Raw genomic sequence first — 41,706 nt, 5'->3', positions numbered from 1 at the left:
GTCTCCCTTTCGCTTCAGGGACATGATGTTTCCGTTTCTGTCGTAGGTTAAACTCTCATCGTAGGCATTGGTCGTCAGACCATTTTTCTCGTAAACGGCATTTTTCAGTCGGTTCAGTTTATCATATTGGTAACCATAAGCACGTTCTATATTATCAGAACCGGTTCTCCAGAAAGTCTCGGATATGTTACCGTTAAAAAGTGAAGAAACATTCGGAATACCTGCCTGAACAGTATTGTAATTGATCTTAAAAGCAAACAAATCCAGCGGATCCGTGCTCTGCTGCAGGTTAGCGGTTTTATTGATCTCAGTAAGCCAGCCTCTTATGTTGTAATTAAAATCGATTTTCTGTAAAGGACTCCCTGTACTGTTTCCGACATTTTTACTCATGAGCTGTCCCAGGGCATCGTATTTATTTTCTGCCATCAGCTGGGGTGTACCTGCGCCGATTTTATGGGTATGGGTCAGCAAACGATCCTGAGGCGAGTACGTAAATTTTTCCTCCGTAGCCATTTTGGCACCACCTGCTAAACGCTGATGTTCGGTTTGTATGGTTAACGTTTTTCCTGTAAAATCAATTTCATTATCCGTATGGCTTATGCCTGTTAAGTGGTTTTTTATATAGGTACTTATACCTCTTCCCCTGGTATCATAAAAGGTAGTGGTTGTTTCTCCTGCAAGGGATGAAGGGGTACTTAAAACTCTTGTCCAGGTCCCTGTCGGCAGCCCTTTTACGTTGGTTAAAACTGTCTGGCCTATAATAAGACCAGGAACAGCCTGAGCACCCGGAAAGGTGTAATCATCGTAATAGGTAACCGTCAGGAGTTTAAAACTGGTAGGCGCGATACTGTTATTATAAGCAGTGGCAATACCATCAATAGTTAACGGCAGCTTCTTCTCAAACAAGACCGTAGCCGAATTTTGGGCGTCCTGCAATGTTTTTCTGGCGGCAGACGTGCTGCTGACATTGTTCCAGCCGGTATAGATGGGACGGCCAAAAACATCGTATTTGGTAATGAGCCAGCCTACTGCCGTATCATCCTTAAAAGGCGAATTGGCGGGCCCTGTCGCTACGGGCCTGTCGAGTTTGTCATACACGATAAACTCCCATTGTTTGCCGGGCAGTTTTTTCTCGACCAGTCGGTTGCGGTAATCGTATTTGTACTGATAGCACAAGCCATTTAAAACATCGGCTGAAATCGCTGCGTCTGCTTTGGGCGGGATCACATAGGTCAGGTTGCCGTAAGGGTCGTATACGTAATAGGTATCGTGTTTTAATCCTGCTTCATAGGTTCTTTTTAAAACGACCTGTCCTTCCTTGTTTTTAAATTCTACAACTAAAAACGATAAGAAGTGTGAAGATATATTTTGAAAATGTATTCATGAACTTTATTTATATACGATTCAATTAGTATTTTTTTCTTGAAATTATCATTTTTAATTTGAAGATATTGCGTGACGTAGTAAGTCTCACAAAATAGTATAAGATGCAAAATTTGACGGATCGACAGGCTTAAATAAAAACTGCGAAAACATATACAAACCGTTTTTCCAGACCTTAAAATCATGCACTCCGGGTTCGATATAATAGATGTGCGGAACATCATTTTTATATAAATAATCGTGCGTTCTCTTACTATTTTCGATAAGCCAGTCTTTATCTCCACACGAAATCCAAAGTAATTTTAATTTCTTTTTTGCTATTTCCGGATCAGGAAGTAATTCTTCCGGTATTTTAGTATTTGGAGCCGCTGAGAAAGCACCAACCCAGGCAAATTTATCTAAATTCCCTAATCCGAAATTTAACGATTGCCCGCCTCCCATTGACAATCCGGCGATGGCGCGGTGTTCTCTGTCTTTCAGAACCGGGTATTTTTTTTCGATAAACGGAATCAGGTCGTTTAATAAATCTTTTTCGAAAGCAGCAAAAGCCTGCACTTTATCGGGTGCCATTATGTTGCCGGCTGCACTGTCATCTTTCATTGCCCTTCCGTTTGGCATGACCACAATCATAGGTTCAATTTTTCCTTCTGCGAAAAGATTATCTAATATAACCTGCGGATTTGCTCCGTTTAGCCATTCTTTTTCATCGCCGCCTATTCCGTGCAAAAGATACAATACAGAATATCTTTTCTTTTTAGTGAATCCCGGAGGTGTATAAACCGTTGCTTTTCTTGCAGAACCAACCGTTTTAGATTCATAACTGATCGTTTCTGTTTTTCCTGCCGGAATAGCAACGTTTAGCTGATCAAAACCAAGGGGAGCCTGAACTATAAAAGGCGTTTTTCCGTTAAAGAATTTATATCCCAATAACGAAAGCATTTTATCGGCATAACGGCGTCCTAATTCTCTGTAACCTTCGGCATTAAAATGTAAAAAGTCAGGTTCTGCCGTGCATCCTTTTGATGAAATAACATACGAATTGGGAATCGTTTTTGGTAATGTCGCAATAATTTTATTCATGCTTCCACATTTACCGTTCTGGTCTTCGTTTACGGTTTCCCCCGAAAGCAAAGGCACTTTTTTCGGATCCAGATTTAAATCTTTCATTAAATTATCGTAGACAATTTTGACCTTTTTTGTCCAAAGTGTATCTCCTGTATTCGATTCGCCCTGGTGCAGTAAAATGCCTTTAATGACGCCTTTTTTCTGTGCTATTCTTGCCAGCTCCACCAGTCTTTCATAAGGATTTCCTTCGTATTCCTTAAGAATTCCCTTCATCCAGTCTGGCGCTGTTGCTACATATTCTGCTGTTTTATCTTTGTCAAAAAGTTCAATTTTGCATCCTCCAACGGCTACATTGATAACGCCTACTTTCACATTTTCAGGGAGATTGGACACCAGATTTCTACCAAAATAATCAACCGGTGTTAGTCCCGTATTACAACGACACAATGGCGGTATGGCGGTATACCAATTTCCTTTTTCACGTTTAAGGTCAGGGCAATTGACTGCCTGTAAAATCTGAAAACGATCATCGACGCCCACTTTATCCTGTGTTTCTATTTTGGCATATCCTTCCATATTGGACTGACCAAAACTCAGATAAACATGAAAATCAGGATCTTGAGAATATCCTTTTTGGGCTATTGAAAAAAGAACTACAAATGCGCAAAACCTACTTATTAATTTCATTATTGATCTGTTTTTTTATTATCAAAAAATAATTTAAATCCGGGATTGAAATTGGTAAAGAATTGAAAGAAAAGAAATTATTTAAATAAATCGAGGTTGATTGCCTCTCCCATTTTAACATAACCCGCTTCGTTTGGATGCAAAAAATCGCCGTCATGCAGGCTGGATGAAATCGTTTTGGAACCTTCTTCTGAAACCATTGCTTTATCAAAATCAATTACGGCATCAAAGGCTTTGCTATTTCGAATCCAAGTATTTACAATATCACGAGCTTCTTGTTTGTGTGGAGCATCATAAAATGATTTGGCAAATGGCAAAATGGTACAGCCGTAGACTTTAATTCCTTTTGCATGCGCTTTGTTAATCATTACTTTATACGCTTCAATAAGTTCCTGCGCTTTTATTGGTGCATCTTCGGGATTTTTAATTCCTCCTATATCGTTGATGCCTTCGAGAATGACGAGCCATTTTGTTCCTTTTTGAGATAATACATCTCTGTTAAAACGATTTAAAGCCGTAGGACCTAATCCGCCTTTAACGACACAATTCCCTCCAATACCCAAATTCAAAACACCTTTTTTTTCTGTTTTTTTATTAGCCGATAATCGTGCCGATAAAATATCTGTCCAGCGATTTTGTTTGTTGGTTCCTGAGCCACGGCCGTCTGTAATGGAATTTCCCAAACAAACGATATTCGCAGCATATTTATCCGCCACAACATCCAATCCCATAATAGAATACCAATGATCTGTTTTTATGGCGCCATCAAAAGCTGCATTTTGAATTTGATCCCCTTCAAGAATATAAGAAGTGGTGCGTGAACCGGGATGTCCCGATATTTTTTGGGATGTATTTCCGTAATGAATAGTAATCGCTAAAAGCTGTCCGGATTGTAAGTCAAAATCAAAAGTATCTGAATAAATTTCCTGTTCAGGGCTTATTGTTGTCTCCCGTTTTCCATTAAAACGAAGCTCTTTTTGTGTTTTAAGATCAACAATCGGCGCATTGACAACATTGGCCACGCTAACCGATTTTAAAACCGTTGGCTGATCGCTGAAAATATTAGAAAAACGCAATCTCATACGTTTTCCGCCAATTGAAACCCTGATAATTTGCCGAAGTGTATTTTCTGAAAGTCCCGGAGCGGGCGGCATATTGTTGGGTTCGACCAGCATTTGCGCGCAGGCCCAGGTTCCGACCCAATTCTCCGTTTTTGATTTGTCCTGCGCCATTACCAACGATTGATTGGACTGACAACCCAAAACCAAAAAGAAGAGATGGACAAACAACATCCATTTAAAATGTTCCTTTTTCATATTTTGTTTTTTATTGTGGCTGAGCATCATTTGCAGCCGTTGCATACAATCCAACCAAAGCTCCTGTAAAACCTCCGGCCATGTTTGTTGAAAGAATATCGCCTGAAACACTTTCGCCTAAATTTTTAAAATCAGTGCCGTTTAAAGCATAACTAAATTCGTAATTGTCTCCGTTGGCTTTTACCTGAAGTCGAATGTTTTTTTTGATTTCGATTTTAGCGCTTACAATTATTTTAGATTGTCCTTTTTCTGTTCTTTGTAATAAAATATAAGTGTCTTTTCCTTTTTTTGTGATGCCAAATACATAATTAAAACGCTCGTTTTGCAGACATACAATTCCGGCAAGATCTTTTTCAGATTCTGGCCTGTAATCTATTGTTGTGGCAAAAGAAAACGTGTTGTGCATTTGTCTGTAAAAAAGTGTCGAAGTGGGTTTAACTTCTTTAATATTGACTTCGAAAGGATTAATCTGAAGTCCTTTTTTAGTTACTGAAATAAAATTTTCACGAGGGCCTCTCAATCCGATCCATCGGTAATCTAATTTATCAGAGGTAAAATTTTCGGTAAATGTAAAATTCCCGTTTGGGAAAAATCCGTCTTTGCCTGTTTTGTTTTCGGTAACGCCTTTTGGTATTTTAATTTTTGGTTCTAAAGGCACTAATCCGTTTTCAAAAACGGGAAAAGTTCCTGACCAGTCTACCGGAAGCATAAAAGTTTCACGTCCTGTATTTACTCGGTCTTTATCATTCGGGCGAACGCCTAAAAATACACCATAATATTTATTATCAGGTCCAAGTACTAAATCGGCATGTCCGGCCCAGTCTACTTTATCGGTTCTGTTTTGAGGAAAATATCTTTGGGTAAGAATCGGATTGTTTGATGCCGGTTTAAAAGGCCCTTTCGGACTGTCACTGATAAAAATAACTTCACTATGATTTCCTCCTGTACCGCCTTCGGCACACATTAAATAATAATGACCGTCTTTTTTATACAAATGAGGCGCTTCAATCCAGATTGGTTTTTTCGAAAGATCTACTCCGCCATCTACAATAATTTTATCCGTTCCCGGAATTACCTGATCTTTTTCCAGATCGTATTCCCAAACTTTAATAACACGATGTCCCTGATAGCTTTCTTTTCCTTTATCCGGAGCGTCATTATGAACGATGTATCCTTTTCCGTTATCATCAAAAAAGATACAAGGATCAATTCCGTCAAAACCTAATTTTATCGGACTTCCCCAGCCTTTCATGGGGTCTTTTGTTTTTACTATAATATTGCCCAAACCTCCTGAAAATGCTGTTACAATCATATAGAAAGTATCATTGTGAGGATTATAAGTAATACCAGGAGCATATACACCCTGGCTTATACCGGTATCGTGCGGATTGAATTCTGACACTTTATTTAGTACGCCTCCAAGGTCTGTCCAGTTCACTAAATCTTTAGAATGGAAAATGGGCACGCCCGGAAACATCGCAAATGAGGAACATACCATATAATAATCATCTCCTTTTCTGGTAATGGCCGGATCCGGATAACATCCCTGCAAAACGGGAGAATAAAACTCATCTGGTTTTAATGGATTCTTTTTATAAATGTCATCGTCTCCCTGATAAATAACATTAGAAAAAACAGGCGGCTTTTTGCTTTGTTTTTTTACAAGAGTATCATTTGCACCTATTATTTTGAAAGAGAAAAGAAACAATAATGGTAATAAGAAAAATATTTTTTGCGGCTTCATTTGTAACTGTTCATTAATTATTAAAAGCTCTTAAAAACTAAAATGTAAATTTAAGAGACCTGAATATTGTAACTGAATTCATAATTTAAAAGCCGAGGGAATTCCCCCGGCTTCAAACTAAAGCAAATTTACAAACCAACTTATAAGCTATTCTGTAAAATTAACACCTATAATTACTGTAAAATTTGCTTCTTTCACCAAGATATTAATATCCTGGATTTTGATAAGCAGCCTTCTCTGCTGCTGACATTTCCATACCATCTATCTGACCCTGAGGTATTGGGCGCAAGTAATGATGCGGTTCTATAGTTCTGGTAACAACCTCTGGTGTATGCTGTCCGTAATTTGATCCTCCAATTGAATATTTACCTGCAATTTCATTCCATTTTTGAGTTCTTACTAAATCATACCAACGGTAACCTTCACCATAAAATTCACGCGAACGTTCAGCCAGAATATAATTAATATCAATAATGGCGGGAGTTGAACTTGTTAGTAAAGCGCTATTGTCTGCTGTTTTTGCCACTTTGCCATTATTATCCCAACGCCATTTTCCTGCACGGGCTCTTATTACATTGATAAGAGCTCTGGCACTCATAGTACCAGTTGCTCCTTTTACTGCAGCTTCTGCGGCCACAAAATAGAGTTCTGAAAATTTAGCCACCGGATAAGGTCTTGTGCTTCCTGCATTTGGCTGTCCTAAACCTCCTGCATTATCTGTACGGTATGGTCCTAACTTCCATAAACCAGGGTATACTATTCTGCTTATTCCATTTGGAGAAATTACATAATCTGATCTGCCTGGTAAAACTCCGGCACCCACACCATTATCGCCTGCTCCCGTAGGATATGTAATGGGTGTCGCTGGCTCATCATTAAGAAACGTTACAATGGCATCGCCTGGTTTTACCGACAATCCGTTTGCATTATACAAGGTTGCTACATCTGTTAAACCAGTTCCCTGTAAATTCCAGTTTCCACGATATACGGCTGCAAATGTTCCGTCGTATCTTGAATCGTTTGTTTTATCTGCAAATGTTTTGGTAAAGACTTCGATAGGTGGTACCATTCTCACCCAGGGACGTCCTAAAAACTGATCTGCTGCTCTTTGTACAGTCGAAACTGCAGCTCCCGAAGCATTTTTACTTCTTATCGAAGTGTAATTAAAAGTTCCCATCCAGCCTGCAAAGTTATCAGGCGAACCACCACTTCCGTACGTAAGACTTGCTCCATTGTAATATTCGCTTTCCTCGGTATGGTCTGCGTAAAGCATTACTTCTTTGTTACGATCATTAGATCCCAGGTTTACATCATAATAGTAAGGTAATAATCCATAAGAACCCGGATTATTGATTCCGTCTAAAGCGATGTTGTACGCTTGTTGAAAATACCATTGAGCGTTGTGTCCATCAGGATCTGTTCTTGGTGTATCCGGATAGGTTGGAATATTGTTTGGATTTTCTAACCACCAGGCATATGTTAAATATGCTTTTGATAACATTAAACGAGCCAACGTTTTAGTTGCTGTTCCTGTTAATCTTGAAGCATCTGGCAGTTCGTTTACTGCTGCTACTAAATCTGGAAAAATAGCTTTGGTATAAACCTCAGGTACGGTATTTCGTTTTGAAGATCTCGATGGTCTGCTGTTAAATTTTAACTCGCCCGCTCCTAAATCTAAAGGAACTCCTCCAAAATTTTGTACCAATAAAAAGTAATCAAACGCTCTAAAGAATTTAGATTCTGCAATTAAGTTACTGGCGATACCTACGGCGGCAGCGTTTTCGATAATTCCGCTTGCAGTGTTAATATCGTTATACGAATTATTCCATACCACATCGGCTCTGCTTGAGGTAGCATTTATAACCCCAACTCCGGATAAATCATGATCTTTGAAATTTCCGTCGGCTTGCTGCCCATATGTGTTTTCATCTGTACCGGTTTGAACTGAGTTGTAGTAATAAGCCTGTCCGTAAATCCAGCGTAAATGTGCGTAATGTGACGTTAATCCCTGTAAAACTCCTTGTTCTGTTTTAAAATAACCAGGCTCATAAAAATCATGTGGTTTTTCTTCTAAAATATCAGAGCAGCCCGCAAAGGAGAACAAAGCTACTGATCCTATAATTAATCTTTTAAAAATATATCGTTTCATAGTTCTTTTTGATTAAAATGTAAAATTAAGTCCGAATAAAAAGTTTCTGGTTGAAGGTGTATTGGTTCCAATAACCAAAAACCTGCGTTGGTAAGTACCTGTTACTGCCTGGTTTTCATCTCCAAAAGAATTGGTTTCAGGATCCATCCCTGATTTTCTGTTGTAAGGAGAGAAAAGTACAAACGGATTTTGAGCTGTAAAATAAAGTCTCAGTTTCTGAATCCCTAAATTTCTCATAAATTCCTGATCTAAAGTATATCCAAGCGTTAAGGCTCTAATTTTTACATAAGATGCATCAAAATATCCCATTGTAGAAATGTATTTTGGATTATCACTACTTCTGATACCTCTTGGGTTAGGAAATTCTGCATCTCTGTTATCCGGTGTCCAGTAATCTACATCGACATTACTTCTTCTTCCGTTAAGAAGATTCAGGTAACTGTTCCCTCCGTAAAGTGTACTAATTAAAACACCTCCACTTTTAAAAGCTCCAACAGCAGAAAAATCAAAACCTTTATACGTTAAGTTCGTATTAAAACCTCCCTGAAAATCCGGATCAGTTTCAATGATTTGTCTGTCGGTTGCATTAATAGCACGCGTTGGTGTACCGTCCGGGTTAAAATCTCCTGTATATTTCACTTTGATAGATCCTACTACTGTTCCTTGCTGGTTGATACCAGTTGGTCCAGGTTCTAATGTAGACATGTACGGATCGCCTTCCTGCCAGATTCCTACTTTTTCATAATCGTAAATTGAGTTGATATTATAACCTACAAACCAAGAGTTTGCCTCATCTCTTTGTGCTCCGGAAGCCAGTTTAACTAACTTGTTTTCGTTGGCATAAAAGTTAACTCCAACCGTCCAGCTTAATCCTTTTGGATTATCCAGAATTACTCCGTTTAAAGCAATTTCGTATCCTTTATTTTCAGTTTCACCAACATTACCAACATAACTGCTAACTCCTGATGTTGCCGGAAGATTTACGCGTTGCAGCAAATCTTTTGTATTTGTTTTGTAATATTCGATTGTTCCTGATAAACGATTATTAAGAAATGCGAAATCCAATCCATAATTCCATGTTGTCGAATATTCCCATCCTAAATCCGGATTAGGCAATGTTGTAACATATACACCTGTAGAATTTGTAGTTCCAAAATTATAGGGTCTTGTACTTAAAGCTCCCAAAGTTTGATAAGGATCTACCGCCTGATTGGATGTTTCACCGTATCCTGCACGTAATTTCACTAAATTAACCCATGAAAGTTTTTTCATAAAAGATTCATTTGAGACTGTCCATCCTGCAGAAACCGCCGGATAAGTTACCCATTTATTTCCTTGTGATAATCTTGATGAACCGTCTGAACGAATTGTTCCTGAGATAAAGTATTTATTATCGTAAGAATACATGGCTCTTGCCATATACGAACTTAAACCCCATTGCGTATAATCCTGATCTGCCGGATTTATAACTGCTTCTTCTTCACTCTGCCCTAAGTTATAAAACTGAAAAGCATCAGAAGTGATTCCGTTTCTGGTGATTCTGGAAGTATTTCCCGTAAACTGCTCATTTGAATACAATCCCACAAAATTTACCGTATGTTTTTCGGCAAAAGTTTTATCGTATGAAATCAAATTCTCAATTAACCATTGTGTTGACAATGTATTGGTAATAGACGCATTTGAGATTGTCGTTGGATTTACATCAAAAACACCTTGTCCTTCGTAGTAACCGCCATTCGATAAACGTAAATTTAATCCGGTATTCATTCGGTATTTTAAACCTTCTACCCCCGGTATTTTAACCTCAGCAAAAATATTATTGTAAGAACTAAAAGCTCTGGTTTGATTTACATAAGAATCTCCCAAATTATTGATGGTATTTCTGGCATAAACCCAGTTTTCATCTCCACCCATTCTCACGGTTCTTTTTAAGGATCCGTCCGGATTATAAGGATTTGCCAAAGGAGAAGTTGCTAAGGCTGTACCTGTACCAATGTTATCTCCATTTGTAACGGCGTAGTTACTGTTTGTATTAAATCCCATGCGAAAAGCGCTTCCTAACTGCTGATCTAAACCTGCTCTTAGGCTAAAACGCTCGTATTTTTGACCAGGTAAAACAGATTCTTCTTTATAATATCCTAAACCTGCATTATAAGCTCCGTTCTCACTACCTCCGGAAACACTTACATCATGACTAATCATTTCGCCAGCTCCGTAAAGTGAATCCTGCCAGTCTGTATTGGTGTTTCTCGATTCATCAATACCATCTGTATATAAAGTTGAATAATCACGAAGTGCTGCAAATTTAGCCGCATCCATCATATCGTATTTACCAAAAACCTGCTTAATACCGCTAAATCCGTTGTAATTAAAAGTAGCTTTTTGATTTTTACGTCCTTTATTACTTGTTATCAATATTACCCCGTTGGCTCCACGTGAACCGTAAATAGCCGTTGCAGAAGCATCTTTTAAAACGTCTACCGATTTAATATCTACCGGATTTATATCACCTATTGAACCCGCAAAAGGAACACCATCTAAAACAATTAAAGGATCGTTACTTCCGGTTAAAGATCTTGTACCACGTATACGAATCTGCATTGCTGCTCCCGGTTTTGTAGAAGTTTGTGTTAAGTCGACACCTGCAAGTCTTCCTTGTAAAGCCTGAGTTACGTTTGCAGCCGGAACTTCATTTAATTCCCTTCCTCCAATAGAAGCTACAGATCCTGTTACGGCTTCTTTCCTTTGCGTTCCGTACCCAATAACAACCACTTCTTTTAATTGAGCCGAATCTTCTTCAAGACTTACATTAATTTGGGTTTGTCCATTTACTATTACTTCTTTGTTCCTTAAACCTATAAAGCTAAAAACAAGAACACCGTTAGAAGGTACATTGATAGTATAAGTACCGTCGAAACCGGTGCTTACTCCATTTTTTGTTCCTTTTAAATTTACATTAGCTCCCGGAATTGGGCCATTGGCATCTGATACAGTTCCTGTAACTTTTGTCTGGGCATTTGAATGGAGTGATAACGCAAACATTAAGATCAAAAAACAAAAGCATTTGAGATGCTTTGATTTACTTATAACAAAAGAGTTAGTCATAAAAATTGATTTAGATAGTTAAAATTTAATTTGGTTTAGTTAATAAGTGTATTTAAAACAAATATAAAAAAAAGCAATTAATACACAATCGGTTGTTTGTTATTTTTTTAGATAATCAATAAAAAAAAACAGTTTAAAAAACATTGTAAATAATTATAAGCTTAAAATAATGAAAAATATCTATTATTAGAATTGGTTTTAACCAGAATTTTGATAATATCACCATATTATTTCTATTTAGTTAAAAAAAAGATAAAAGAAAAAAAAGTAAGAAGGTTAACATCAAACATGCAAAAAATGATAGTTTTTAAAGTAAAAATATTATTAAAATAAAAAACAATCGAGGAGTAAACGTGGTATTTGCTTCTGATCACCAAATATTTAGCCACAGAAATCATTAAAAAAGCACTAAAAGCAATCGGTTGTTATAAAAAACAGAAAAACTCCTTTCAAATTTAACTTCAAAAGGAGCTTTAAGATATAATATTTAATAAATCACTAAAATTTAACTTATCAAACTGGTATTAAGAACATTATGATTTTATTTTTTGCATCTTCAATAAATTGATTTAACCCAATATCAGTTACTGTATGTTTTAATAATCCTTTGATAGCAGAAAGAAAGTGGTCCCGTCATAACATCAGAACCTGCTTTTGCACAATTTACAATATGCATCGTATGTCTGATAGAAGCCGACAGAATCTGAGTTTTGTATCTATGATTATCATAATTTCCCGTATGTCTTCAATTAAGTGCCTACCATCTGTTGAGATATCATCGAGCCTTCCTGAAAATGGCGAAACGTAGGTTGCACCTGCTTTTGCGGCTAATACTGCCCGTCCTGCAGAAAATTAAAGCAACATTGGTTTTGATTCCTTTTGATGAAAAATACTTACCTGCTTTTACAAAGCTGTCGTCACTGTGAATAGTTATTGTGTAATCTTTGTCAAAATTTTAAAATTTGACAAAGATTACACACAAAATAGTTATCAAAATCATTATTCAGATTTTAACTTTCTATAACTATCACATCAATTATATATATTGATTAATAATATTCTCAAACAATTCCTGTTTACCGCTTTTTAATGACAATTCACCATTTTGGTTTGCGATATCATACAAATCCTTAAGGTTTAATTTTCCATCTGCAAAATCTTTTCCTTTTCCGGAATCGAACGAACTGTATCTTTCTTTTCTTAATTTTTCATATGGAGAAGAAGTAATAATTTTGTCAGCCGTTAATAATGCTCTTGCAAAAGTATCGGCACCACCAATATGTGCTAAGAAAACATCTTCGAGATCTGTAGAGTTTCTTCTGATTTTTGCATCAAAATTTACTCCACCGCCTTGCAATCCGCCCGCTTTCAAGAAAACCAGCATCGCTTCTGTAGTTTCCTGAATGTTATTTGGGAATTGATCCGTATCCCAACCGTTTTGATAATCACCTCTGTTGGCATCAATACTTCCTAACATCCCTGCTTTTGCAGCCACTTCAAGTTCATGCTGAAAAGTATGCTGCGCCAATGTTGCATGGTTTACTTCAATATTGATTTTAAAATCTTTATCCAGGCCATATTCTTTTAAGAATCCAATGGCTGTTGCCGAATCAAAATCGTATTGGTGTTTTGATGGTTCCATTGGTTTTGGCTCGATAAAGAAAGTTCCTTTAAAACCCTGCGCTCTTGCGTAATCTCTGGACATCGTTAAGAATTGTGCCATATGGTCTAATTCTCTTCCCATGTCGGTATTTAAAAGAGACATATACCCTTCTCTTCCTCCCCAGAATACATAGTTTTCACCGTTTAATGCAATTGTTGCATCCAAAGCTAGTTTTACTTGTCCGCCCGCTCTTGCCACTACATTAAAATCAGGATTTGTAGCGGCTCCGTTCATAAATCTTGGGTTCGAAAAACAGTTTGAAGTCCCCCAAAGTAATTTAATTCCAGATTCTGCTTTTTTCTGTTTTAAATATTCCACAATCGTTGCCAGACGTTTTTCAGATTCTGCGAAAGTTGGTCCTTCAGCGACCAAATCATAATCGTGAAAACAGAAATAATCAAATCCCATTTTACTGATAAATTCAAAAGCAGCATCGGCCTTATCTTTTGCAGCCTGAATTGGATCTGGTGATTGATCCCATGCAAAATTTTGAGTGCCCGGTCCAAATGGGTCACTTCCTTGTCCGCAGAAGGTGTGCCAGTAAGCGATTGCAAACTTAAAATGTTCGCGCATTGTTTTTCCGGCCACAACCTGATCCGGGTTGTAATATTTAAATGCCAGCGGATTATCAGATTCCTTGCCTTCAAATTTTATCTGGCCAATGCCTTTGTAATATTCTTTATTGCCTAAAACTACCATTTCTTTATTTTTTATGTGTTAATATCAATTCTAATTCCTGTTTCCATTTTTGATATGCCTTTGCATAAGGTGCTGCATTTTTTAGTGGTAAAAAGGTCATTACGTGATCGTTGGTCGTAATACTTGAACCAAATTTATTGTAATCTCCATCTTTTAAGCCTACCGCTCTCGCCGCTCCTACGGCTCCTGTTGTATTGTAAATTTCGATTTCGTGACCAATTAAAGTGGCCACCGTATTCGAAAAAATCTCTGAACGAAATAAATTATCATTCCCGGCTCTGATCACATTAATCGTCGCATTATTGTTTTTTAAACATTCCATTCCGTAAACAAAAGAAAAAGCAATTCCTTCAAGAGAAGCCCTAAACAAATGTGCACTGTTGTGAATATTTAAGTTGAGATTCAAAAAATGTGTTCCGATGTTTTTATTATTGAACATACGCTCTGCACCATTGCCAAACGGAATCACGACAACTCCATCAGAACCCACATCAATTTTTGAAGCTTTACGGTTCATCGATTCATAGGTTTCGTCGCCCATATTATTACGCAGCCAGCGATACTGAATTCCGGCACCGTTTATGTTTAAAAGTTTTCCAACTCGTGGTGTTTTTTCTTCGTAATTAACATGAACAAAATTGTTTACCCGTGTACTTTTCCCGGATGACATTTCGCTAACAGCATAAAATACTCCCGAAGTTCCGCCGGTTGCAGCCACTTCTCCCGGATTCAAAACATTTAAAGCCAGTGCATTATTTGGTTGATCTCCGGCTCTGTAAACCACCGGAATACCAACCTGAAGTCCGGATTCTTTAGCACCTTTTTCGCTTAAAACTCCCTGAGTGGTAAAATTCTCAACAATATCTGCCGTTAAGGAGGGATCGATTCCGTAATAATCCAATAACCAGCTCGCTACTTTATTTTCTTTATAATCCCAGAGCATTCCTTCGGATAAACCATTTTTTGTGGTTGTAATTTGTCCTGTCAGTTTAAGCGCAATAAAATCGCCCGGCAACATGTATTTGTAAATCTTATTGTAGATTTCAGGTTCGTTTTCTTTGACCCATTTTAGTTTTGAAGACGTAAAATTTCCCGGTGAATTCAGCAAATGTTCCATGCATTTTTCTTTACCAATTTCAGAGAAAGCCTTGTTCCCAATTTCAACCGCACGGCTGTCGCACCAAATAATCGAGTTTCGCAATGCATTTCCGTCTTTATCCACAATAACCAATCCGTGCATTTGGTATGAAATTCCAACTCCGGTAATTTTTGAAGCCTCGATATTCGCTTCACGAATCGCTCTTTTTGTTGCAATGCAAATGTGTTGCCACCAAATTTCGGGATCCTGTTCCGCCCAATCAGAATGAAGGGCAACAATTTCCATTTCGTTTTGAGGCTCGTTCAAAACAATAATTTTTTTCCCTGTCTCGGCTTCGACTAAAGCTACTTTTACAGACGAACTTCCAATATCATATCCTATATAATACATAACTTATAATGATTCTCTTAAAATTAAATTTTTGAATTCAATTGCTCTCTTTTTAAATCCGCGTTAAAAATTAAAATTGATTTCCCTTTGAGATAAAACTTCGTGCCGCTGCATATTCAGGCTGTAAAATCTTGCGGCTCTGTGCGATACATCTTCTTCTTTTTCATTTGAATCATGTACGATTCCGGTTTGCAAAAGCTTTCTTCTGAAATTTGATTTGTTTATTTCGATTCCAAGGATTTCTTCATACAGGTTTATAACCTGCAACAAGGTGAATTTTTCCGGTAATAAATTAAAACCTACGACGCTTTTGCAAATATTTCGGCGTAATTCTTTTAAACTAAAATCCAGGATTATTTTATGTTTATCGTTTAAACCGGCAATTTCATTAATACCAACCCATTTAACATCAGTATTAAGCATATTATCTTTGCTGTCATCTCTTTTTACTAAAGCATAATAAGCAATCGAAATATCTTCCTGCAACGAAGAAGATGACTGATAACTGAATGCTTTCAGTTGCTCTAAGAAAAATTGATCGTCGCCGATATAATTTTTCAAAATATTATGAGCTGTACTCAATATCGTCTCGCCTTTTTTGATATAATCGCTAGCTAATTTCCAGGATACAATTCCTTCATTGTCTTGCTGTTTCACCAATAAAACCTTTAGAGTGTTGTTTTCAAAATTGAATATTACACAATTAATTTCTATTTTGTTTGTACTATATTGTCTGGCGATTTTTCTACTTTTTTCATCTCCTCTTTTCATAGAAAATAAAATTTAAACCTATTACTGTTCTTCCACTTAATCTTCTGATCTTCTCATGCGTACGGATCTATTGTAATGATTGAACCATCTTCCAGATAATCAATTTTGGTTACTTTCATACTTCGCAAATGCGTTACGCCTTTTGATAAACTCGAATCATGATAAAACAAATACCATTCATCTTCGACTTTACAAACAGAATGGTGCGAGGTCCAGCCTACAACCGGATTTAAAATTCTACCCTGATACGTAAATGGCCCATAAGGATTATCGCCGATTGCGTAACAAATAAAATGCGTGTCACCTGTTGAGTACGAAAAATAATATTTATCATTGTATTTATGTACCCACGAAGCTTCAAAAAAGCGACGATCGTTATCTCCGGCTAATAAAATTTTTCCGTTTTCATCCAGAATTTTAATCTCTTTTGGTTCTTCTGCAAATTCCAGCATATCATCTTTAAGCAATGCTACAATTGGTCCTAAAGCAGATTCATTTGCCAGAGGTTCTTCATGATTTACATCATAATTATTGTTTCTGTATTTTTGAAGCTGGCCGCCCCAAATTCCGCCAAAATAAATATAATGTTTCCCATCTGTATCTTCAAAAACCGCCGGATCAATACTATAACTTCCTTTAATAGCTTCGGGTTCAGGCAAAAACGGTCCAATTGGAGAATCACTTACGGCAACGCCAATCTGGAAAATTCCGTTGGCACGTTTTGCCGGAAAATACAAGTAGAATTTTCCGTTTTTACAGGCTGCATCGGGTGCCCACATTTGTTTTTCGGCCCAGGCCACATCATCGACATGTAAAGCAATTCCGTTATCAACCGTTTCTGCCTTAATATTTTCCATTGAAAATACATGATAATCTTCCATTCCAAAATGGTCGCCATTATCGTTAAACGGAATCCCGGCATCAATATCATGAGACGGATAAATATAAATTTTGCCATTAAAAACATGTGCCGATGGATCTGCGGTGTAAATATGAGAAACCAAAGGCTGAGAGATGGCTTTTTTATTAATTTGCTCGAAATTAATTTGTTCAGTACTATCTTCAGGCATAGTCGTTTTTTTGTTTTATAAAATAATTTAAGTTCTTCTTTCTTTTAAATCTGTTTCGATTTTCACTTCCATATTTTTATCGATTTTATAGAAAAATAATAGCGTAACACCTATCAAAAAGGGTATCGCAGGAAAAACACTTACCAATAATTTGATTCCGTTTATAGCCATATCGGTTTGGCTTAGAGAGTTTGGCACGTAATGAAAATAACCTAAAAATGAAGTGGTTAAAGCGCCGCCAATACTCAATCCTGCTTTTAATCCCACCATCATGGCTGAGAAAATAATGGCAGTTGCACGACGGTTATTCAACCATTCTGAATAATCGGCCACATCTGCAATCATTGCCCACAGAAGTGGAATTGTTATTCCGTAGAAAAACCCATGTAAAATTTGAGAGAAAAACATAAAACTGATTGCCGTTGCCGGAAAGAAATAAAATGCAATAATAAACAAGGTCGAAATGAATAAAAACAATCCGAAAATATTTCGTTTTCCGTATTTATCAGCCAGACTTTTAGACAATGTGATTCCAACAATCATAAAGATAATTCCGCCTGCATTAAACAATCCAAAACCAGCAGAAACAGGATCACTTCCAAAATAATTCAGTTTTAAAGCTGATAGTACCTCTAAAATGGGCTGGATAAAAATTGCAAGTTGGTCTTTGTCTGCATAATTTTCAAAATAATATACATAGGAACCGCCTTTCATTGCCAAAGTAATGAATACTAATGTGGTAAGAATCAGCATAATTACCCAGGGCTTGTTTTTCATTAAATCACTCAAATCTTCTTTAATGCTTGATTTTTGTTCCGGCTTTGGAATAATACGTTCTTTTGTAGTTAAGAATGTGATTAACAGCATGATCGTTCCAATGATTGCTAAAACAGTCATTACTTTTTCGATACCAATGGCTTTGTCACCATTTCCGGCACTTTTAATAATGCCAAGCATAAAAACCTGAACAAAAAACTGCGCAAACATTACGGCCACAAAGCGATAAGATGACATACTGTTTCTTTCGCCCATATCACCTGTTATAACACCGCTTAAAGCAGAATATGGTAAATTATTACTGGCATAAAAAAGCAGCAATAATGTATAAGTGATAACGGCGTAAATTACTTTTCCGTGATAGGAAAAATTTGGTGTTGTAAAAGCCAGTAAAGCAATGACACCAAGTGGAATTGCGGTTATTAAAATCCAAGGCCTGAATTTTCCCCATTTTGTGCGGGTCCTGTCTGCCAAAACACCGATAATTGGATTAAATACAAAAGCAGCAATCAAGCCTACTACCAGCATAATTATAGAAGAATCTGTTGGAGATAATCCGTAGATATCAGTATAAAAATAAGCGAGGTAGGTCATTAATGTCTGAAAAACAAGATTTGCCGCCAAGTCGCCTAAGCTGTATCCGATTTTTTCTTTAATGGATAATTTTTGTGAAATGTAATTCATTATTTAGGTGGTTATTTTGGCTTTAAATTATCTTTCTTTTTCTAATTCCGGATAGTTATGTGATGTTTTAAACCAGTACACGGTAAAACAATCGGTTGTGTAAAATTATATAAAAAAAGAGGATTTGCAAGTCGATTTTTAATTATTTCATTATATAAAACAAAACACACATTCGGTTGTGTACTTCGCAAAAAAAACTTTTTTACGGCACAAATTTTATTGTTTTATTTCTTTTAATTGTATTACACTGTTATATGCTTTTTTGGGTTTTAAGTCTTTATCAAATAACAATGGATAATTTGTTCTTCCTTTTACAGGCCAGTCGTTTAACCACGATTGCCCATCATGAACACCCCAAAATGTTACGCGGCTAATTTTGTCTTTATGTTTTAAAAATAATTTAAAAATAGAAGCATAACGTGCTGCAAGTTTAACCTGTACAGAATCCGGAAGCGTTTTAGGATACGGATTCATTTTAGGATCTCCTTCAAAATTCTGATTTACATCAGCGCCATTTAAATCCTTTGGATTTGGGAGTACAGAAATATCAAGTTCCGTAAAAGCAACTTTAACACCAAGCGCCGAATATTCTAAAATGCTTTTTTCAATTTCTTCTAATGACGGATAAGTCAATTTCCAGTGGGCCTGAATCCCAACACCATCAATCTTACCGCCGGCTGCCTTTATTTTTTTGATCAAATCAACATTTCCAGCTCTTTTGGCCGGTTCTTCATTATTATAATCATTGTAATACAAATCTACTTTTGGATCTGCCGCTGCGGCATATTTAAAAGCATCTGAAAGATATTTTTCGCCAAGTGTATTTAAAAAAATTGATTTTCTTAAAGTTCCGTCTTCGTTTAAAGCTTCATTCACCACATCCCACGAATCTACTTTGCCTTTGTATTTAGAAACAATCGTCGTAATATGATCTTTCATAAAAGCGCGCATTTCTGTGCTGTCTTTAATTTTTTCGATCCATGGTGCAAGCTGACTGTGCCATATTAAAGTATGACCATGAATAAACATCTTGTTTTTTTTACCATACGCCACAAATTTATCTGCAAGAGCAAAATCATATTTGTCTTTTTGCGGATGAATAAACATCGATTTCATGATATTTTCTGCCGTAATCGCATTAAATTCATTCTGGATCAATGAGTCTTCTTTGGCATTTTTTTCTTCAATCTGATCAGCGCTCAGGGCAGTCCCGATATAAAAATCGTTTTTATAGCTGTCTTTTAAAGAAACAGCATTTTTTTCTTTTTCTTTTTTTGCATTACAGCTGCTTAAAATTACAACAGACAAGAGCAGTAAAGAGCGGTTAATTAATCTCATTTTTATTGGTTTAAGGTTAGTAGTAATTATTAATTCCTAAAACAGATAGGCTTATATCAATTCTTTTAGTTTGTAAGCTATACCCGCTTCTAATCCTCTTAATTCGGCAAGACCTTTTAATCTTCCTGTCAAAGAATAACCGGGATAGGTTTCTTTTTCTTTATCCACTTCGTGTAAAAAACCGTGATCAGGACGCATTGGCAAACTTATTTTTCTGGCATTCATTAGCAGTAGAATTTTTTCGACAATCGTTTCCATTTTTGTATCGCCTTTTAAATGTTCTGATTCCCTAAAAATAGTTTCGCTTTCGCGGAAAGTGTTCCGAAGATGCAAAAAGTGAATCCGGTCTCCGCAATCATCAATAATTCTTTCCAGATTATTTTTCGGATTTGCTCCCAAAGAACCTGTACAAAAACACAGTCCATTTGAATTGAATGGAACTGCAAGCAATAGGGTTTTAATATCTTCTTCCGTAGAAACAATTCGGGGCAGACCTAAAACTGAAAACGGCGGATCATCAGGATGTATGGCCAGCTTAGCATCATATGCAGCAGCGACCGGAGCAACTTCTGCTAAAAAGCAGATCAGGTTTTCTCTTAGTTTTTCATTATCAATATTGGCGTAATTATCTAATAAAGAAAGAATTTGTTCTGCTGTAAAGTTGCTTTTACTTCCCGGTAACCCTAATAAAACATTTTTAAATAATAATGCTTTTTCATCTTCTGAAAGTTTATTTCCAAACTGTAATGCATTTTCTTTCTCTTTTGCAGAATAATCATTTTCAGCATTTGGTCTTTTCAACAGGAAAACATCAAAATAAGTAAAAGCATCCTGATTGTATAAAAGTGCCTTACTTCCGTCTTCATTAATAAAATTGTGATCTGTCCGAACCCAGTCTAAAATTGGCATAAAATTATACGTGATGATCTTAATACCGTAATCTGCCAGGTTTCTGATACTTATTTTATAGTTTTCAATGTATTTTAAATAATTTCCGGTGGCGCGTTTGATCTCTTCATGAACCGGCAGACTTTCTACTACTGCCCATTCAAGTCCGGCATTTTTAATAATTTGCTGTCTTTCCTTAATATCTTCAAGTGTCCAGATTTCTCCTACAGCAATCTGATGCAAAGCCGTAACAACTCCAGTTGCTCCGGCTTGTTTTATATCTAATAAACTTACGTTGTCCTGAGGCCCAAACCAACGCATCGTTTGCTGCATTTTTATCATACCATTATTCTTTATTTGTGCTGAATTATTTTAACCACATAGACACATAACTTACTTTGTGATGTGAAAACTTTGACAAAGCTATAATACTCGCCGAGACAATTAGAACCCAATACTATTTCCACCATCAACTGGCAAAACGGTTCCGGTTGTGTATTTTGATTCGCTAAGGGCGAAATAATAAACGGCATCTGCAATGTCTGATGGTTCTCCCAAAAAGCCCATCGGCGTTCTCCCAAGCACTTTATTTTTTCTTTCAGGATCGTTATCAAGTGCCGCAGAAGACATTTTAGTTTTGATAAATCCCGGCGCAATGCAATTGACACGAATACCAAAAGGCGCCAATTCTACGGACATTGCTCTGGTCATCGATTCGATCGCGCCTTTACTGGCCGAGTATGCAATTACTTTTGGAATTCCGTATTGCGATGCCATCGAACTGATATTGACGATACTTCCTCCGTTTTTTTCTTTCATGTTTTTCACAACGGCTTTACTTACAGCAAAAACGCTCAAAAGATTGGTATGAATTACAGATAAAAAATCTTCATCGGTAACATCGGTAAATTCTTTTTTCAGATTGATTCCGGCGTTGTTTACCAAAATATCAATTGGGTTTTCTTTAGTTAACTTTTCAATCATTTCCGGAATTCCGCCCAAATTATTTAGATCATAAATAACCGGAATGGCATTTTCGCCAATTTCTTTGCAAGCCTCTTCTGTTTTTTCTTTTGACCTTCCGATTATATAGGTTTTAATACCGTTATCACATAATTTTTTTGCTGTTGCAAATCCCAAACCCGAATTTCCTCCGGTTACAATTGCTGTTTTTGTACTCATATTTTCTTTAATTTGAATATTAATTTCCTGGTGCAAAAGGAAATTTCAATGATTTAAAATAGTCTAAAGACTGTGTTGCTTTTTCGACCCCTAAAGGTAATTCCCTTTCTGAGTATTGCTGAAAATAGAGCAAACATGCATCCCGCCACCATTTTGCTTCTTTATGCTGAATTTCCAGCAACATCTGAACCTCCGTAAAACGTTCATCATCAACATATTTTTGCGATTTATTCCAGACGTTTTTCATTGCTGCTACCTGATTTACGCCTTCCTGATATTTCAATGCCAAACCATTCCAAAGTGTCTGACCATTTTTTAATTTATAATCCCAGGAAACATGATGAAACCATAACAAATCCTTTTCAGGACAGGTTTCGAGATTATCAAACATTTTTTGAACTTCGGGAGCGTATTGTGCTGTAGCATTGGTTCCGGTTTTGGAGCGGTCGAAACCAATTCCGTTTTTATCGGCTTTGTGATAATAAACGGGATTCCATTCTGGTCTTGACAAATTTGAAACCCACGGCCCGGGACCGTAATGATGTCCCGTATCCATAATGTGATGCAAACCAAGCGGTGTCATATAACTTGCAACGGCTTCCCGTGATTGCATCATCATTTCTTTTACCGGTTTTATAAAATTTACATCGTTAGAAAAAGTGCATCGCAGCCATTCATCAGCAATGGTTTCCGAGTCTAAATACGGATTCCAGGCCAATCTTCCAAAGCCGTACCAATTTGCCTGCGCAAAGGGATGTCCCGTCCAGTTTAAATCATTCCCAATGTTAGAAACTCCGGCAATTCCGGTTAGTTTTGTTTTTGTTAAAGAACCGTCAATAACTTTAGCGACAGTTGTCCCTTTTCCTTTTTGATAGGTATCTGATTCTAAAACTTCGTGAAATAATTTGGGCAGAAAAACCAGATGTGTGCTAAAACCCAAATATTCCTGAGTGATTTGAAATTCCATCATCAAAGGTGTTTTTGGCATCGCGCCAAACATGGGATGAAAAGGTTCACGAGGCTGAAAATCAATTGCTCCGTTTTTTACCTGAACAATTACATTGTCTTTAAATTTTCCATCATAAGGCACAAATTCGGCGTAAGCCTGTTTGGCACGATCGTTTGCATCATGTTCAGAATAGACAAAAGCACGCCACATAATGACACCTCCAAAAGGGGCAACAGCATTGGCCAGCATATTGGCGCCATCTACGTGATCTCTGTTATAATTTTGCGGTCCGGGTTGTCCTTCTGAATTTGCTTTTACCAGAAACCCTCCAAAATCAGGAATTCTTTTATAAATTTCTTTGGCTTTATTTTCCCACCAGGTAATGACTTGCGTATCTTTGGGATCGGCTGTTTTTAAACCTCCAATTTCTATTGGTGCCGAAAATCGTGCGGTTAAATAGACTTTTATTCCGTATGGTCTGAAAACATTAGCCAAAGCTTCAACTTTTTCTAAATATTGAGGCGTCAGGATTAGAGCGTTTGCATTTACATTCGTTAAAACCGTTCCGTTAATCCCGATTGAGGCATTCGCCCTGGCATAATCGATATAGCGCTGATCGATAAAATCAGGCAATTTTTGCCAGTTCCATAACGAAAATCCGGCGTAACCCCGCTCTACAGTTCTGTCTAAATTATCCCAATGATTTAAGATTCTGATGTTTGTTATAGGTGAATCAGTAACGTTTAAATTTTTAATGGATTTGTGGGTTTGAATCAATCTCAGGAAATTGTAAACGCCATATAATACGCCAATATCTTTTTTTCCTGTAATGACAAGTTGTTTTTTGTTTTTTATCGAAATGGATTTAAGGATAAAACCTTCGTCATTTATTTGATCGAAATTCCCGATTTCCTTTTGAATTTCAGGAGTTAGAAATTCTTTTGAACCGATAATAATGTTATGATCTCCCGTAATTACTGAATTATTTTCAAATTTCTTTCCTAACATTTCCTCTAAACCTGATTGCAATTCTGTAAAGACAATTTTTACAGTCCCTGATTTTTCCAGAGAAACAATTTCTTTAATAGCAGCAAGGTATTCTGTTTTTAAATTGGCGTTAGCAACCTTATTGTATTGCAGCCATAATTTATAATCTTTTTGAGCTGATGAAGACCAGCAAACTATAAAAAATAGGGAGATAAATTGGAGAAGTTTATTTTTAAGATGTGCCATTTTGCTTTTCTATCAATTTAATATTAAAGTGCAAATCACAAATTCTATTCAAAATGATTATAATTAGCAAAAAAAGTGCTAAAAAATATAATTTTATAAAAAAATAAGCTAATTGCAATCGGTTGTGCTAAAATACAAAAATATGGGAATAAAAAAATAAAAATTGATTTTTTTAATTCTAATCATCTTATTTATAAATAGAAAATGAAATTCTCAGCAAAAGAATTATAAGAGAATTTGACATAAAAAAACCTGCCAATATTTAAATTAACAGGTTTACAGTATATTTAAAAAGAGAATATTATATTCTCCTGGAGGATTCACGTATAAGAACTTGTGTGTTTAAAAATGTAATTTCTTTAGCATCTTCTTCCTTCACCGATTTTAAATTTTTAATAATAAGTTCTGCTGCCGCTTTCCCCATTTTTTCGGCTGGATGCGTTATAGTAGAGATATTGGGTTCAATAATTTTAGAGATTGGATCGTCGTTAAAACCAATAACAGCAAACTCTTCCGGTATTTTAATTCCTCTTTTTTTAGCTGTCTGTACGGCACTTACAGCCAAAATATCTCCGGGCGCAAAAAGACCATCGGGACGCGTTTTTAAATCAAATAATTGATTACAGGCCTTTACCCCATCTTCATAAGTCATTTCCTTTAGATTTATAATGAGCTTATCGTCGATAGGAAGTTCGTGTTCTAATAAAGCATCGACATATCCCCTTTTTCGCTCATTATAAAGTGTACCAAATTCTGATCCCGCAGTTAAATGTGCAATTCTTTTACAGCCTTGTTCAATAAGATGTTTCGTTGCTTTGTAGCCCGCCAGGTAATTATTTATTACTACACGAAACGTATCATAATCTCTGGGAACTCTGTCTACAAATACAAGGGGAATATTATTATTAGAAAATTGTTTAAAATGAGATGTATCCTTCGTCTCCATGGCAAGAGAGCAGATCACTCCGCTTACTCTGTTACTATATAAAGATTTAGCCAGATTCACTTCCATTTCGTAGGAATCATGCGACTGCATAATAATAACTGAATATTCAGATTTTTGAGCCGTAATTTCGATACCACTGATTAAAGAAGACAAAAAAGGCTGTGTTATGGTTGGAATTAAAATACCAATAGTTTTTGATGTGTTGCCACGCAAACCTGCCGCCAGAGTATTGGGAACAAACCCCATTTCCTTCGCCGTCTGCTTAACTTTTTTAATGGTCTTATCACTAATAGTATGATGATCTTTTAAAGCCCTTGAAATCGTTGATGTCGCAAGATTAAGCTTCTCTGCAATATCATATATCGTTACATGTCTGTGTTCTTCCATCATTATAATACTAAGATCGTAAATGTAATTATTTTAATGATATATTAATACATTCTGTACGGATTTTGCATATTGCAAACCGCTAATTGGTTGCCTGATACAATATCCTTTTTTAAATATTTCACCAAACATAATTTTTTTATTTTAAAAAAAGTTATTTCTTTACACAATCGGTTGTTTTTTTTTACTTAAATTTATAATGCTGCATTTTTAATATTAAAAACTAAAAAGTTTATGAAATCACCAAAATCCAGATACCTTTTATTACTTTTTATCACCTGTTTTTGCTTTGGACAAGAAAAATCAGGAAAATTTTTATTTCAGGATCCTAACCTCTCTTTTGAAGAACGGGTAAATGATCTCGTGGGCCGATTGACACTGGAAGAAAAAGTGTCTCAAATGCTGAACTCAGCTCCTGCAATTCCTCGTTTGGGAATAATTGCCTATGACTGGTGGAATGAAACCTTACATGGTGTAGCCAGAACTCCCTTTAAAACAACAGTTTACCCGCAGGCCATTGCTATGGCGGCAACATTCGATAAAAATGCGCTTTTTAAAATGGCCGATTATTCAGCTTTAGAAGGAAGAGCGATTTATAATAAAGCCTTAGAATTAAACCGAACAAATGAGCGTTATATGGGACTTACCTATTGGACACCGAATATTAATATTTTTCGCGATCCACGCTGGGGACGCGGACAGGAAACCTATGGTGAAGATCCTTATCTAACGAGTATTTTGGGTGATTCATTTGTGAGAGGACTTCAGGGAGACGATCCTAAATATTTAAAAGCAGCGGCATGTGCCAAACATTATGCCGTACACAGCGGTCCGGAATCGTTGCGACATACCTTTGATGTTGACGTAACGCCTTATGAACTTTGGGATACTTATCTTCCTGCTTTTCAAAAATTAATAACAGACTCAAAAGTAGCGGGCGTGATGTGTGCTTACAATGCCTTTAGAACACAGCCGTGCTGCGCCAATGACGTTCTGATGACAGATATTTTACGTAATCAATGGAAATTTGATGGTTACGTAACCTCAGACTGCTGGGCAATTGACGACTTTTTTAAGAACCATAAAACGCACCCTGATGCCGAATCAGCGTCAGCAGATGCTGTTTTTCATGGCACTGATATTGACTGTGGTACAGATGCTTACAAAGCTTTGGTTCAGGCAGTGCAACATGGAAAAATCAGTGAAAAACAAATTGATATTTCTGTTAAAAGGCTCTTTATGATCCGTTTCAGACTCGGAATGTTTGATCCTGTTGCCATGGTTAAATATGCGCAGACACCTGCATCGGTTCTCGAAAGCCCTGAGCATGGTCAGCATGCGTTAAAAATGGCCAGAGAATCAATGGTTTTACTGCGCAATGAAAAAGATATATTGCCGCTGAGCAAAAAATTAAAAAAGATTGTTGTTCTTGGTCCCAATGCAGATAATGTTATTTCAATATTAGGAAATTAAAATGGAACTCCCAGTAAATTGACAACGGTTTTAAATGGCATCAAAGAAAAGCTGGGAAATAATACGGAAGTTGTTTATGAGCAAGCTATTAATTTTACCAATGATACTTTGTTAGTATATCAAAATCTAAAAAATCAATATCATTACGAAGGAAAAGCGGGGTTTAAAGCAGAATATTTTGACAATGTTGATTTGTCCGGAAATCCTGCTGCGGCACGAATTGAACCGGAAATTAATAACTTTTGGCAGGAAGGTGAAGCTGTTCTGAAAAACATTAAGGCCAATCATTTCTCAGCCCGTTATACTACAAATTTTACAGCAGACAATGATGGCTCGATTACATTTGAACTCAGCGCTGACGATGGCTACCGTTTTTTAATTGATGGAAAGGAAGTGATTAACGCATGGAAAAAAACAGATGGGGAGAAAAAACATTTCAATTAACTACCAAAAAAAATACAGTTTATAAGCTAGTTTTAGAATACTGGCAGGGCGAAGGAAAAGCAAACGTAGCCTTACGTACCGGAAATTTTGTAAAAACTGATTTTGCGAAATTAACAGACCGAAACAAAGATGCCGATACTTTTATATTTGTTGGCGGAATATCACCTCAGCTCGAAGGCGAAGAAATGCCGGTTAATTTTCCAGGCTTTTCTGGTGGTGACCGTACCTCTATCCTGCTTCCTGAAGTACAAACTCAATTAATGAAAGCGCTAAAAGTCTCAGGAAAACCAGTCGTTTTTGTAATGATGACAGGAAGTGCCATCGCAATTCCGTGGGAAGCAGAAAACATTCCTGCAGTGCTGAATGCGTGGTACGGAGGTCAGGCAACAGGAACTGCAGTCGCTGATATTCTATTTGGAGATTATAATCCGGCGGGCAGACTACCTGTAACTTTTTACAAAAGCGATTCAGACTTGCCTGCTTTTGTTGATTACAGCATGAACAACAAAACTTATCGCTATTTTAAGGCGAGTCCGCTTTTTGGTTTTGGCTATGGTTTGAGCTATACTTCTTTTAAATATGATCAATTAACTATTCCTTCTAAAATAAAAAAGAATGAAACTGTTCCGGTCTCGGTAAAAATAACCAATACCGGCAAAACAGAAGGCGAAGAAGTGGCCCAATTGTATATCATCAATCAGAATCCGGCTGTAAAAGCATCACTGAAAAGCCTAAAAGGATTTGAACGTTTTAATTTAAAACCAGGCGAAAGCAAGACCGTCACTTTTAATCTTTCTCCCGAAGACCTTTCTTATGTTACTTCCGAAGGAAATTTACAGCAATACGAAGGTAAAGTTAAGCTTGCTATTGGCGGTGCCCAGCCAGATGAAAAAAATCAAATGAAAAGTAACATCCTGTCTCAAATGATTCTGATAGAGAAATAAGCAGGCATAACATCATATTGAAAACTAATTTATAATTTCCAATTGCGTCCGCAATTAAGCTGGACGCAACACAAACTTATATTATCAATTGATAATCAATAAAAAGAGAATTCTATATCGCTTAAAGCATAAAAAACAATTGGACATAACTGCAATTTATACACGTCTCCCGTGAGATTCTTCAATTTTTGACCTTTAATTGGCATACTTTTGTTATTTGAAGATTGTTAATTCATAATTATTATAGCGTGTTAGCACACCGCCATCTACTCTTGTAACTGCTCCGTTGGTTGCTGAGGCTAAATTACTGCAGAGATACACTGCCATGTTAGCGATTTCAGAGGGATTAATAAAACGCTGCAGAAGTGAGGTTGGATTGGTATTTTGTATAATAAGTTCTTTCATTTTGGCCTCTGACAGATGCTGTGCCTTGGCAATCTGCGACACTACCTCCGCAACACCATCGGAATTGGAGTGCATACCGTTTTTGCCACAAAAAGTTAAGGCGGTTTTTAAAGATATTTCACCAATCTAAGTTTTGTGGCAGAATAGTGGCACATGAGTATTTTGAAAACTAGAAATCCAACAAAACCAAAGTCTGGCGAGTTTAGGTTCGAAACTGTATTAAGCTTAGGTTCGAAACTCTATATACGCTGTTTTTATTTTAGCTATTTTATTTTGTTAAAAGGTTCGAGTCCGTTCCCGCTACAAGATAAAAGTAAAAGGCTGAGAAATCTAGATTTCTCAGCCTTTTTTACGATTAGAAAAATCTTGTTTTATTTTTTTTTAATAAAATCAACCTGGTTTTAAAGGAAAGTTGGTTCAGGTACCGTTAAGTTAATCCCAAAACAAGTTAACTTACTAAACTTAAAACCAAAAGTAAATTTTTAAAATAGCAATCAAAACTACCAAACTTTCACTATAACAAATTGTTCGACGGTTTAGTCGTTTAAGATGAGTTCTGAGTGTCAAATTTTTCCTTTCAATATGATTGGTGCCGAAACGTTTTACAGAATATAATTTCTCGTCAATCAAATATCTGCAGTTTTTTAGTCTGTCTGTAAAGATTTTTTTCGCTTCTGATAATTTCAAAGTATCTAAAACACGACTGAGCGTTTTATTGGTTCGTTTTCCAACATTGAAATTTACAATATTTTTAGAATTCTTTTCCAAAGCATAAACCAGCCAGATAAAATTTCGTTAATGTCTTATGTAAGTACACAACTCATCAACTTCATAAGTTTTTCCTTTACTGATAATTGGTTTGGTGACATTTCTGATAATTGACACAATCCTTTTCAATAATGTTGTAGTTGATATTTTTAATATTCTTGCTGTACTTCTTATTCCTAAGCCTTCTTCCGTCAATTGAACGATACTTCCATCTATATGAGGTTTGTAAGCTCGGTAAGCATAATTTTCAACCCTTGTTTTCCTGCAAAACTGACAAATATATCTTTGATTACATGACTTTGTTTTTCCATATTTTATCATGTTTTTTATTTCACCAACACATCTGTAACACTTAGCCCGGTTTAAGTTCATTTTTTTCGATTTAAGACATTATAAAACTAAAAAACAACCCGAAGGTTGTTTAGTTTTTGACTGCGATAATACTATAAATAGTTGGTTTTCTGCGAATCTTAGATGATATAAATTAGTCACCAACACATTTGATACATTACCAAAACTAAGAGGTCGTCTTTTCAGACAACCTCTTAGTTTTTTAATCAACCAATTCAAAAAAGGTCTTTTTATTTTATAATTTTTACAATACCTGATTCTCCGTTGCTGGTTTTTACTTTTACCAATAATACACCATGTTGATTTGATAAATCATCAGAGAACAATGTCACAGTATTATTTGAAACCGTATACATATCTTGCTTTATCAATTTCCCTAATAAATCATAAACCTGAATATTAACCCGAGTTCCGTTTGTATAATCAGGCAGTTCTAATACCACATAATCTTTCATTGGATTAGGATGCGCTTTTACAGAGAATATCTGAGTATCATTCTTAAATTCGTTATCAGAAATCCCAAGATTTGCATCGTTGTCGGTGTAAACAATTCCTCTTCCTACGGTACTCATATAAACCCTGCCAAAAGTATTCATATCACCAATTACAAAATTACCATTTCCTGTTCCGCCAAACTCATAAGCATCATCATTTATACGAAGCCATGTAACACCTTCATCAATAGAACGAAACACACCGGTAACTCCATTTACTGTTCCCCAAATATATATAGAAGGATATGTTTTTCCTGGAGCTGCTTTACCAATACCTATAGCTGACGCAGCTGTTACATTTGCTGAAGGAACAACAAAAGTAAGACCACCATCAATTGAACGTTTTAAACCGCCGCCATTCATTGCAATCCACATGTGTCCTCCATTACCCGGAACAGTTCGAATTAATTGTGAACCTCCTGAACCGGCATTACCTGCAGAAGCAAAATTTACCCCTCCATCAGTACTAATCATCATTAATCCTGTTGATTGATCATAAACATAAAACTTATTATTGGTTACCTGATCAGAAACCGGGATTGCATCACTAACACTTATACCTTTACAGGTTGTCCATGTAGTTCCGTTATCAACAGAACGATATGTACTTTTTGAACCGGCAGGACAATGCAAAATGGTATTACCATCATAAGACAAGCCTGCCCTGCCTTTTTGTCCCATTAAGCCCGATGTAGTTTTGGTCCATGTCGCACCTTGATTTCCAGAATAATACATAAACTCCCCTAACCTCACAATTTTGTTTGTGTTTCCTGCAGCATACGAAATAGAAGTTGAAGTACCCATAGCTGGAGCATGTTGCGGAGCAAAAACAGTTACATCTGTATGTTTAAATCCGTCAAAGTCCCCAATTACACTCATTAACGGACCAGATGGAATACTTATTAAATCTAAAGGAACTGATTCTTCAATACCGATTGCATCAAATTTCCAGGTAGTTTTAACTGCATTAATATCATCGCAAGTAAAAAGCCCGTTTCCTGAAACAATACTTGCCTGAGCTGTATTTGCCGGGTTAAATTTAAAATCTGTTGCCCAGTGTATTGACTGACCGGTAACCCATGTACAGCCATTAGTTTCAAAAGAAAATCCGGAATTACCAACTAAATCCCTCCAATTAGTTCCTCCGTCTGTACTTACATAAAAATGATCACCATATACAGCTTTCCCCCCAGAAGTGGTATATTGGAACGACCATGTGTTTGTCGTTGAAGCGATTAATCGTTGTGGATTTGCCGGATCTACATCAATACCTCCAAACGGCCTTGTAATACCAGCCGGCGTAATATCTGTAAAAATTCCTGTACTGCTTAATTTTGATATTTTTCCTTGGGTTCCGTTCCATGGTCCTTCCAAGTCAGCATAAGTAATCAATAAAGATCGATTTGAATCTAAAACAGCACGCTGCGGCATATAAGATGTTATGGCTCCTGAAACAGCAGTCCAGCTAATTCCGCCATCAAGACTTTTGTATAGATTAGAGGCTCCAACTTGTGAAACCCCCGCATAAATAGTTTGTGTTTTACCTCCTGAAACCGAAGCCGGATCCAAAACAACAAAACATACCCCATTTGCATTTGAAGTTGTCGTAACTGGAAAACCCGACAACTTATTCCAAGTCAAACCGGCATCAATACTTTGAAAAATACCATTGTTTCTTGTTCCGCAATAAATAATATTCGAATTATTTGGATCAACAGCTAAACGTTCACCATTCGAACGCCCCATACCATTACCGTGTGATTTAAATTTAGAAGTCACTTCAATTTCAGTAAATGTATTTCCTTTATTTGTGGATTTTAAAATAGCCGTTTTTCCATTATTAAAATAACTGGTTCCAACCAATAAGTAGACCACATTATTATTTTGTGGATCTATTGCCAATGATTCAACGCCAAAATAACCAACCTGATTTATACTTAGCCAATCCAGCAAAGAGATCCATTTTTTATTCGCAGCATCCCATCTGTAAGCACCGCCAACATCAGTTCTGGCATATTTTAAATCTGCATCATTTTTACTGGTAATTATTCCAGAGACAAAACCCACTCCACCTATCTGAACATTCTTCCATACATTTTGTGTTTTTCCTGACAAGGAAGCCAGAAGCAATAAAAAAAGTAAAAAATAGTTTTTCTTCATTTTAGTAATCATCTAAATTATGGTTTAAGTAAATTCTTAGATCAAAAATATTCTCAATTGACTATCGAAAATATTTCATCCTAACTTATGGTTAAATCGACAACAAGTATACATTTTTATTTTTTAAATAAAAAGAACATTCAAAAACGTAACAATTAAAAAATATAATTTATGCATTTATCAGAGCAAAACTTATATTTTCAAAAATGGATTACAGTAACGAATTCACGGTTCAAAGCTTTACCCTTATTTGAAGAATATTTACGGGTGGGATATTATCCTTTCTATCAGGAAAACTCTAATTTGTATTATAAGCAACTACAGGAAGTAATCAATATGGAATGAGAATGAAATTTACTCCCCTTAACGGAATTTTTGGTCTTAAACACTGGAATACTCTGGAGATACGTTATGGTCATTATACTAGAACTACTAATATGACATCCGACATTATTAACATTAAGTATAAATAGTCAAAACTAAATTAAAATTAACTTTATAAAAAAAAACCACCAAAGACAATGGCTCTTGGTGGTTTATACTTTTTAGGGAATGGTAAGAGTATTTAACCTAATAGCATTTCAATTTCATCTAAAAGGTAAAGCTAAGCTTAAAATATACTGCTTGCAAAATAATAGACTTTGGATAACAATGACCTTTGGTATTCATTTTTCGATGGGTTTAAAATTATAAAGATAAAGTTATTCCCAAATGCGACAGAACCATTGAACCTCCAAAAATGATTTCTCCCTTTTTTCATCCCAATTGATGCTAAAAAAGCGATTAAGAAAAATAAACTTTAACTTAATCGCTTTATTAAAAAAGATTCAAATTTTACTTTTTGATACCCGCTTGAAATACAGTTTTACTGTAATTAAAATTTAGGCAATAAAACTTTGTCAATTGCATGAATTATTCCATTTGAACATTGCACATCTGTAGCAACAATATTACTTACTCTGCCGCTTGCATCTGTAATTTTTGCGCCGCCAGTCAGGCCAATTGTAAAGTTTTGTGCTGCAAAAGTACTTACAACCTGCCCGTTTGTTAAAGCTGATTGCACATTTGCCCCGGCAACAACATGGTATTTTAAAGTTGTTTCCAGAACATTTGCCGGAATAGCAGCAAGTCCTGAAAATCCAGTCTCAGTTAAAAAACTGGTAAAAGCCGCATTTGTAGGAGCAAAAACAGTAAAAGGTGAGCTGGCTGTTCCCGATAATATGCCTGCAAAACCCGATGCAGGATTATAGGTCAGGGCCGCTACCAGAGTTGTAAAATTCTTATTGGCAATGGCATGATTCACAATAGTAGGAAGTCCAATAACGCCGTCAACAATATGAATGACTCCGTTCGAGGCTTCAATGTCTGCAGTTGTTACTGTACCACCCCCATTCGTTTTTCCTCCATTAATATCAACAGCTGTACCTTTTTCAATATACATACTGATTGTATTTGTAGCGGATGCGCCTCCCTTGGCTAAAGTTTTAACATAACCAGTTGTAATTTCAGTTGATTTGACTTTTGTACTTAAAACATGATTGAGTAATATTTCATTTAAAGCCGCTACAGGGACTGCATCAAGATTAGCATAACCTTTAGCAGACAAAAAAGCACTAAAAGCCGTATTAGTAGGTGCAAAAACGGTATAAGAACCGGAGGAATTTAATGTGGCAGTGAGACCTGCTTTTTCCAAAGCAGCAACCAAAGAGCTAAGATTAGGGTTTGCTTTAGCAATTGATGCGATTGTTTGAGGTTGTTGTGATGGGGTATCATCATCATTGTTACATGAAATACTAACTAAAGCAATTAAAGCTAAAAAAATAAGTAATTTAATTTTGATTGTTTTCATAAGATATTTTTTATAATTTATATCGCTAAGTTAATTAATTTTGTTTAACTAAATTTCAAAAAAATTAAACAAAATAAAATTTTAACCTTTTTTTACAATTTTCATACCTGACTAAATTTCAGTTACTTGTATAAAAATAAAAGAAGATCATAATTAAATAAGGGGGGTAAAAGAATAGAAAATGAAGACAAAACAATAAATCAATAAGAGAATAAAATGTATAAAATAGTTGTTGATGATAAGCTTTTCATAATAATTAAAAAATGCAGAGTTATATTCTTCAATTATAGTCTGCACAGAATTTTCAAGCTTTTTAATTTCCTTAAGAGCTGATACAGAGTAGCAGTAATCAAACGCCTGAATACAAATCACATGATTAAATATATCTTATCAAAAAACACAAACTAATCAATATAAATCAGACAATTAATCAAATAAGTGAAAATTATTTAAAAAAATAACATATATTTTTTTGCTGTTTCACTTTTTTTTATACTTTTATGATCTAATAATATCCTTTCTGGTTTTGAAAAGAAAAAACAAAATAATAGCGACAAAATCTCTTTCCTTAAGAGGCCTTCAGCCAATCTTTAATTGCTGAAGATAAAATTCTAAACTTAAACTCACTACTTTGAGTTTTTAGTTACAGAATCGAATTCGTATTATTTTATTTCTTACCAAAAAAACTATGAACCTAACCAATCTATCGCTGTACATAATTGATTGTAAATCTTTTTATCTAAAAGGTCTGCAACCAATTTTTAATTGTTAAACTACATTTTATAATCGTTAATAAATTTCATTAGTATCAATACTTCCCCTATTTCATTTGGTTTAGTAAAGTATACTTATTTATCTCTTGTATAAAAATTTAAACCTTTATAAAATGAAATTCAATAGCAGTATAACATTGTTTTTAGTACTCTTTTGTTGTACATCAACATACGCCCAAAAAACCATTACCGGAACTGTTTTAGAAAAAGAATCTAATCAACCGATGGTTGGGGTAAATATAATTGCAACTAATTCTAATAATAGCACCGTAACTGATTTTGACGGGAAATTTAAATTAGAAATCCCGGCCAACAGCACAACAATTGAGGCCTCCTATGTAGGTCTTAAAACCGTAAAAATTCCTTTAACAAACAATAGCAATTATACAGTCTACCTAAAACAGGGGCAGGACCTGGATGAAGTAGTCATTATTGGGTATGGAACACAAGCTAAAAAAGATGTAAGTTCCAGTATTCAAACTATAAAAACAAAAGATTTACCTCAATCAACATCCTCGAGTTTTGAAAATGCCCTGCAAGGTCAAACACCCGGCGTAAATATCAGTTCCTCATCAGCAACACCCGGTAGTGCTATAAATATCAACATTCGAGGAATCTCCTCTATTTCTGCAAGTAGTCAGCCCTTGTTTATTATTGATGGAGTTCCACTGGTTTCCAGAAATAATTCTTCACTGAACGCAAATATTCAACCGGTAAATCCACTGGCAGATATTAACCCAAGCGATATTGAGTCTTTAACTATTTTGAAAGATGCTGCCGCGGCAGCTATTTACGGATCAAGAGGAGCAAATGGTGTGATATTAATTACTACAAAAACAGGGAAATTAGGAAAAAGCACCTTTGACGTAAATTATTATACGGCACTCTCAGAAATTACAAACTATCCTAAAATGGCAAGTAGTGAGAATTTTAAAAGCTTCTTTAATACTGCCGCAGAATTTGATGGTCTTGGAAAAGACTACTTTGACTGGATTGATACTTCAAAAGGCGTAAATACAAATATTTTTGAAGAAATTTTCAGAGTGGGCATCACACAAAATCTTGATATTAGCCTAAAAGGCGGTTCTGAAAAAACTAAATTCTTTGTAAGCGGAAATTATTATAACCAGGAAGGAATTCAAATTGGACAAGGATTCAAAAGGCTTAGTACCCGGGTAAATCTTGATCACGAAATCAACGATGCCTTCAGGATCGGAACTACATTTTTTGTCAATCGCAGTAATCATCAGAGAACAATTGGAGAGAATGACGAATATGGTGTCGTAATCAATGCGCAAGGTTGGGATCCTACAGCACCGCTATATCAGGAAAATGGAGATTACACCAATCCTTTCAAATACAATACCTGGTGGCCCCTTGAGAATCCTGTATTAATTGCCAACCAATATAAAAATACTTCTCAATCTACGCGTTTGCAAGGTTCTAATTTTGTAGAGTGGAAAATAATTCCGGATTTAAAATTTAAAACAGCCCTATCACTAGAGTATTCCAATTTTGTAGAAGACTCTTTTGTGCCGCCGGGAACCAATAAATCTAAAACCGGTGAAGCTATCTATGCAACCTATGAAGAAACCAGCTGGCAGATGGAAAACACCTTAAATTACACTAAAAAATTTGGAGAAAAACATGATTTTGGAGCCATTCTTGGCTGGACATTACAAGAAACAAAAGCTAAATTTTCTGATCAGTCCGGGGTTGGTTTCGCCACTAACAATTCTTCCAGTATTTCTGCTGCAAGTACGATAATTGCAAGTTCATCAGGAAAAAACCAATATGGTCTGCAATCCTTTTTTGGCCGTGCAAACTATGTTTACAATGACAAATATATTGCATCTTTTACTTTAAGAGCAGACGGATCATCCCGTTTTGGAGAAAATAATCAGTATGGTTACTTCCCTTCCGGATCATTGGCATGGAGAGTAAACAAGGAAGGTTTCTTTAAAATTAATGCAATATCCGACTTCAAAATCAGAACTAGCTACGGAGTTACAGGCAATCAGGAAATAAGTTCAAACTGGACAGGTACTTATACTTTGAATGCTAATTATAATGGTACACCGGGAATCGCACCAAATCGTTTAGAAAACCCTGATTTAGGCTGGGAAAAAACAAAACAATTTAATATAGGTGTGGATTTGGGCTTATTTAAAAACCGAATTAATCTGACCGTTGATTATTTTAATAAGCAAACAGATGATCTCTTGTTACAATCTAAAGTATCGGGACTTACAGGATTTGGAAACGTATTTCAAAACATTGGTGCCATAGAGAACAAAGGTTTTGAATTTAGTTTAAATGCAAGCATTATTAATGGCGAGAATTTTAAATGGAACAGCGGATTCAATCTTTCACTACTGGACAATAAAATTACAAGTCTTTTAAATGATGGAGAAATTATGGGGCGTAATCATATTTTAAAAGAAGGTCAGGCAACAAGCACTTTATATTTAATTAAATTTTTAGGTGTTAACCCTCAAAACGGTGATGCCATATTTGATGACATAAACAAAGACGGAATCATCAACTTTGATGACAGACAAATTGTTGGAGGAGCCGTACCAACCTATTTCGGTGGATGGACAAATAATGTTACCTATAAAAATTTTACTTTGACAGCTAATTTTCAGTTTTCCGGCGGCAACAAAATTTTTAACCAAAGCAGACACGTGTATGAAAATTTTGGTTTAACCAAAAGCGATATTCCATATGCCAATATCAGCCAAAGAGTATATGACAATTACTGGAGAGAGCCGGGACAAATTACAGATGTACCAAGACCATCTACAGGATCGACGCAAATGCAGCGATTTAGTACTCAATTCCTGGAAGATGGTGATTATGTTCGTCTAAAAACCTTAAGTCTTGCTTACAAATTGCCTGCTACCTTTATAAAAACAATTGGCCTCAACAATTTATCATTGTACGTACAGGCTCAAAATTTATTTACAATTACAGATTATTTAGGCTTTGATCCGGAAATTTCTACCAACACTGCAAGTCAGGAAGACCTTAATATTTTACAAGGTGAAGATTTTGGAACCCTTGGCCAGGCCCGTACTTTCACAATAGGATTAAACACAACATTTTAAAATCTAAATCATGAAAAAAATATATATTCCATTTTTGCTATGTGGTTTACTCCTCATTTCTGCAACAAGTTGTGATGATGTACTTGAAACCAAACTAGATGATGAAATTCGCTCCGAACAAGCCATAACAGATTTAATTTCTCTAAAATCTGCAGTAGTTGGCCTCTATGACAAGATGCAAAGCGGTACTTATTATGGCGGCGAATTTATTCTGGCCCAGGAATTAACCGGAGGTATTGCCGATGCCACAGGTTTTCAGGAACGTTTTTCCCAATTAGACAAAGCAATTGTACCTACTTCTAATACCTATATTCAAAATAATTGGGTAGATGTTTATGCCTTGGTAAATGCAAGTAATTTGATTCTGAGCCAGATGGAAGAACTAAATCTTGTGGATAATGATTCAAAAGGAAACGCTTTATTTTTCAGAGCTTTAGGACATTTTGATGCCTTGAGGCAATTTGGAGAATTTACAAAACCCAATTCAAAATTTGGCATTCCGGTTTCCACACAATTTCTTGATGCTAAAACCGCATTGTTACTACCGCGATCATCCGTTGCAGCTTCGTATCAGCAAATTATTAACGATCTTACGCTGGCACAAACTTTATTAAAAAATAATGCCAATAGATTTTTAGTTTCCAAAACAGCTGTTGAGGCTTTGCTGGCAAGAGTATATCTGTACAAAGGAGATTATGACAATGCTATTCTGTATGCGACAAAAGTAATTTCTAATAGCAGCTATCAATTAAATGCCAGATACAATGATATTTATGATACAGAAGGGTCAGGTGAAGCTATTTTTGAATTGCAATTTCTAGGAATTGACGGTAACAGTTTAACTGAATTTTTATCGATATCACCACCAGAAGTTTCTGCAAATTTTAACAGTTATTTCAAGCCTATGAGTATGGATAATGACCCAAGAGCTAATCTTTATTATAATTCCGGCAAAGTAGTTTTTGTTGAAAAATACGGATCGCGCGATAGCGAAATTGATGCCAATGCCATTATTATCAAACTTTCTGAAATATATCTTATCAGAGCCGAAGCACTGGCAAGAAAAAATCAGACAGATCTGACGACTGCTTTAATTGATTTAAATGTAGTTAGAGCCAGAGCGTTACCGGCAAAACCTATCCTTCTGACTGACGTTCCTGATTTTGATTCGTTTGTTACTATTCTTTTAAGCGAAAGAGCGAGAGAATTAGGTTTTGAAGGGCATCGCTGGTTTGATGTTGTACGACTAAACAAAGCGCAAACCATTTTAGGTATTGATACGTTTAGAAATGTTTATCCTATACCCCAAAACGAAATAACGGTATCGAAGGGAATGATAGAACAAAATCCCGGATACTAAAATACACAAAACTGAGGCTACCGATCTGACCTCTATTATTCACAATGCTTAAATCGGTAGTCTCTATTTTATCTTACTATTTAAAATATAAAAATGACAAAACAAACACCATACGCCCTTTGTATACATGGAGGTGCAGGAGTAATAACAGAAGAAAACTTGTCCGAATCAGAAAAAAAACTAATTATAAATGACTTAAAAAACAGTATTGACAAGGGAGAAGCTGTTTTGGCAAAAGGGGGAACTGCAATTGAAGCCGTTTGTGCCGCTGTTGTGGCTTTAGAAAATAGCATTCATTTCAATGCCGGAAAAGGAGCCGTTTATTCCAGATCTGGAAAACATTTACTGGAAGCGTCTATAATGAACGGTGAAACGCTTGAGGCTGGCGCTGTAGCCAATAGTCAAAAAATTAAAAACCCGGTATTATTTGCCAAAACACTACTGTTTAATAAAGATATCGTAATGATCTCAGGAGAAGCAGCCGACCAATTAGCCCGGGAAACAGGACATGAAATGGTCGAAAATAATTATTTTGATACTATTTTTAGAAAAGAACAACTTGAAGAAGCTAAAAAAATATCCGAAACATCAACATTCTTAGATCATACGAATTTAAAAATGGGAACTGTTGGCGCTGTTGCTATTGATCAATATGGGAATATTGCAGCAGCCACCTCTACGGGAGGAATGACCAATAAATTAGACGGACGCATTGGTGATTCTGCCATAATTGGAAGTGGAACGTATGCCAAAAATCAAACCTGTGGTGTTTCCTGTACAGGTGTAGGAGAATTTTTCATTCGGGGAACTGTCGCTTCAAGAATCTCAAATATGATGGAATTCGGAAACATGACTTTGAATGAAGCTACCACCATTACCATAAAAGAGCATTTAACAGGTTTAGGAGGAGATGGCGGTGTTATTGCAATAGACAAAAACGGAGGTATTAGCTTTTCATATAACTCTGAAGGTATGTACAGAGGTTATGTGAGTCAGAAAAATAAGGAGAAAAAAGTTTTTATTTGGGATAAGGAAGAAGAATTTAATCTTTAAAAAAAATGAAAACTGTAAAATTATTATTGATCCTGCTCACCCTGATTGGCCTTTCATGCAAATCAGCTCAGAAAAGTTATGCAACTCAAAACAATTTCAAAAAAGAAAAAAACATAAGAAATACTTCCAAAGGAAAATTATTTATAATTGGGGGTGGAAAAAAATCTAAATTGCTATTACAGGAACTAATAAATGTTAGTGGATTAAAAGAAGATAATTTTATCGCAATACTGCCCATGGCGAGCGAGCAGCCCGATTCTGCCGCATATTACGCTAAAAAAGAATTCGTTGCAATTGGCATAAATCCTGACAAAATAAAATCATTTAATTTTAAAAAAGAATTACAAAGTAAACCTCAAATTGACTCTTTAAAAAAAGCAACATTAATTTACATTACCGGAGGTGATCAAAATTTATTTATGGATAAGGTTCTGTATACTTCAGCTTATAATGCGATACATGAAGCGTATAAAAAAGGAGCTACAATTGCCGGAACAAGTGCAGGCGCAGCCGTAATGAGCCATAAAATGATAACCGGAATTGAGCATAAACACCCCGGTTATACGGGAGAATTCAAGACTATTGAAGCTGAAAATTTTGAGATCAAAGAGGGCCTTGGATTACTCCCGTCTGCAATTATAGACCAACATTTCATCTATCGTATGAGAATGAATAGATTATTGGCTGTTACGCTCGAAAATCCGGATAAAAAAGCCATTGGTATTGATGAATCAACTGCTATAATTGTGCAGGGTGATTCTGCAATGGTAACCGGTCTGTCACAAGTTATTCTTTTAGAAAATCTGAATAAAGAAAGTATTAAAACAAGAAATGGCTTTCTTGGTGGCAAAAATATTAATGTAAATATTCTTCTTCCGGGAGATAAATTTAAACTTTAAAAAAATGAAACTATTCAAAAAATTTCCCGACACACTAACAATAATATTAGTTATCACAGTGATTTTTATTGCATTAACATGGATTATCCCTGCTGGTC

27 protein-coding genes and 3 pseudogenes (1 of these 30 cut by a window edge) are annotated in these 41,706 nt (G+C 35.9%); 9 read left to right on the top strand and 21 right to left on the bottom strand.

Features of this window, described 5'->3' with window-relative positions; genetic code table 11:
• From EV142_RS23215 to EV142_RS23135, 17 genes and pseudogenes are all read right to left on the bottom strand, one after another.
• Positions 1 to 1,227, bottom strand: a pseudogene (locus tag EV142_RS23215) (DUF6443 domain-containing protein); the annotation flags it as partial.
• A gap of 243 nt (positions 1,228 to 1,470) precedes the next feature.
• Positions 1,471 to 3,135 carry a sialate O-acetylesterase gene (locus EV142_RS23210; protein WP_202978517.1) on the bottom strand — a complete coding sequence of 555 codons (1,665 nt, stop codon included), beginning with the start codon at positions 3,133 to 3,135 and terminating at the stop codon, positions 1,471 to 1,473.
• 77 nt (positions 3,136 to 3,212) lie between these two features.
• Positions 3,213 to 4,451 carry an SGNH/GDSL hydrolase family protein gene (locus tag EV142_RS23205; RefSeq protein ID WP_132038271.1) on the bottom strand — a complete coding sequence of 413 codons (1,239 nt, stop codon included), beginning with the start codon at positions 4,449 to 4,451 and terminating at the stop codon, positions 3,213 to 3,215.
• Positions 4,452 to 4,461: 10 nt separating this feature from the next.
• A complete protein-coding gene (locus tag EV142_RS23200; protein ID WP_132038270.1) occupies positions 4,462 to 6,195 on the bottom strand; it encodes a glycoside hydrolase family 43 protein in 1,734 nt (577 codons plus the stop codon).
• A gap of 205 nt (positions 6,196 to 6,400) precedes the next feature.
• Complete coding sequence (locus EV142_RS23195; protein ID WP_132038269.1) at positions 6,401 to 8,344, bottom strand: RagB/SusD family nutrient uptake outer membrane protein; 1,944 nt, start codon at positions 8,342 to 8,344, stop codon at positions 6,401 to 6,403.
• Positions 8,345 to 8,356: 12 nt separating this feature from the next.
• On the bottom strand, positions 8,357 to 11,449 hold the full coding sequence (locus tag EV142_RS23190; RefSeq protein ID WP_132038268.1) for a SusC/RagA family TonB-linked outer membrane protein: 3,093 nt from the start codon (positions 11,447 to 11,449) through the stop codon (positions 8,357 to 8,359).
• A 513-nt stretch (positions 11,450 to 11,962) separates the two neighbouring features.
• A pseudogene (locus EV142_RS23185) lies at positions 11,963 to 12,356 on the bottom strand (transaldolase family protein); the annotation flags it as partial.
• A 129-nt stretch (positions 12,357 to 12,485) separates the two neighbouring features.
• Entirely contained in the window at positions 12,486 to 13,811 is a 1,326-nt protein-coding gene (xylA, locus tag EV142_RS23180; RefSeq protein WP_132038267.1) for a xylose isomerase, read from the bottom strand.
• A 4-nt stretch (positions 13,812 to 13,815) separates the two neighbouring features.
• On the bottom strand, positions 13,816 to 15,300 hold the full coding sequence (locus EV142_RS23175; RefSeq protein ID WP_132038266.1) for a xylulokinase: 1,485 nt from the start codon (positions 15,298 to 15,300) through the stop codon (positions 13,816 to 13,818).
• A 63-nt stretch (positions 15,301 to 15,363) separates the two neighbouring features.
• Positions 15,364 to 16,071, bottom strand: coding sequence for an NUDIX hydrolase (locus EV142_RS23170; protein WP_132038265.1), 708 nt, complete (start codon positions 16,069 to 16,071; stop codon positions 15,364 to 15,366).
• A 53-nt stretch (positions 16,072 to 16,124) separates the two neighbouring features.
• Positions 16,125 to 17,141 (bottom strand): glycoside hydrolase family 43 protein, encoded by a 1,017-nt coding sequence (locus tag EV142_RS23165; RefSeq protein WP_132038264.1) that lies wholly within the window; start codon positions 17,139 to 17,141, stop codon positions 16,125 to 16,127.
• Positions 17,142 to 17,168: 27 nt separating this feature from the next.
• Positions 17,169 to 18,602: an MFS transporter gene (locus tag EV142_RS23160; RefSeq protein WP_132038263.1), complete on the bottom strand. Its 1,434-nt coding sequence runs from the start codon at positions 18,600 to 18,602 to the stop codon at positions 17,169 to 17,171.
• Positions 18,603 to 18,818: 216 nt separating this feature from the next.
• Entirely contained in the window at positions 18,819 to 19,940 is a 1,122-nt protein-coding gene (locus EV142_RS23155) for an endo-1,4-beta-xylanase (protein ID WP_132038262.1), read from the bottom strand.
• A 51-nt stretch (positions 19,941 to 19,991) separates the two neighbouring features.
• Complete coding sequence (gene uxuA, locus EV142_RS23150) at positions 19,992 to 21,161, bottom strand: mannonate dehydratase (RefSeq protein ID WP_132038273.1); 1,170 nt, start codon at positions 21,159 to 21,161, stop codon at positions 19,992 to 19,994.
• Between the two features lie 111 nt (positions 21,162 to 21,272).
• Complete coding sequence (locus EV142_RS23145) at positions 21,273 to 22,010, bottom strand: SDR family NAD(P)-dependent oxidoreductase (RefSeq protein ID WP_132038261.1); 738 nt, start codon at positions 22,008 to 22,010, stop codon at positions 21,273 to 21,275.
• A gap of 19 nt (positions 22,011 to 22,029) precedes the next feature.
• Positions 22,030 to 24,192, bottom strand: coding sequence for an alpha-glucuronidase family glycosyl hydrolase (locus EV142_RS23140; protein ID WP_132038260.1), 2,163 nt, complete (start codon positions 24,190 to 24,192; stop codon positions 22,030 to 22,032).
• A 301-nt stretch (positions 24,193 to 24,493) separates the two neighbouring features.
• Positions 24,494 to 25,525, bottom strand: coding sequence for a LacI family DNA-binding transcriptional regulator (locus EV142_RS23135; protein WP_132038259.1), 1,032 nt, complete (start codon positions 25,523 to 25,525; stop codon positions 24,494 to 24,496).
• Positions 25,526 to 25,759: 234 nt separating this feature from the next.
• Between EV142_RS23135 and EV142_RS24505 the strand changes: the two genes are divergently transcribed.
• The 3 genes from EV142_RS24505 to EV142_RS24495 are packed head-to-tail and all read left to right on the top strand — an operon-like array spanning position 25,760 to position 28,386.
• A complete protein-coding gene (locus EV142_RS24505; protein WP_238698787.1) occupies positions 25,760 to 26,998 on the top strand; it encodes a glycoside hydrolase family 3 protein in 1,239 nt (412 codons plus the stop codon).
• Positions 26,999 to 27,016: 18 nt separating this feature from the next.
• Positions 27,017 to 27,442, top strand: a complete 426-nt coding sequence (locus tag EV142_RS24500; protein ID WP_238698788.1) for a PA14 domain-containing protein — start codon at positions 27,017 to 27,019, stop codon at positions 27,440 to 27,442.
• On the top strand, positions 27,403 to 28,386 hold the full coding sequence (locus tag EV142_RS24495) for a glycoside hydrolase family 3 C-terminal domain-containing protein (protein ID WP_238698789.1): 984 nt from the start codon (positions 27,403 to 27,405) through the stop codon (positions 28,384 to 28,386). The genes EV142_RS24500 and EV142_RS24495 overlap by 40 nt, the downstream gene beginning before the upstream one ends.
• A 213-nt stretch (positions 28,387 to 28,599) precedes the next feature.
• On the opposite strand, the gene EV142_RS23125 is transcribed toward EV142_RS24495, so the two are convergent.
• The 3 genes and pseudogenes from EV142_RS23125 to EV142_RS23115 all read right to left on the bottom strand — a co-directional run bounded on the left by EV142_RS23125 (position 28,600) and on the right by EV142_RS23115 (position 32,576).
• A complete protein-coding gene (locus EV142_RS23125; protein ID WP_132038258.1) occupies positions 28,600 to 28,866 on the bottom strand; it encodes an SDR family oxidoreductase in 267 nt (88 codons plus the stop codon).
• Positions 28,867 to 29,253: 387 nt separating this feature from the next.
• A pseudogene (locus EV142_RS24765) lies at positions 29,254 to 29,931 on the bottom strand (IS1 family transposase).
• 209 nt (positions 29,932 to 30,140) lie between these two features.
• Complete coding sequence (locus EV142_RS23115) at positions 30,141 to 32,576, bottom strand: T9SS type A sorting domain-containing protein (RefSeq protein ID WP_132038257.1); 2,436 nt, start codon at positions 32,574 to 32,576, stop codon at positions 30,141 to 30,143.
• A 159-nt stretch (positions 32,577 to 32,735) separates the two neighbouring features.
• On the opposite strand from EV142_RS23115, the gene EV142_RS24280 reads away from it, so the two are divergent.
• Entirely contained in the window at positions 32,736 to 32,909 is a 174-nt protein-coding gene (locus tag EV142_RS24280; protein WP_194100262.1) for a hypothetical protein, read from the top strand.
• 529 nt (positions 32,910 to 33,438) lie between these two features.
• Here EV142_RS24280 and EV142_RS23110 read toward each other — a convergent pair.
• Positions 33,439 to 34,413, bottom strand: coding sequence for a fasciclin domain-containing protein (locus EV142_RS23110; protein ID WP_132038256.1), 975 nt, complete (start codon positions 34,411 to 34,413; stop codon positions 33,439 to 33,441).
• 886 nt (positions 34,414 to 35,299) lie between these two features.
• Between EV142_RS23110 and EV142_RS23105 the strand changes: the two genes are divergently transcribed.
• The 5 genes from EV142_RS23105 to EV142_RS23085 form a co-directional block, all read left to right on the top strand.
• Positions 35,300 to 38,296, top strand: coding sequence for a SusC/RagA family TonB-linked outer membrane protein (locus EV142_RS23105; protein ID WP_132038255.1), 2,997 nt, complete (start codon positions 35,300 to 35,302; stop codon positions 38,294 to 38,296).
• A gap of 10 nt (positions 38,297 to 38,306) precedes the next feature.
• Positions 38,307 to 39,656, top strand: a complete 1,350-nt coding sequence (locus tag EV142_RS23100; protein ID WP_132038254.1) for a RagB/SusD family nutrient uptake outer membrane protein — start codon at positions 38,307 to 38,309, stop codon at positions 39,654 to 39,656.
• A 93-nt stretch (positions 39,657 to 39,749) separates the two neighbouring features.
• Complete coding sequence (locus EV142_RS23095; protein ID WP_132038253.1) at positions 39,750 to 40,709, top strand: isoaspartyl peptidase/L-asparaginase family protein; 960 nt, start codon at positions 39,750 to 39,752, stop codon at positions 40,707 to 40,709.
• Positions 40,710 to 40,714: 5 nt separating this feature from the next.
• A complete protein-coding gene (locus EV142_RS23090; protein ID WP_132038252.1) occupies positions 40,715 to 41,608 on the top strand; it encodes a cyanophycinase in 894 nt (297 codons plus the stop codon).
• A 4-nt stretch (positions 41,609 to 41,612) separates the two neighbouring features.
• Positions 41,613 to 41,706, top strand: partial view of a YfcC family protein gene (locus EV142_RS23085; RefSeq protein ID WP_132038251.1) — the start only. 1,295 nt of this gene lie beyond the right edge of the window; the window shows 94 of its 1,389 coding nt (coding positions 1-94); the start codon lies at positions 41,613 to 41,615; its stop codon lies beyond the right edge, outside the window.

Origin of the sequence: Flavobacterium circumlabens (assembly GCF_004345565.1) — a bacterium.
GTDB classification, from domain to species: domain Bacteria; phylum Bacteroidota; class Bacteroidia; order Flavobacteriales; family Flavobacteriaceae; genus Flavobacterium; species Flavobacterium circumlabens.
This window is presented reverse-complemented; position numbering and strand designations above follow the sequence as displayed.

Coding starts and splice junctions, on each gene's coding strand:
- EV142_RS23205 (WP_132038271.1), bottom strand. CDS start 4,451: ATGAAAAAGGAACATTTTAAATGGATGTTGTTTGTCCATCTCTTCTTT.
- EV142_RS23110 (WP_132038256.1), bottom strand. CDS start 34,413: ATGAAAACAATCAAAATTAAATTACTTATTTTTTTAGCTTTAATTGCT.
- EV142_RS23200 (WP_132038270.1), bottom strand. CDS start 6,195: ATGAAGCCGCAAAAAATATTTTTCTTATTACCATTATTGTTTCTTTTC.
- EV142_RS23195 (WP_132038269.1), bottom strand. CDS start 8,344: ATGAAACGATATATTTTTAAAAGATTAATTATAGGATCAGTAGCTTTG.
- EV142_RS23090 (WP_132038252.1), top strand. CDS start 40,715: ATGAAAACTGTAAAATTATTATTGATCCTGCTCACCCTGATTGGCCTT.
- EV142_RS24280 (WP_194100262.1), top strand. CDS start 32,736: ATGCATTTATCAGAGCAAAACTTATATTTTCAAAAATGGATTACAGTA.
- EV142_RS23100 (WP_132038254.1), top strand. CDS start 38,307: ATGAAAAAAATATATATTCCATTTTTGCTATGTGGTTTACTCCTCATT.
- xylA (WP_132038267.1), bottom strand. CDS start 13,811: ATGGTAGTTTTAGGCAATAAAGAATATTACAAAGGCATTGGCCAGATA.
- EV142_RS23115 (WP_132038257.1), bottom strand. CDS start 32,576: ATGATTACTAAAATGAAGAAAAACTATTTTTTACTTTTTTTATTGCTT.
- EV142_RS23145 (WP_132038261.1), bottom strand. CDS start 22,010: ATGAGTACAAAAACAGCAATTGTAACCGGAGGAAATTCGGGTTTGGGA.
- EV142_RS24505 (WP_238698787.1), top strand. CDS start 25,760: ATGAAATCACCAAAATCCAGATACCTTTTATTACTTTTTATCACCTGT.
- EV142_RS23105 (WP_132038255.1), top strand. CDS start 35,300: ATGAAATTCAATAGCAGTATAACATTGTTTTTAGTACTCTTTTGTTGT.
- EV142_RS23210 (WP_202978517.1), bottom strand. CDS start 3,135: ATGAAATTAATAAGTAGGTTTTGCGCATTTGTAGTTCTTTTTTCAATA.
- EV142_RS23175 (WP_132038266.1), bottom strand. CDS start 15,300: ATGTATTATATAGGATATGATATTGGAAGTTCGTCTGTAAAAGTAGCT.
- EV142_RS23140 (WP_132038260.1), bottom strand. CDS start 24,192: ATGGCACATCTTAAAAATAAACTTCTCCAATTTATCTCCCTATTTTTT.
- EV142_RS23170 (WP_132038265.1), bottom strand. CDS start 16,071: ATGAAAAGAGGAGATGAAAAAAGTAGAAAAATCGCCAGACAATATAGT.
- EV142_RS23165 (WP_132038264.1), bottom strand. CDS start 17,141: ATGCCTGAAGATAGTACTGAACAAATTAATTTCGAGCAAATTAATAAA.
- EV142_RS23095 (WP_132038253.1), top strand. CDS start 39,750: ATGACAAAACAAACACCATACGCCCTTTGTATACATGGAGGTGCAGGA.
- EV142_RS23125 (WP_132038258.1), bottom strand. CDS start 28,866: ATGCACTCCAATTCCGATGGTGTTGCGGAGGTAGTGTCGCAGATTGCC.
- EV142_RS23160 (WP_132038263.1), bottom strand. CDS start 18,602: ATGAATTACATTTCACAAAAATTATCCATTAAAGAAAAAATCGGATAC.
- EV142_RS23190 (WP_132038268.1), bottom strand. CDS start 11,449: ATGACTAACTCTTTTGTTATAAGTAAATCAAAGCATCTCAAATGCTTT.
- uxuA (WP_132038273.1), bottom strand. CDS start 21,161: ATGCAGCAAACGATGCGTTGGTTTGGGCCTCAGGACAACGTAAGTTTA.
- EV142_RS23155 (WP_132038262.1), bottom strand. CDS start 19,940: ATGAGATTAATTAACCGCTCTTTACTGCTCTTGTCTGTTGTAATTTTA.
- EV142_RS23135 (WP_132038259.1), bottom strand. CDS start 25,525: ATGGAAGAACACAGACATGTAACGATATATGATATTGCAGAGAAGCTT.
- EV142_RS24495 (WP_238698789.1), top strand. CDS start 27,403: ATGGAAAAAAACAGATGGGGAGAAAAAACATTTCAATTAACTACCAAA.